Origin of the sequence: Nonomuraea maritima (assembly GCF_900100395.1) — a bacterium.
GTDB classification, from domain to species: domain Bacteria; phylum Actinomycetota; class Actinomycetes; order Streptosporangiales; family Streptosporangiaceae; genus Nonomuraea; species Nonomuraea maritima.
Window position 1 is genome coordinate 225465 of sequence record NZ_FNFB01000004.1, and the last position, 57671, is coordinate 283135.

At 72.3% G+C, this 57671-nt stretch carries 41 protein-coding genes, 5 tRNA genes and 1 riboswitch (1 of these 47 only partly in view); of the genes, 21 read left to right on the forward strand and 25 right to left on the reverse strand.

Features of this window, described 5'->3' with window-relative positions; genetic code table 11:
• A protein-coding gene (gene secD / locus BLR04_RS09860; RefSeq protein ID WP_090761942.1) for a protein translocase subunit SecD crosses the window boundary here: on the reverse strand, positions 1-202 show its 5' portion. Its footprint begins 2042 nt before the window's first position; only the first 202 of its 2244 coding nucleotides appear in the window; the start codon lies at positions 200-202; its stop codon lies off the left edge, out of view.
• A 36-nt stretch (positions 203-238) separates the two neighbouring features.
• Positions 239-577, reverse strand: coding sequence for a hypothetical protein (locus tag BLR04_RS09865; RefSeq protein ID WP_090761944.1), 339 nt, complete (start codon positions 575-577; stop codon positions 239-241).
• Positions 578-847: 270 nt separating this feature from the next.
• Here BLR04_RS09865 and BLR04_RS09870 point away from each other — a divergent pair, with 270 nt between their 5' ends.
• Positions 848-1576 (forward strand): SDR family oxidoreductase, encoded by a 729-nt coding sequence (locus BLR04_RS09870; RefSeq protein WP_090761946.1) that lies wholly within the window; start codon positions 848-850, stop codon positions 1574-1576.
• Between the two features lie 2 nt (positions 1577-1578).
• Here the strand turns inward: BLR04_RS09870 and BLR04_RS09875 are convergent, their stop codons facing one another.
• The gene (locus BLR04_RS09875; RefSeq protein ID WP_090761948.1) at positions 1579-2313 is read right to left on the reverse strand and encodes a class I SAM-dependent methyltransferase; all 735 of its coding nucleotides are present in this window, start codon (positions 2311-2313) and stop codon (positions 1579-1581) included.
• 44 nt (positions 2314-2357) lie between these two features.
• Entirely contained in the window at positions 2358-3710 is a 1353-nt protein-coding gene (locus tag BLR04_RS09880; protein ID WP_342672262.1) for a TrkH family potassium uptake protein, read from the reverse strand.
• 379 nt (positions 3711-4089) lie between these two features.
• Here BLR04_RS09880 and BLR04_RS09885 point away from each other — a divergent pair, with 379 nt between their 5' ends.
• Complete coding sequence (locus BLR04_RS09885; protein WP_090761949.1) at positions 4090-4722, forward strand: LysE family translocator; 633 nt, start codon at positions 4090-4092, stop codon at positions 4720-4722.
• Positions 4723-4878: 156 nt separating this feature from the next.
• Positions 4879-5907 carry a glycerophosphodiester phosphodiesterase family protein gene (locus BLR04_RS09890; RefSeq protein WP_245740165.1) on the forward strand — a complete coding sequence of 343 codons (1029 nt, stop codon included), beginning with the start codon at positions 4879-4881 and terminating at the stop codon, positions 5905-5907.
• A gap of 180 nt (positions 5908-6087) precedes the next feature.
• Here the strand turns inward: BLR04_RS09890 and BLR04_RS09895 are convergent, their stop codons facing one another.
• On the reverse strand, positions 6088-6930 hold the full coding sequence (locus tag BLR04_RS09895) for an SDR family NAD(P)-dependent oxidoreductase (RefSeq protein WP_090761953.1): 843 nt from the start codon (positions 6928-6930) through the stop codon (positions 6088-6090).
• A gap of 14 nt (positions 6931-6944) precedes the next feature.
• Positions 6945-7277 (reverse strand): nuclear transport factor 2 family protein, encoded by a 333-nt coding sequence (locus tag BLR04_RS09900; RefSeq protein WP_090761955.1) that lies wholly within the window; start codon positions 7275-7277, stop codon positions 6945-6947.
• A 69-nt stretch (positions 7278-7346) separates the two neighbouring features.
• Between BLR04_RS09900 and BLR04_RS09905 the strand changes: the two genes are divergently transcribed.
• A complete protein-coding gene (locus BLR04_RS09905) occupies positions 7347-8066 on the forward strand; it encodes a TetR/AcrR family transcriptional regulator (RefSeq protein WP_090761957.1) in 720 nt (239 codons plus the stop codon).
• A gap of 135 nt (positions 8067-8201) precedes the next feature.
• Here BLR04_RS09905 and BLR04_RS09910 read toward each other — a convergent pair.
• The 8 genes from BLR04_RS09910 to BLR04_RS09945 form a co-directional block, all read right to left on the reverse strand.
• Positions 8202-8277: transfer RNA gene (locus BLR04_RS09910), tRNA-Pro, on the reverse strand.
• A 189-nt stretch (positions 8278-8466) separates the two neighbouring features.
• On the reverse strand, positions 8467-9567 hold the full coding sequence (locus tag BLR04_RS09915; protein ID WP_090761959.1) for a mechanosensitive ion channel family protein: 1101 nt from the start codon (positions 9565-9567) through the stop codon (positions 8467-8469).
• Positions 9568-9585: 18 nt separating this feature from the next.
• On the reverse strand, positions 9586-10581 hold the full coding sequence (locus BLR04_RS09920) for a ribonucleotide-diphosphate reductase subunit beta (protein WP_090762285.1): 996 nt from the start codon (positions 10579-10581) through the stop codon (positions 9586-9588).
• Positions 10582-10592: 11 nt separating this feature from the next.
• Positions 10593-12749 (reverse strand): ribonucleoside-diphosphate reductase subunit alpha, encoded by a 2157-nt coding sequence (locus BLR04_RS09925; RefSeq protein ID WP_245740144.1) that lies wholly within the window; start codon positions 12747-12749, stop codon positions 10593-10595.
• 122 nt (positions 12750-12871) lie between these two features.
• A riboswitch (cobalamin riboswitch) is annotated at positions 12872-13067 on the reverse strand.
• A 4-nt stretch (positions 13068-13071) separates the two neighbouring features.
• A complete protein-coding gene (locus BLR04_RS09930) occupies positions 13072-14049 on the reverse strand; it encodes a Bug family tripartite tricarboxylate transporter substrate binding protein (RefSeq protein ID WP_090761963.1) in 978 nt (325 codons plus the stop codon).
• 87 nt (positions 14050-14136) lie between these two features.
• On the reverse strand, positions 14137-14940 hold the full coding sequence (locus BLR04_RS09935; RefSeq protein WP_245740145.1) for an SAM-dependent methyltransferase: 804 nt from the start codon (positions 14938-14940) through the stop codon (positions 14137-14139).
• 69 nt (positions 14941-15009) lie between these two features.
• On the reverse strand, positions 15010-16830 hold the full coding sequence (glmS, locus tag BLR04_RS09940; protein ID WP_090761965.1) for a glutamine--fructose-6-phosphate transaminase (isomerizing): 1821 nt from the start codon (positions 16828-16830) through the stop codon (positions 15010-15012).
• An 11-nt stretch (positions 16831-16841) separates the two neighbouring features.
• Positions 16842-17117 (reverse strand): hypothetical protein, encoded by a 276-nt coding sequence (locus BLR04_RS09945; RefSeq protein ID WP_090761968.1) that lies wholly within the window; start codon positions 17115-17117, stop codon positions 16842-16844.
• 275 nt (positions 17118-17392) lie between these two features.
• Here BLR04_RS09945 and BLR04_RS41660 point away from each other — a divergent pair, with 275 nt between their 5' ends.
• From BLR04_RS41660 to BLR04_RS09975, 6 genes are all read left to right on the forward strand, one after another.
• Positions 17393-19558, forward strand: a complete 2166-nt coding sequence (locus BLR04_RS41660; protein ID WP_245740146.1) for an N-acetylmuramoyl-L-alanine amidase — start codon at positions 17393-17395, stop codon at positions 19556-19558.
• Between the two features lie 95 nt (positions 19559-19653).
• Positions 19654-19725, forward strand: a tRNA-Gly gene (locus BLR04_RS09955).
• Between the two features lie 15 nt (positions 19726-19740).
• Positions 19741-19811, forward strand: a tRNA-Cys gene (locus BLR04_RS09960).
• A 48-nt stretch (positions 19812-19859) separates the two neighbouring features.
• A tRNA-Gly gene (locus BLR04_RS09965) sits at positions 19860-19931 on the forward strand.
• A 19-nt stretch (positions 19932-19950) separates the two neighbouring features.
• A tRNA-Val gene (locus BLR04_RS09970) sits at positions 19951-20025 on the forward strand.
• Positions 20026-21060: 1035 nt separating this feature from the next.
• Positions 21061-21846, forward strand: a complete 786-nt coding sequence (locus BLR04_RS09975) for a mechanosensitive ion channel family protein (RefSeq protein WP_090762291.1) — start codon at positions 21061-21063, stop codon at positions 21844-21846.
• A 153-nt stretch (positions 21847-21999) separates the two neighbouring features.
• Here BLR04_RS09975 and BLR04_RS09980 read toward each other — a convergent pair whose 3' ends face one another.
• On the reverse strand, positions 22000-22311 hold the full coding sequence (locus BLR04_RS09980) for a DUF6401 family natural product biosynthesis protein (protein ID WP_143022001.1): 312 nt from the start codon (positions 22309-22311) through the stop codon (positions 22000-22002).
• A gap of 45 nt (positions 22312-22356) precedes the next feature.
• Positions 22357-23514, reverse strand: coding sequence for a 4-hydroxybenzoate 3-monooxygenase (gene pobA, locus BLR04_RS09985; RefSeq protein ID WP_090761972.1), 1158 nt, complete (start codon positions 23512-23514; stop codon positions 22357-22359).
• A gap of 69 nt (positions 23515-23583) precedes the next feature.
• On the opposite strand from pobA, the gene BLR04_RS09990 reads away from it, so the two are divergent.
• Positions 23584-24339 (forward strand): IclR family transcriptional regulator, encoded by a 756-nt coding sequence (locus BLR04_RS09990; protein ID WP_090761974.1) that lies wholly within the window; start codon positions 23584-23586, stop codon positions 24337-24339.
• Position 24340: 1 nt separating this feature from the next.
• On the opposite strand, the gene BLR04_RS09995 is transcribed toward BLR04_RS09990, so the two are convergent.
• On the reverse strand, positions 24341-26107 hold the full coding sequence (locus tag BLR04_RS09995) for a thiamine pyrophosphate-dependent enzyme (protein WP_090761976.1): 1767 nt from the start codon (positions 26105-26107) through the stop codon (positions 24341-24343).
• Positions 26108-26195: 88 nt separating this feature from the next.
• On the opposite strand from BLR04_RS09995, the gene BLR04_RS10000 reads away from it, so the two are divergent.
• Together BLR04_RS10000 and BLR04_RS10005 are read left to right on the forward strand one after the other, a co-directional pair.
• Positions 26196-27092, forward strand: a complete 897-nt coding sequence (locus tag BLR04_RS10000; RefSeq protein WP_090761978.1) for an SDR family oxidoreductase — start codon at positions 26196-26198, stop codon at positions 27090-27092.
• 69 nt (positions 27093-27161) lie between these two features.
• Positions 27162-28583, forward strand: a complete 1422-nt coding sequence (locus BLR04_RS10005; protein ID WP_245740147.1) for an NAD(P)/FAD-dependent oxidoreductase — start codon at positions 27162-27164, stop codon at positions 28581-28583.
• 60 nt (positions 28584-28643) lie between these two features.
• Here BLR04_RS10005 and ligD read toward each other — a convergent pair whose 3' ends face one another.
• Together ligD and BLR04_RS10015 are read right to left on the reverse strand one after the other, a co-directional pair.
• Positions 28644-29840, reverse strand: a complete 1197-nt coding sequence (ligD, locus tag BLR04_RS10010; protein WP_090761982.1) for a non-homologous end-joining DNA ligase — start codon at positions 29838-29840, stop codon at positions 28644-28646.
• A gap of 91 nt (positions 29841-29931) precedes the next feature.
• Positions 29932-30678 (reverse strand): crotonase/enoyl-CoA hydratase family protein, encoded by a 747-nt coding sequence (locus BLR04_RS10015; RefSeq protein WP_090761984.1) that lies wholly within the window; start codon positions 30676-30678, stop codon positions 29932-29934.
• 89 nt (positions 30679-30767) lie between these two features.
• Here BLR04_RS10015 and BLR04_RS10020 point away from each other — a divergent pair, with 89 nt between their 5' ends.
• Positions 30768-32954: a DUF4132 domain-containing protein gene (locus BLR04_RS10020; RefSeq protein ID WP_090761986.1), complete on the forward strand. Its 2187-nt coding sequence runs from the start codon at positions 30768-30770 to the stop codon at positions 32952-32954.
• On the opposite strand, the gene BLR04_RS10025 is transcribed toward BLR04_RS10020, so the two are convergent.
• A complete protein-coding gene (locus BLR04_RS10025; RefSeq protein ID WP_090761988.1) occupies positions 32932-34641 on the reverse strand; it encodes an acyl-CoA dehydrogenase family protein in 1710 nt (569 codons plus the stop codon). The genes BLR04_RS10020 and BLR04_RS10025 overlap by 23 nt on opposite strands.
• A gap of 31 nt (positions 34642-34672) precedes the next feature.
• Here BLR04_RS10025 and BLR04_RS10030 point away from each other — a divergent pair, with 31 nt between their 5' ends.
• Entirely contained in the window at positions 34673-35392 is a 720-nt protein-coding gene (locus BLR04_RS10030) for a PaaX family transcriptional regulator C-terminal domain-containing protein (RefSeq protein WP_090761991.1), read from the forward strand.
• 19 nt (positions 35393-35411) lie between these two features.
• Here the strand turns inward: BLR04_RS10030 and BLR04_RS10035 are convergent, their stop codons facing one another.
• Positions 35412-36425, reverse strand: coding sequence for a hypothetical protein (locus tag BLR04_RS10035; protein WP_090761993.1), 1014 nt, complete (start codon positions 36423-36425; stop codon positions 35412-35414).
• A gap of 88 nt (positions 36426-36513) precedes the next feature.
• Entirely contained in the window at positions 36514-37911 is a 1398-nt protein-coding gene (locus BLR04_RS10040) for a glutamate-cysteine ligase family protein (RefSeq protein WP_090761995.1), read from the reverse strand.
• Positions 37912-38010: 99 nt separating this feature from the next.
• Between BLR04_RS10040 and BLR04_RS10045 the strand changes: the two genes are divergently transcribed.
• From BLR04_RS10045 to polX, 6 genes are all read left to right on the forward strand, one after another.
• Complete coding sequence (locus BLR04_RS10045; protein ID WP_090761997.1) at positions 38011-39042, forward strand: zinc-dependent alcohol dehydrogenase family protein; 1032 nt, start codon at positions 38011-38013, stop codon at positions 39040-39042.
• 44 nt (positions 39043-39086) lie between these two features.
• The gene (locus BLR04_RS10050; RefSeq protein WP_090761999.1) at positions 39087-40055 is read left to right on the forward strand and encodes an aldo/keto reductase; all 969 of its coding nucleotides are present in this window, start codon (positions 39087-39089) and stop codon (positions 40053-40055) included.
• A gap of 482 nt (positions 40056-40537) precedes the next feature.
• The gene (locus tag BLR04_RS10055; protein ID WP_090762001.1) at positions 40538-45376 is read left to right on the forward strand and encodes a non-ribosomal peptide synthetase; all 4839 of its coding nucleotides are present in this window, start codon (positions 40538-40540) and stop codon (positions 45374-45376) included.
• A complete protein-coding gene (locus BLR04_RS10060) occupies positions 45373-53553 on the forward strand; it encodes a non-ribosomal peptide synthetase/MFS transporter (protein WP_090762003.1) in 8181 nt (2726 codons plus the stop codon). Before BLR04_RS10055 ends, BLR04_RS10060 begins: the two co-directional genes overlap by 4 nt.
• Positions 53550-54530: a threonine ammonia-lyase gene (locus tag BLR04_RS10065; protein ID WP_245740148.1), complete on the forward strand. Its 981-nt coding sequence runs from the start codon at positions 53550-53552 to the stop codon at positions 54528-54530. Before BLR04_RS10060 ends, BLR04_RS10065 begins: the two co-directional genes overlap by 4 nt.
• 98 nt (positions 54531-54628) lie before the next feature.
• Entirely contained in the window at positions 54629-56308 is a 1680-nt protein-coding gene (gene polX, locus BLR04_RS10070; protein ID WP_090762005.1) for a DNA polymerase/3'-5' exonuclease PolX, read from the forward strand.
• Between the two features lie 104 nt (positions 56309-56412).
• On the opposite strand, the gene BLR04_RS10075 is transcribed toward polX, so the two are convergent.
• The 3 genes from BLR04_RS10075 to BLR04_RS10085 all read right to left on the reverse strand — a co-directional run bounded on the left by BLR04_RS10075 (position 56413) and on the right by BLR04_RS10085 (position 57648).
• A complete protein-coding gene (locus BLR04_RS10075; RefSeq protein ID WP_090762007.1) occupies positions 56413-56709 on the reverse strand; it encodes a transcriptional regulator in 297 nt (98 codons plus the stop codon).
• Positions 56706-57116: a hypothetical protein gene (locus BLR04_RS10080; RefSeq protein WP_090762295.1), complete on the reverse strand. Its 411-nt coding sequence runs from the start codon at positions 57114-57116 to the stop codon at positions 56706-56708. Before BLR04_RS10080 ends, BLR04_RS10075 begins: the two co-directional genes overlap by 4 nt.
• Before the next feature lie 88 nt (positions 57117-57204).
• Complete coding sequence (locus BLR04_RS10085) at positions 57205-57648, reverse strand: hypothetical protein (RefSeq protein WP_090762009.1); 444 nt, start codon at positions 57646-57648, stop codon at positions 57205-57207.
• Between the last annotated feature and the right edge of the window lie 23 nt (positions 57649-57671).

The following is a 57671-nucleotide window of genomic DNA, read 5'->3' on the forward strand; positions in this document are numbered from 1 at the left end:
CCCGCTGGCGCAGCACGCTGAGCGAACGGTCGGTGGCGGCCGCGTCGGCCTTGACGGTCGGCGAGTCTCTCGTCTCGAAGACGAGCTGGGTGCCGCCGCGCAGGTCGAGGCCCAGACGGGGCGCGGCGGAGAACATGACGAAGATCGATATCGCGATGACGGCACACGCCGCCACCGCACGCCAAAATGGCGCACGGAACATGAAAGCCTCCACAGGCTGGACGTGCGGGTTGAGTCGTCAGAACCCTGTGGAGGGCGGGGCGCGCGCCGCCGCCGACGACGGACGGACCACCGCCGGAGCGTCGTGGACGGCCGCCGCGACGACGGCGGCCCACGGCGTACGGAAGCGGAGCCCCGTGCCCGGCACCACGCCCGCGGCATGGTGACCGGCCATCGCGTACGGACCGGCCCACGCCCGCGCGTCAGGCCCGCGATAGGGAAGGTGCCGTACGCCGGAGGAGCCCTGCTGGTGCGTCCAGACGGCCTGGTGCCCGTTGCGCAGGACGTGGGCGGCGATGTGGTGGACGGCGGGCGCCTGCGGAGCGACCGGCAGGAACCACGACAGGAGGAGCACCAACGCGCCAGCCCACCGAGCCCGCACGCCGCCCCCCTCTCCCCCACCGTTTTCGGCCAATCCGAGCAGTATCCCAGATCATGCCCACCGCACCCCGATCAACGGCGCACCCCCGCAATCTTGATGCGATCCTTTCCAAACCACGCATTGAGGATCCGCACGCCGGAACCGCCCGCGGCCCCGTGGCACCGGCACCACTGCCTCCGGCCGCCGTGACCGGGCCGCTGATGTCGGCTTCCAGACTTTGCGATCTACGAACCAGGAGCCACCGACATGAGATTCGACGACCACCGCGTGGTCATCACCGCCGCCGGCCGCGACTTCGGACGTACTCTCGCGATCCACTTCGCCGACCTCGGCGCCGAGGTCTTCCTCTCCGCGCGCACGCTCGCCGGGGCCGAACGTGTCCGCGACGAGATCAGGGGACGGGGGCACGAGCGGGTGCACGCCTTCGCCTGCGACCTGACGGACCCGTCCTCTATCCGCGAGTTCGCCACCGGCGTCGCCCGGCACACCGACCGCGTCGACGTGTTGATCAACAACGGCTCCCGCTACCTCTCAGGCCCGGACCTGCTGTCCGCCTCCGACGCCGACGTCGTCGACACCCTCGCCTCCGGCGGCACCGGCACCGTCCTGACGGTGAAGAATTTCCTGCCGCTCCTGCTCAACTCGCCCAAGCCCGACATCGTGACCATGATCTCCGCCTGCGGAACGCCCGGCCACCACCGCTCGGACGCCCACGACGCCTTCTACGCCGCCAAGACCGCCCAGACCGGTTTCACCGAGATCCTCTCCAAGCGCCTACGCCCCCGGGGCGTCCGAGTGATCTCCCTCTACCCACCCGACTTCACCAACCCCGACCCACTCTCCGAGGACTGGGACAAGACCCCACGCGGCCCCAAGGACCCCCTCACCGCGCAGTCCCTCGTGGACTGCATCCTCTTCGCCGTCTCCCAACCCCGCGACTGCTTCATCAAGTCGTTCCATTTCGAGCAGGTCTGACCTCACTCCTGGCCGGGGCGGGTGGCGAGGAAGACGTACTCGCGGCCGGGGCGGTCGGGGGCGTCACGGATCTCGCGCAACACGTAGCCGTGGGCCGCCAGGTCGGCCTCGACCTCGTCGCGTTCGCGGAAGCGGAGGGTGGAGTCGGACGTCAGGACCGCGCCGTCGGAGGCGAAGATCCACGTGCCGCGGAAGGTGACCAGGGGCAGGCTCACGTCGAGCAGGTCGTACCAGGTCTCCACCCGGCCGACGCCGGGGATGTCGTCGACGTGGTAGGAGTCGACCTTGTTCCAGGTCTCCCAGGCGCGGCGCGCCGGGACGCGGGTCTCGAAGACCAGGTGACCTCCGGGGCGCAGCGCGTCGTGGGCGGCGCTCAGCGTGGCGTGCCAGTCGCCGGGCTCGACGATGGCCTGGGCGACGTTGGCGGTCATGGTGGCCAGGTCGGCCCGCAGCGGCGGCGCGGCGGTGGCGTCGCCGTGGATCCAGGTCACCTTGCCGGCGCCGGGTTTGCCCCGCGCGACGTCGAGCGAGGCCACGGCCGGGTCGACGCCCGTGACCTCGATGCCGCGCTCGGCCAGCATCAGCGCGAACGTGCCCGTGCCGCAGCCGATGTCGAGCACGCGCCGCGCGCCCAGTCCGGCGGCGATGGCGACGTACGCGTCGAGGTCGCTGCGGTCGGGGTCGAGCGGGTCGTAGACGGCGGCGAGCCGCTCGTTCGCGAATACTTCGTCAGCCATGGGCGGTCACGATAGACCGCGCCCGCCCACGCGTACACCGGTTTTCAGCCGACGATGACGCGTTCCTCCGGCAGTTCGTAGCGGCGGGTGCGCTGTTTCAGCGCGAGCGCCGAGCCCAGCGTGAGCGGCCCGATGCGGCCGATGAACATCAGCAGGCTGAGCAGGACGTGACCGGCCACCGTGATGTCGGGGGTGATGCCGGTGGACAGCCCGTTGGTGGCGAACGCCGAGATCACCTCGAACATCACGCGGTCGAGGCTGTGCGGCGTGATGATCAGCAGGATCCAGGTGGAGAACGCGACCAGCAAGATGCCGAGCAGGCTGATCGACAGCGCCTGGCGCTGGGTGCTGGACGGCAGCCGGCGGTGGCCGATGTTGACCTGGTTCTCGCCGCGCACCTCCGACCAGACGATGAACAGCAGGAACCCGAACGTGGTGATCTTGATGCCGCCCGCCGTGCCCGCGCTGCCGCCGCCGATGAACATCAGCACATCGGTGACCAGCCACGACGACGGCATCATGTGGCTGATGTCGAGGGTGTTGAAGCCGCCGGAACGCGGCATGACGGCGGCGAAGAAGGCGGCCAGCAGCTTCCCTGAGTCGTCGAGCGGCCCCATGGTGGCCGGGTTGGTCCACTCGGTCGTGAGGAACGAGAGGGTGCCGCCGCCGAGCAGCACGGCGGTCAGCCCGAGGGTGATCCGGGTGAGCAGCGACCAGCTACGGGGTCTTCGCCAGGTGCGCAGGAGCTCGAAGACGACGGGGAAGCCGAGGCCGCCGACGATCACGGCCAGGGCGATGGTGAGGCAGATCCACGGGTCGCTGACGAAACGCATCAGGTTGTCGGGCCACAGCGCGAACCCCGCGTTGTTGAACGCCGACACCGCGTGGAAGCCGCCCAGGTACAGGGCCCGGCCGAACGGCTCGCCGTACCCGATGACGAAGCGGCCGGTGAGCACGGCGGCCACGGCCGCCTCGCACACCAGGCTGAACAGCACCACCCGGCGCAGCACCTGGCCGAGGTCGGAGGCGACCACGGACTTGGTCTCCAGTTGTACGGACATCCGGGCGCGCAGCCCCAGCCGGCCGGAGATGAGGACCGTCGCCAGCGTGGCGAGCGTCATGATGCCGAGGCCGCCCGCCTGCATGAGGAACGCGATCACCACCTCGCCGAACATCGACCAGTGCGTCTCGGTGTCGACGAGGGTGAGTCCGGTCACGCAGACGGCGGAGACGGCGGTGAACACGGCGGTGAGCCAGTGGGTGGTGTAGCCGTCGGTGGTCGCCAGCGGGGTGGAAAGCAGCAGCGCGCCGATGATGACCGCGGCGCCGAACCCCGCGGCGATGACCACCGCCGGGTGCCCGATCCGGCCGGGCAGCGCAGGGCGATGCCGCATCATCGGGGGTTTTCACCAAGCATGTCGCTACAGAGCATGTCGTCACAGGACATCGGGGGATCCTCCGGGGGAGTCGTACGGCCGTGGACGCCGCCGACATGACTTCCCGGCACACCGCGCCACACCGTAGCGCAGCCCCGCCGACACCGCCAACGGCGGAAGCCCCCAGCATGGCCCATGGGTCCGCGCAACACCGGATCCGGCGTTCACCCTGACGGAGGCGCTCGTTCCTGCAGCACCGGCGAGGATCTGCTCACCTGATCCGCGGGGGCCGCGCAGAGGTGCTGCGGCCTGAGGATGGGAGCTGTCTGGTTAGTTGCAATATGTGGGGAATGCGAGAATTGCCGGGCAACGACCGCACCTCGGGCAGGCTGGACAGCAGATGATCAACTGGGCCGGGTTCATCCCCGCCGCCGTCCTCGCGTCGCTCGTCCCCGGAGCCAGCCAGCTCCTCGGCCTGAACAACGCCGTACGGCACGGGATGGCGCACGCACTGGCCGGGATCGGCGGGCGGCTGGCCGCGTTCGTCATCCTCATCGGCCTGGTCGTCGGCGGGCTGGGCGCGGTGCTCGCGACGTCGGCGGCCTGGCTGGCGACGATCAAGTGGCTCGGGGTCGCCTATCTGCTCTGGATCGGGTTCTCATCCCTGCGGCGCGCCCGGCGGGCGCCGAGCCCTCAGGCCGCCGCGCCGGTCACGAGGAGTGGGCTGCGGCCGGTCGTCACCCACGAGTTCTTCGTCGCGCTGAGCAACCCGAAGGCCCTGCTGGTCTTCGCCGCGCTGATCCCCCAGTTCACCGGCGGCGCACCGGCTGACGCCGGGACGCAGATCGCCGTGCTCGGGGCGGCGTACCTGGTCGTCGAGCTCGTCGTCGGGCTCGGCTACATCACCGTCGGCAACGGGATCGGAGCCACCGGGATCTCGGCCAGGACCATGCGCAAGATCGACTTCGGCACGGGCGTGTGCTTCGTCACCCTGGCCGCGCTTCTCGCCACCGACGACCTCGCCACCACCTGAGGCCGTCGCACATATCGTTCCTTGAACGTTCACGATCTCCTCACGGCACGGCCGCACCGATAGGAGTGCGAAAGATCTACCTTTCTGGTGTCATTCTCACCTGACTGAGTGGATTCTCCGTTGAACATCCGTCATGTTCTGGCCGGCTTGGCCATCGTGCCCGTGCTGTCCGTACCGGCGGCGGCTCACGCGTCGACGGCCGCGGGCCCTGGCGTGCTGCCCCAGAAGACCCACTTCGACCTGCAGGCCCACCGCGGCGGCCTCGGCATGACCACCGAGGAGTCGCTGGAGGGGTTCGCCAAGGCCCTGCGCCTCGGGGTCACCACCCTCGAGATGGACACCCAGGTCACCAAGGACCAGAAGGTCGTCGTCAACCACGACCGGCAGATCAGCGCCCAGAAGTGCCGCGACACGGCGCCGGTCACGCCCGGCGACCCGATGTACCCGTACGTCGGCAAGTACATCAAGGACCTGACCCTGGCCCAGATCAAGACCATGGACTGCGGCTACCAGCAGCTGCCCGGCTTCCCGGAGCAGGAGGTGGTCAGCGGCTTCCGGATGGTCGAGCTCAAGGACGTGCTGAACCTCGTCAAGAGCCACAACGCCAAGCAGGTCACGCTGAACATCGAGACCAAGGTCGAGGCGGGGGCGCCGGAGCAGACCGCGCCGCGCGAGCTGTTCGTCCGCCGCGTGTACGAGGAGATCCACTCCTCGGGGATCGAGCGCCAGGTCACCATCCAGTCCTTCGACTGGGGCGCCCTGATGGCGATGCACCGGCTCGCGCCGAGCTGGCCGCTGGTGGCGCTGACCAACTACGACTTCCTCCAGGTGGGGCAGCCGGGCGCCTCCCCGTGGCTCGGCGGGATCGACGCCGACGACTTCGGCGGTGACTTCGTCCGGGCCGCCGCCTCCATTCCCGGCGTGACGGCGCTGTCCCCGGTCTACGGCTTCCCGCAGAACGGGACGATCAGCGACCCCGGCTTCCGCTTCTACGTCGACCCGGCGATGGTGGCGAGCGCGCACGCGCGGGGCCTGAAGGTCATCCCCTGGACCTGCGACGACCCCGCCACCATCGAGGCCCTCATGGACATGGGCATCGACGGCATCATCACGGACTACCCGAACCGCGTCCGCGACATCATGGCCGCGCGCGGCATGCGCCTGCCGAAGCCGTACAACCACTGACCTCGCACGGACCGGGCGGGCCGGTCCGTGCGGGCCGTTGTCCCCGCCGGGCGAGCGGGTCGCCCGCCCGGCGGGACGGGGCGGCCCTGCGGTCGCCGGGCCTGGCGCCCGTGCGGCCGCTCCCGTTCACCGTCCGGCCGGCCCCCGTGACCGGCCGGGCGGGGCGGGCCGCCCCGGGTCTCACCGGCCCGGCGGGAAACCCGCGCCGCGGGCCAGAGCCTCCTGGTCGCGGAGCTCGGTCAGCATGGCCTCCAGGTGCTGCGCCACCGCGTCGTAGCCGGGCCCTCCGAGGACGAGCCGCCGGGGCGGCTCCTCCTGGTTCATCGCCGCGATGACGGCCCGGACACCGCGGTCGGGGTCACCGACCTGCTTGCCGTCCTGAGAGACCATGAACGCCCGCACCCCGTCGATCATGGCCCGGTACTCGGGGATGCTCTCGGCGACCGGCTCGTCGGCGAAGCCGGCGTACGCCCGGGTGCGGAAGGCGCCCGGCTCCACGGCGAGCACCTTGATCCCCCACGGCGCGACCTCCTCGCGCAGCACCTCGGTGAACCCCTCGACGGCGTACTTCGCCGCGGTGTAGTAGCCGAAGCCCACGGTCCCGACGCGCCCGGCGACCGAGGACATGTTGACGATCCAGCCGCTCCTGCGGCTGCGCATGCCGGGCAGTACGGCTCGGGTCACGGCCCGCACCGCGAAGAAGTTCAGTTCGAACATCCTCCGCACCGCGGCGTCGTCCGTGCCCTCGAGCGAGCCGAACCAGCCGCGGCCGGCGTTGTTGACCAGGACGTCGATGCCGCCGAAGCGCCGCTCGGCCTCGGCCACGGTGTCCTCGATCTGCTGCGTGTCGGTGACGTCGAGCGGCAGGACGAGCGCCTTGTCGCCGTGACGTGCGGCCCACTCGCCGAGCTCGCCGGGGCGGCGCGTGGTCAGCACGACGCGGTCGCCGCTCTCCAGCGCCGCGTCCGCGTACGCCATGCCGAATCCACCGGGCGTGCCGCCGGTGATGTACCAGGTCCTCATGATGGTTCCTCCGTTCAGGGTGCGATGCGCAGGTGCCGGATCAGGCCACCGGCGAGGGTGAAGTGCCAGTCGAGCTGCGCGGTGCCGCCCGGGAAGTCGCCGTCGATCCGGCCGGTGACCGTGACGGCGTCCTCGCCTTCGGCCTGCGCGCCGAGAAGTTCGGTCGTGTACTCGTACTGCGACGCCGTGCCCTCCAGCCAGGCACGGATCTCCGCGGCCCCGCGCCAGGTGTGGCCTTCGTCCGCGACCACGGCGTCATCGGCGAAGGCCGCACCGACGGCGTCCCGGTCACGACGGGCGCTCGCCTCGAAGTAGCGGGCGACGACGTCGGGCAGTCGTATGTTCACGGGATCCCCCCAAGATCGCTATATTCGCTATAGCGGTTAATGTAGCACTACAGGAGGTACCATAGCGGCATGAGACCCCGAGGTCAGAGCGGCAGTGCCCGCGATCGGCTCCTGCTCGCCGCAGCCGAACTCATGGACGCCGCCGGCGCCGACACGCTGTCGACCCGAGCCGTGTGCGAGCGCGCCGGGGTGCAGGCGCCCACGCTGTACCACCACTTCGGCAGCAAGCAGGGCCTGATCGACGCGGTGATCAACCACGGATTCACCCAGTACGTCCAGCCGCCGAGCTCCTCGGGCGACGCCGTGAACGACATCCGCCACGGCTGGGACCGGCACGTTCAGTTCGGGCTCGACCACCCGGCCTTCTACGCGCTGCTCTACGGACGGGTCGAGCCTGGCAGGCCCTGTGCCATCACCGCTCCCGCGCACGCGATGCTGCGCGACCTGCTGACCGTCGCCGCCAGGCAGGGCCTGCTGACGGCCCCCGTCGACGACGCGGCCGAGCAGATCCTGGCCGCGAACATCGGGGTGACGCTCAGCCTGATCACCCAGCCGCCGGACGACCGCGACATGGCTCTGTCCGACCGGGTCCGCGACGCGGCGCTGGCCGCCGTCCTCACCTCGACCGCGAAGCAGACGCCGCAGGCCGCCCCGGCGTCGCGTTCCGGTGCGGCGCTGACACTGCGCGCGCTCCTGGACGACGACCCGTCCGGGCTGACGAGCGGGGAGAACGCCCTGCTGTGCGAGCTGCTCGACAGGCTCGCGACCGCACGGACGGACGCCGGCTGAGGCCGTACGCGCGGGAAGCCGGGGGCCCGGGCTTGGGCTGGCGTGGGCCGGCCCGGGTGAGGGTGTGGTCCGGCCGGGGGGCGCCATTCCCGCCGGCCAGGCCGTACCCACGGCCCTTTTCCTTCAGGGCCGCTGTCCGGGTGGCAGGATTCGAACCTGCGGTGCTCCTGCTCCCAAGGCAGGCGGGCTGACCAAACTGCCCCACACCCGGTTGACAAAGGAAAACCGCCCCGAATTCACGATGCCGGGGCGGCTGATTCCGGACGACCTTTCGACCGATTATCCGGAAAGCCCGCGTCGCGGCTCGGGGAGGGCTTCGAGCAGCGATGGAGCCTGTGTGTTCGTCATTTCCCGCCGCCTTTCCCGCCGTGCCGGACGAGATCAACGATAAGCCGGGCGCTCACGCCCGCGCCACCGGATTATTGCGCTCCCGGATTCCGTCCCATTTGACGTCCGCCGGCGTCTCCGGAGTTTCGACGCGGAAACGGGGAAGCGCGTCGGGATGGTTGTCGCGGACGTAGTCGACGAGGAATTCCCGTACGTCGCACTTGAGGTCCCACGACGACGGGGAGTCGGCGGCGCTCATCAGCGCCCGCAGTTCCACGAGGCCGTTCGGCAGCACGTCGGTGACCTGAAGCGTCCAGTCCTTCTGGTCCCACAGCGGGTTGCCCTGCAGGAACTCGTGCAGCGCCTCGCGCAGCTTCTGCACCGGGACCGACCAGTCCACCCGCAGGTACGCCACCGCGAGGACCCGGCTGCCGCGCCGGGTCCAGTTCTCGAACGGGTTCTGCGTGAAGTACGACACCGGCAGTACGAGCCGGCGCTCGTCCCACAGTCGCAGCACCACGTAGGTGAGGGTGAGCTCCTCGATGCGCCCCCACTCCCCCTCGACCACGACCACGTCGTCGAGGCGCAGCGCGTCGCTGAAGGCGAGTTGCAGCCCGGCGAGCAGGTTCCCGAGGGTGGGCTGGGCCGCGATGCCGACGACGGCGCCCGCGATGCCCGCCGAGGCCAGCAGCCCCGCCCCGAGCGCCCGCACCTGCGGGAAGGAGAACAGCATCGTGCCGACCGCGACGACGATGATGACGGCCACCGCGATGCGGCGGACGAGCCCGATCTGCGTCATGATGCGCCGGGCCCGCCGGTTGCGCTCGCCCTCGACCCGCACCAGCCGGTCGAGGACGACGTCGGTCAGCGCGTACGTCGCCTGCACGATCAGCCAGGTGACGCCGCCGATCAGGACGGTGCCGAGCCCGCGCTGGACCATCTCGGCGGCGGCGCGCTCATCAGGGGCGGCACCGAGCATCCCCGGCGCGAAGGCCAGGTGGACGGCGACCGCGACGGCCACGAGGAACGCCGGCCAGGTGCAGCGATCCACGAGGTGCCGGGCGAACTGCCAGGTGCGGCCCACCCGGCCCAGGAACCGCCGGGCCAGCTCCACCAGGAGGATCGAGCCGATCACCGCGATCCCGAGTATCGGCCAGTCCGCCGGAGAATGCACGGTTATGCCCCCATATGTCTAGAACGTCTCGTCAAAGCTCACATTGCCCTCTACAGCCACTTGGTAAGCCGAAACTCGACGCTCGAAGAAGTTCGCGAGCTCCTGCACGTCCTGCAACTCCATGAACGCGAACGGGTTCGCCGAGCCGTACCGCTGGGGCAGGCCGAGCCTGGCCAGCCGCTGGTCGGCGACGTACTCGAGGTACTGGCGCATCTGCTCGACGCCCATGCCCGGCATGCCCTCGCCGCACAGGTCCTCGGCGAAGGCCAGCTCGGCGGCGACGGCCTCCTCCAGCATCGCGGTGACCTGCTTGCCCAGCTCGTCGTCGAACAGCTCGGGCTCCTCGGCCCTGACCGTGTCCACGACGCTGAACGCGAACTCCATGTGCATGGACTCGTCGCGGAACACCCAGTTCGTCCCGGTCGCCAGGCCGCCGAGCAGGCCCCGCGAGCGGAACCAGTACACGTACGCGAACGCGCCGTAGAAGAACAGGCCCTCGATGCAGGCGGCGAAGCAGATGAGGTTGAGCAGGAACTGGCGGCGCTCCGCGGCCGTCTCCAGCCGCTGCAGGCTCCCGATCGAGTCGATCCACCGGAAGCAGAACTCCGCCTTGTCGCGGATCGACGGGATGTGCTGGATCGCGGCGAACGCCTTGACCCGCTCGTCCGGGTCGGGCAGGTAGGTGTCGAGCAGCGTCAGGTAGAACTGCACGTGCACCGCCTCCTCGAAGAGCTGCCTGCTCAGGTACAGGCGCGCCTCCGGGGCGTTGACGTGCTGGTAGAGGTTGAGCACGAGGTTGTTGGCCACGATCGAGTCGCCGGTGGCGAAGAACGCCACCAGCCGGTTGATCAGGTGCCGTTCCTGCGGCGTCATCCTGGCCAGGTCGGCGAGGTCGGAGTGAAGCTCCACCTCCTCGACGGTCCAGGTGTTGCGGATGGCGGCACGGAAGCGCTCGTAGAAGTCGGGGTAGCGCATCGGACGGAGGGTCAGGTCCATCCCGGGGTCGAGCAACATCACGTTCTCCTTCACTGGCAGGCTTCGCAGGTCTCGGGGTTCTCCAGGGAGCACGCGATCGCCTCGGCGGACGGCTGCGCGACGGTCGTCTGGGCGATCCGGGTCGCCGGACGCGAGCGCAGGTAGTACGTGGTCTTCAGGCCGCTCCGCCACGCGTAGGCGTACATCGACGAGAGCTTGCCGATGGTCGGGCTGGCCATGAAGAGGTTGAGCGACTGCGACTGGTCGATGTACGGCTGCCGCGCCGCCGCCAGGTCGATCAGCGCCTTCTGCGGCAGCTCCCACGCCGTGCGGTAGAGCAGCTTCAGGTCGTCGGGGACGCCCGGCACCGTCTGCACCGACCCGTCGGCCCGCTTGATGGCGTCGCGCATCTCCTGCGTCCACAGCCCGCGCGCCTTCAGGTCGGCCACCAGGTAGCGGTTGACCTGGAGGAACTCACCTGACAGCGTCTCGCGCTTGAACACGTTGGACACCTGCGGCTCGATGCACTCGTAGCAGCCGGCGATGGAGGCGATCGTCGCGGTCGGCGCGATGGCGATCATGAGCGAGTTGCGCAACCCGGTGGTGGCGATCTTGGCGCGGAGCTCCTCCCAGCGCGGGGTGGCGGCGTCGTAGTGGTCGGGGTGCAGCACTCCCCCGGCGGCCCGCGTCTCCTCGTACGACGGGTGCCTGCCGCGTTCGACCGCCAGGTCGGCCGAGGTGTCGTACGCGGCCAGCGCGATCTCCTCGGCGATCCGGCTCGACAGCTCCAGCGCCCGCGGCGAGTCGAACGGCAGCCGCAGCGTGAAGAACACGTCGGCCAGGCCCATCACGCCGAGCCCGATCGGCCGCCACCGCCTGTTGGCCGCCTCGGCCTCCTGCGTCGGGTAGAAGCCGAGGTCGATGGTCCGGTCGAGGAACCGCACGGCGGTGCGGACGGTCCGGCGCAGCCGCTCCCAGTCGAGGTCGCCGCCGGAGAGGTGGGCGGCCAGGTTGACCGAGCCGAGGTTGCACACGGCGGTCTCGCCGTCGCTGGTGACCTCGAGGATCTCGGTGCACAGGTTCGACAGGTGGATGACGTTCTCGGGGCGGGCGGTCTGGTTGGAGGTGCGGTTGGCGGCGTCCTTGAAGGTCATCCAGCCGTTGCCGGTCTGCGCGAGCGTGCGCATCATCCGTCCGTACAGGGTCCGCGCGGGGATCTGCCGGACGAACCGTCCCTCCGCCTCGTACGCGCGGAAGGCCGCGGTGAAGGCGTCGCCGTACAGGTCGGTCAGGTCGGGCACGTCCTTGGGGTCGAACAGCGACCACGTCTCGTCGGCCTCGACCCGGCGCATGAACTCGTCGGGCACCCAGTTGGCCAGGTTGAGGTTGTGGGTGCGGCGGGCGTCCTCGCCGGTGTTGTCGCGCAGTTCGAGGAACTCCTCGATGTCGGCGTGCCAGGTCTCGAGGTAGACGCAGGCCGCGCCCTTGCGCCGCCCGCCCTGATTGACGGCCGCCACCGAGGAGTCGAGCGTACGCAGCCAGGGGACGATGCCGTTCGACAGCCCGTTGGTCCCCCGGATGAGCGAGCCGCGCGAGCGCACCCGGGTCCACGCGATGCCGATGCCGCCGGCGTACTTCGACAGCCGGGCGACCTGGCCGTACCGGTCGTAGATGGCCTCCAGCTCGTCGCGCGGCGAGTCGAGCAAAAAGCAGGACGACAGCTGCGGGCGGCGGGCGCCCGAGTTGAACAGGGTGGGCGAGCTCGGCAGGTACGACAGCGTGGACAGCAGCGCGTACAGCTCGGCGGCCTCGGCGACCGTCTCCGACAGCCCGCAGGCCACGCGCAGGAAGAAGTGCTGCGGCCGCTCCAGCACCGTACGGCTCTCGGGGTGGCGCAGCAGGTAGCGGTCGTAGACCGTGCGCAGCCCGAAATACTCGAAGCGGTCGTCGGCCTCCGGCGAGACGAGCGCGTCCAGCTCGGCGGCGTGCGCGGCCACGAACTCGGCGAGCCCGTCCTGGATCAACCCGGCCGCGTGGGTGGCGGTGATCGACTCGGAGAACGACCGCACCCCGTGGCCCGCGGTCTCCTCGGCGATCTCCTCGGCCAGCAGCCTGGCGGCGACCCGGGAGTTGACCGGGTCGGTGATCACCCGGGCGGCGGCCTCCTCGATGGCCAGGCGGCGGTCAACTGCGACGGTCTGCGTCACGTGCTCTTGTCTCCTCGCGAGCTCATCCTCGTGAGGGCATGCAGGAGCACGGCGGAACCCGGACACCCGGCCGCGTACACCCTGGCCCACCCTCGAGGCCCTGAACAGGTCGCCCCGGGCACACGGCCCGGGCATCGCCGGCAGGTCTTCGGGCTTGCGGGCATGCTCGGATGGCACCTACTGGCCGTCGCTTCCCGGATCTCTCCAGTGCATGTGACGGCGGTCGTTCCCGCTCACCGCTGCGGGGCAGCCCCGGAATCTCACCGGGTTCCCTTTTGCTCCGCCTCCAGGAGGCGAACCAGCGACGTCGAGGATCCTACATCTAGTGGCCGTTCCCGCAACTACCCCAGCATGTTGTGGCTTTGGTGGAGTTGATGAGCCCCAGATCGTGCAGGATGCCGCGCGTGCGGGACACCTCGGTGCCGAGCCAGCGCTCGAAGTCGTCGCCGACGAGCGGCAGCGGCAGCCAGCCGTCCTCCCGGCAGGCGGCCTCCCAGCCGGGCTGCCGGAGCACGTGGTCGCACATGCGCAGGGCCCACTCGCGGCCGGCCTCGCCCATGTCGTCGGGACCGAACGCGGCCACCCAGTTCGTGAAGTCGACGCGCACGCCCGACTCGAGCAGGGTGGGCGCGTCCAGCCCCGGCATCCGCCGGGCGGACGACACCGCGAGCGCCCGCACCCGTCCTCTGCCGATGTTGAACCGCCACTGCGAGTACGGCCCCGCGGCGGCGGCCGCCTTCCCGGCCAGCAGCGCGGTGGCGGCCTCGGTGGCGCTGGGGTAGCCGGTGTAGTCGACCTGCCGGGTGTCGGCGCCGAGGCCCTTGGCGATGAGGCCGAACAGCAGGTGGTCGGGCTCGCCCTGCGGTCCGCCGGTCAGCAGCGTCTGCCCGGGACGGGCGAGCAGCTGCGCGCCGAGGTCCTCGAAGTCCTGCAGCGGCGAGCCGGTGGGCACGACGATCACATCGACCTCGCCGCTGAGCCGGGCGATGGGGGTGGTCACGCCCGCCACGCCCTGGCCGTCGTTGAGCTCGGCGGCCGACAGCGCGGGCAGGCCGAGCACGGTGAGCGGGGTGCCGGTGCCGGACGCCTGGAACCCGGCCGTGCGGGCCAGGCTGCCGAACGCGCGGGCGACGCGGGCGTAGCGCTGCTCGAAGGGGTGGACGGAGAACCGCGTGCGCAGCGCGGCCACGCTCGCCGGGACCCGTTCCGCGCCGCATCCCGCCAGCACTCCGGCGACCAGCCCCAGCCCGCAGCCCAGCAGGTGGCGGCGGCGTATGTACGTGTCCCTCGAATTCACCATGACGCTTGGCTCTTAACCCATTACGCCATGCTCCACACCTGCCCCAGTGTCAACGATCAGAATCCATATTCTGGGCGATTTATCAGGTTATTCGGGTTTATATGGCTTCTTTCCGACGCCTGCCATCAGCGATGAGGGAAGCGCCCAGTCACCCACGAGCTTCGGCCGGTCAGGACGCCAGTCGACCGCCTGGACGAGCCCCGGCGGCTCCAGCGGGAAGTCGCCGAAGAACGCGCGGATCTCGGCGGGCGTCCGGTCGGCGCCGCGCCCTCTGGAGGAGCCGCGCGGGGCGCCGCGCGGCCGTTCCCCGTCGCCCAGCCGGCCCATCGTCGTGGCGTGGCAGATCACCAGGAAGCTGCCCGGCGCCATCCGCTCGCGCAGCACCGCGACCGCCCGCTGCGGGTCGGCCGAGTCGGGCAGGAAGTGCAGGATCGACACCAGCAGCACGCCGACCGGCTCGCTCAGATCGACGAACTCGCCGGCCTGGGCCAGCACCCCGTCGGGATCGAGCAGGTCGGCCAGCACCACCCGGGCCGCGCCACCGCGCCCCGATCCTGACGGACCGGGGCGCAGCAGGTAGTCGGCGTGCTCGGCGACGACCGGGTCGTGGTCGACGTAGACCACCCTGGCCCCGGGCGCGACCTCGTGCGTGCTGCCCTGGGTCGGCAGCCCGCTGCCGAGGTCGAGGAACTGCCGGACCCCGGCACGGACGACGTAGCGTACGGCACGCTGGAGGAAGGCCCGGTTGGCGCGGGCCAGCGGGACCGCCTCCGGGATCAGCTCGGCGAGCTGATCGATGGCCTGGCGGTCGACCGCGTAGTTGTCCTTCCCGCCGAGCATGTAGTCGTACATGCGGGCCGGATGAGGCCGTTGCTGGTCGAACTGCCGCACATATCGAATTTATGCGGTCAGCAGCGCAATAACACTACCCCGGAGGGATTGTTGCCGAAATAGACTGAATTACTCGACTGTAACGCTCTTGGCCAGATTGCGCGGCTTGTCCACGTCGCGGCCGAGCGCGACGGCCGCGTGGTACGCGAAGAGCTGCAGCGGGATCGTCAGCAGGATCGGGTCGAGCTCGATCTCGTTCTTCGGAATGACGATCACGTCGTCGGCCAGCTTGGCGGCGGGCTCGCGATGGCCCACCATGAGCACCTGGCCGCCGCGGGCGCGGATCTCGCCGAGCGTGGTGAGGTTCTTGTCGAGCAGCTCGTCGTCGGGGACGATCGCGACCGTCGGCATGTCGGGGCCGATCAGCGCGAGCGGGCCGTGCTTGAGCTCGCTCGCCGGATACGCCTCGGCGTGGACGTACGAGATCTCCTTGAGCTTCTGGGCGCCCTCGCGGGCCACCGGGTAGCCGCGCACGCGGCCGACGAACATCATGCCGGCGTTCTTGGCGTACTTCTGCGCCAGTTCGGCGATCTTGTCGCCCTGGGCGAGGATCTCCCCGATCTGCCCGGGCAGCCGGCGCAGGCCCTCCACGATGCGCCGCCCGTCGGCCGGCGACAGGTCGCGCACGCGTCCGAGGTGCAGCGCGAGCAGCGCGAACGCCACCGCGGTCGAGGTGAACGCCTTGGTCGAGGCCACCGAGACCTCGGGCCCCGCGTGCAGGTAGATGCCGCCGTCGACCTCGCGCGCGATGGCGCTGCCGACCGCGTTCACGATGCCGATGACCCGGCCGCCCTTGCGCTTCAGTTCCTGCACGGCGGCGAGCGTGTCGTACGTCTCGCCCGACTGGCTGATGGCGACGTAGAGGGTGTCGGGGTCGACCACGGGGTTGCGGTAGCGGAACTCGCTGGCGGGCTCGGCATCGGACGGGATGCGCGCCAGCTCCTCGATGAGCTGCGCGCCGATCTGCCCCGAGTAGTACGCCGACCCGCAGCCGATGATCTTCACCCGGCGGAACGAGCGTGTCTCGCGGGCGTCCATGTTGAGGCCGCCGAGGTGGGCGACGTGGAAGCGCTCGTCGAGCCGGCCGCTCATGGTGCGGGTGATGGTCTCGGGCTGCTCGGAGATCTCCTTGAGCAGGTAGTGCTCGTAGCCGCCGGTGTCGTAGTGGCCCGCGTCCCAGTCGACGGTCAGCGGCTCCTTGGCCGTCTCGCGCGCGTCGCTGGAGAAGGTGTGGAAGCCGTCGGCCTTGAGCACCGCCAGCTCACCGTCCTCCAGGTGGACGACCTGGCGGGTGTAGCGGACGAGGGCGGCCACGTCGGAGGCGGCGAACATCTCCTTCTCGCCGATGCCGAGCACGATCGGGCTGCCGTTGCGCGCCACGACCACCTCGCCCGGCCGCTCGGCGTCGATCACCGCGATGCCGTACGTGCCCACGACGCTCTTGAGGGTCTTCCTGACCGCCTCCTCCAGCGTCTCGTTGTCGTCGACCGCCTGGGCGATCAGGTGGGCCAGCACCTCGGTGTCGGTCTCGGAGACGAACACCACGCCGTCGGCCTCGAGCTTGGCGCGCAACTCGGCGGCGTTCTCGATGATGCCGTTGTGGACGACAGCGATGCGCTCGTCGCCCGACAGGTGGGGGTGGGCGTTGACGTCGCTCGGCACGCCGTGCGTGGCCCATCGGGTGTGGCCGATGCCGAGGCCGCCCTTGAACCTGGTCGGCACCACCTTGGCCAGGTCAGCCACCCTGCCCTTGACCTTGCGTACCTTGAGGCCCTTGTTGGACACCACGACACCGGCCGAGTCGTAGCCCCGGTACTCGAGCCGCTGCAGCCCCTCCAGCAGGATGGGCGCCGCGTCCTTGGGGCCGACGTAGGCCACGATTCCGCACATCGAGGTCTCCTCTATCCGTAGACGATGCGTCGTAGTTGTCTCAGCGACAGCTCGGGCGCGGCCACCCGGCGACCGCGTAACTCGGCGGCGATCCTCGGAAAGATTTCGTCGTTGGTGAAGCCGTGCCGCTTCAGCTCCCCGTGACGGCGACGGACGAACTCCTCCGTGGTCTCGGAGAAGTACGCCAGCACGTCGGCCACCACGCGAGCGGCCTCTCCTGGGCCGAGCGGGCTCGTGCTCGTGAGATGGGCGATGAGGTCTTCGTACGGATGCCGTGCCGTGGACACAGACGAGGACCTTACGGCTCGGGATCGAGATACGGCAACGTTCTGCCCGAAATCGGGCAGGATTAACGATGTTTGACGCTCGGCTGACCCGTCCAAGGTAGTGAGCGTCATCAGTAGTCATACCCATACAAACCGACCCAAAGCGCCATATTTCGGCATCTAGTGCACGGGCGATCTGCCAGATCACTTCCGTAACATGCGTACCGTCTGACACATCCCTTTCCTGGGAATGGTTACCCAGCGTAGTCATTCGTGACGTTCCTGGGGGAGATGTCATGCACCTCTGGCTCGCCGCCGTCATGGCGGCCGGCGTACTCACCGCACCCGCCGTCGAGCCGCGCGACTCCGGTGCGCCGCCTCCGTCGGGCGTGGCGCGCGGCCCGAGCAGGCAGGCCGACTTCGCCTCCGCCGCCCGCGCGTACGGGGTCCCGGAGAGCGTGCTGCTCGGCGTCTCGTACCTGCAGTCACGGTGGGACGCGAACGGCGGCCGGCCCAGCACGGCGGGCGGCTACGGGCCCATGCACCTGGTCGACGCGTTCCCCGCCGATTCCCACGCGCACGGGCACCACATCGGCGACGCCCTCGGCGACCCGCGCGGCGACGACGCCCGGCCGATGGCGCTCACCCTCACCGACCTCACGCCCGCCGGCAATTCGGCCCTGCGCCTCGCGGCCCCGGCGTACCGCACGACCCTGCCCGAGGCCGGGCACCTCACCGGCCTGCCCGCCGACCGCCTGCGCACCGATCCGTCGGCGAACATCCACGCCGGCGCGGCCCTGCTCGCCTCGTACCACAAGGGGTCCGGCGCGGACCCGGCCGACTGGTACGACGCCGTGGCGGCGTACGCGGGCACCGACGACCCGGCCGCCGCCCGGGCGTTCGCCGACGAGGTGTTCTCCGTCATGCGGGAAGGCGTGACGCGCCGCACCGACGACGGGCACCTCGTCCGGCTTGCCCCGGTACCCGGCCTGCTCCGCCCCGCCTCGGCCGGCCACGGGCCCCCAGAACTCGACCCCGCCCACCGGCCTCCGGAGCACGACCCCGGCCTCGAACCCGGCGCCGACGGCCGGCCGGACAACGGCCCCGACTCACGCTCCGGCTCCGGGGACGAGGCCGGCTGGTCGGCCGGCGAGGACCCCGGCGCCCCCTGGGCGTCCGGCCCCGAAGAAGATCCCGGTGGCGGATACTGGACGCCCGGCCACGAGGAACGGGCGGAGACGCCCCGGTCAGCCGCCGGATCAAAAGCCGCAGAACACGGCAAGGCGGAGTGCCCGGCGTCCCTGCACTGCGAGTGGATGCCGGCCGCCCACCAACGCTGGGGCAAGAAGGGCCACCGCGACTACGGCAACCACGACCGCCTGGCCCGCGAACGCTCGGTCGACTACATCGTCATCCACGACACCGAGGGCACCTACCAGGGCATCCCGTCCATGGTGCGCAACCCCAAGTACGTGAGCTGGCACTACACGATCCGCTCCCGCGACGGACATGTCGCCCAGCACGTACGGACGAACGACATCGCCTGGCACGCCGGCAACTGGGACGTCAACACCCGCTCCATCGGCATCGAGCACGAGGGCTACCTGGCCAAGGGCGGCACCTGGTACACCGAGGCGATGTACCGGGCCTCGGCGAAGCTGGTCAAGTACCTGGCCGCCAAGTACGACATCCCGCTCGACCGGGCCCACATCCTGGGCCACGACAACGTGCCGGGAACGACCGCGCAGACCGTCTCCGGCATGCACGACGACCCGGGACCGTACTGGGACTGGGCCCACTACTTCGAGCTCATGGGCAAGCCGTTCCGTGCCGCCAAGGGCGGCGACTCGGTGCTCATCCTGCCGTCGTACAACGCCAACCGCCCGCGCTTCACCGGCTGCGAGGGCGCCGGCAAACGCTGCCCGCCGCACGGGGCCTCGACGGTCTGGCTGCACAAGTCGCCCAGCCACAAGTCGCCGCTCGTCCTCGACGTCGGCAAGCACGGCGGCAAGCCGAGCACCCACAGCGTGTACGACCACGCCGCCCGCGCCTCCGCGGGACAGCGCTTCGCGGTCGCCGAGCGGCGCGGCGACTGGACGGCCATCTGGTACCTCGGCCAGAAGGCGTGGTTCCACAACCCCCCGGGCCGGCCGACCGCCGTCCCTGCCAAGGGCACCGTCGTCACGCCGGTCTCGGACGACGTGAAGGTGTACGGGCGCGCGTACCCGGAGCGGTCCGCGTACAAGAGCGCCGCCTACCAGCGGCTCGCGCCGTTGCAGTACCGGATCGCGCCCGGACAGGAGTACACCGTCGGCCTCACCGTCACCGGCTCGCACTACTCCGCGAACGCCTTCGACCCGTCCAAGCACGTCACGACCACGGGCACGACCCGCTACCACCAGATCCAGCTGGGTCATCGGGTCATGTTCGTCATGGCGAAGGACGTGCGATTCCTGCACTGAATTTGGCGCCCTCGGACGCTCGATGCGCACAGGCACTCCCGGGAGACGATATGGTTTTCCCGTGGCCCGGCGCGGGAAGCGTCCGAGGGCAACACGCGGAAGTGGCTCAGGGGTAGAGCATCACCTTGCCAAGGTGAGGGTCGCGGGTTCGAATCCCGTCTTCCGCTCGGAGCACAACTCCTGGTGGAGTGGCCGAGAGGCGAGGCAGCGGCCTGCAAAGCCGTCTACACGGGTTCAAATCCCGTCTCCACCTCGGTGACCATCGGATCCCCAGGATCCGGTAATGTAAGAACAACGCCATGCGGAAGTGGCTCAGGGGTAGAGCATCACCTTGCCAAGGTGAGGGTCGCGGGTTCGAATCCCGTCTTCCGCTCTGAGTAACAACTCAATACGGACGATTAGCTCAGCGGGAGAGCGCTTCCCTGACACGGAAGAGGTCACTGGTTCAATCCCAGTATCGTCCACCACAACGACCCCGGTCCTTCACCAAAAGGCCGGGGTCCTTTGTTTGCCACCAGTCCTGCTCCGCGCGTGGGGGCCCGGCCTGCTCTGCGTGTGGGAGCCCCGGCCAGCTCTGCCTGTGGGAGCCCCGGCCAGCTCTGCCTGTGGAGCCCGGGACTGCTCTGCGTGTGGGCCCCGGGACTGGTCTGCGTGTGGGCCCCGGGACTGGTCTGCGTGTGGGAGCCCCGGCCAGCTCTGCCTGTGGAGCCCGGGACTGCTCTGCATGCGGGGCCCGGCCTGCGCTGGGTGTGGGGCCCGGTGCGGTGGCCGCTGTGCCTGGGGCGAGACACCTCGGGCGGGTGCCGGCGCGCAGGGGCGCCCGGTGCGAGAACTGCAGGGTCAGGTCGCGGACAGCATGGCCAGGTGAGCGGCGCGTCAGCAGCCGAGGCCGATGCTGTCGTCCGCAGCGAAGTCGCAGATGAGCCGCCACCCCGGCCGCACCCCGCCCCGTGACGCCACCCGGTCCTCCGGCCGCACCCCCGCCCCGCTGACGCGACCCGCTCCCCCCCCAGCCAGCACCCCCGCCCCGCCGTGCTGACGCGTCCCGCTGCCCCGGGGCGCCCACCGCGCCGCAGCAGCACCTGCATCCCGGCCGCTCCGCACGGTGGTGAGCGCCGACAGCGCAGCCCGTCCCTAGCGCTTGGTATAGCCATGAACGCGGTTCCAAGGTGCGTCGCACAGCCGGATCCCTTTACATTGTAGATCAGCAGCACTCCAGGCGGCGCGGCATGCCTCCTCCCGGCCGTCACGCCCGCCGCGCGGATGGCACCTCCAGCGGCCCGTCCGGCACCAGAGCGGACCCGCGCGGGGCCGCCCGCTCGCCCGTGCGGGGCTGCCCGCCCTCCCCGCCGAAAACAGGCCCATCGGTACGGAACCGCGAGCCCCCGTGCATGAGATGGGTGAAATGTCCTTAATGAGAAGTGTTGGTAGCTCTACGGACATAACCGGTAGCTCTGCGGGTAGCGCCGTGGCAACTGACCTCGGGGGAGGAAACCGTGGATATCAACATAGGCCAAGGCCTGACGGACGTCTTTCGGCAGATAGCGACGTTCGTGCCGAGGCTCGTGGCGTTCCTGGTGATTCTCGTCATCGGGTGGATCATCGCCAAGCTGTTGGCCAAGATCGTCAACAAGGTGCTCGAACGGGTCGGTTTCGACCGGGCCGTGGAGCGCAGTGGCGTCCGGCACTGGCTGGAGCGGAGCAGGTACGACGCCAGCGACCTGCTTGCCAAGATCGTCTATTACGCGATCCTGCTGGTCACCCTGCAGATAGCGTTCAGCGTCTTCGGGCCGAACCCCATCTCGGCGCTGCTGACCGGTGTGGTGGCCTGGCTGCCGAAGGCCATCGTGGCGATCGTGATCATCGTGGTGGCCGGTGCCGTGGCCAAAGCTGTCCGCGACATCCTGCTCGGGATGCTCGGCGGTCTGTCGTACGGGCGCTGGGTCGCCACCGCCGCCTCCGTGTTCATCTGGGCGCTCGGCATCATCGCCGCGCTGAACCAGATCGGCATCGCGACGACGGTCACGACGCCTGTCCTGATCACGGTGCTCGCCACCGTCGGGGCCATCGCGGCGATCGGCATCGGCGGCGGGCTCGTCCGGCCGATGCAGCAGCGCTGGGAGCGCTGGCTGGGACGCATGGAGCAGGAGGCTCCGCAGGCCCGCGCGCACGCGGAGGCGTACCAGCGAGGCCGCGCGGACGCCCGCGCCATGGCGGCGGACGAGACCACCCGGACGACCCCCACGTCCGGCGGCGGCCCGGTCCGTTCCGACATGCCTCCCGGCTGACCGGCCGGAACGGCGGAACCGGCGCCCCGGCCCATGGCCCGCACACCAGGCGGGACCGGCCGGGGCGTCCGCACGTCCACGCCCACCCAGAACCGACCGCGCGTCGCGGTCCGCCGAGGCCGGCCGCGCGGCACGGACGGCGCGGCGCGGAAGTCAGGGGCCGGCGAAGTCGTCGAGGAGACGGAGTTCGCGGGTCAGCCAGCAGACCGCCGTCAGACGCAGCGAGGGGGCGTCGGGCTCACCGGTGAAGGACCAGCCGAGCCGCCGCAACTCGTCGACGAAGCCGAGCAGGTAGTCGCCCAGGGTCTCGCGGTCGAGCGGGATGGCGTCGCGCAGCCAGGCCGCGTGCTGGTCGACCGCGGCGACCAGAGCGGGGTCGCCGCCCATGCGCTCGAGGGCGGAGTCGCCCACCGCGTTCATCAGCCAGCGCAGCGGCGAAGCCGCCCATCCCTCCTCGAAGACCACCAATTCAGCCTAAAGCATTTGCCAAGGTCAGCGGCACTTCCCGCCCTAGAAGGGCAGTCCGACGTAGTTCTCCGCGAGGGTCGTCGCCGCCGCCTCCGACGAGGTGACGTAGTCGAGGTACGACAGCTGCAGCCGGCGCATGTAGGCGTCGTCGTCCTCGAAGGTGTGCAGCAGCGTCGTCATCCACCACGAGAAGTGCTGCGCCCGCCACACCCGCTTGAGACACGCCTCGGAGTAGCCGTCGAGCAGGTCGGTGGAGCCGTCCGCGAAGTAGGCGGCGAGTGCCTGGGTGAGCACCCGCACGTCGGCCACCGCGAGGTTGAGCCCCTTGGCGCCGGTGGGCGGCACGATGTGGGCGGCGTCCCCGGCGAGGTAGAGCTTGCCGTACTGCATCGGCTCGGCCACGAACGACCGCATGGGGGTGATGCCGCGTTCGGTGATCTCGCCCGTGGCGAGCGTGAAGCCGGGCACGCTCTCCAGCCGGATCCGCAGCTCCTCCCAGATGCGCTCGTCGGGCCAGTCCTCCAGCCGGGCGTCCGGCGGGACCTGCAGGTAGAAGCGGCTGACGGTGGGCGAGCGCATGCTGTGCAGGGCGAAACCGCGCTCGGTCCTGGTGTAGATCAGCTCCTCCGACGAGGGGGCCACGTCGGCCAGGATGCCGAGCCAGGCGAAGGGGTACTCCTTCTCGAAGACGGTGAGCACGTCCTCGGGGATGGACGGCCTGGACACACCGTGGAAGCCGTCGCAGCCGGCGATCACGTCGCAGTCGAGCCGCTCGCCGCCGAACGTCACGTACGGCTGCGACTCCAGGTCGTGCAGGGCCACGTCCTCGACCTCGAACCGGAGGTCGCCACCGGCCGCGAGCCGGGCGGCGATCAGGTCCTTGACGACCTCCTGCTGGCCGTAGACGGTGATGGCCCGTCCAGGGACGAGCTTCTCGAACGGGATGCGGTGGCCGGCGCCGCCGTAGCGCAGTTCGATGCCGTGGTGGGGCAGCCCCTCGCGCAGCATGCGCTCCCCCACGCCGGCCTCGATCAGGGTGTCCACCGTGCCCTGTTCGAGCACGCCGGCGCGGATGCGCCGCTCCACGTAGTCGCGGCTGCGCCGCTCAAGCACCACCGAGGAGATGCCGCGCAGGTGCAGCAAATGGGACAGGAGCAGCCCGGCGGGGCCCGCTCCGATGATCGCAACCTGAGTTCTCATAGGGGAAGTCTTGTGCCTCCGCGCGGCGTACGCCGAGACGGCCCTTCCACTGAGTGGAAGGATGGGCGCATGGCGGGCGGATCAGACTTACCCGGGCGGTCGGTGACCTCCAAGGTGCTGGCTCTGCTGGGCGCGTTCGACGCGGCACGTCCCGAGCTGACGCTGACGGAGCTGGCCAGGCGCGCCGGGGTGCCGCTGAGCACGGCGCACCGGCTGGTCGGTGAGCTGGAGGCGTGGGGTGCGCTGAGCCGCGGCCCCGACGGACGGCTGCGCGTGGGGCTGCGGCTGTGGGAGCTCGGGCAGCTCGCACCCGACCGGCTGCCGGAGTTCGCGCACCCGTGGCTGCAGGAGCTGTTCGCCTCCACCGGCGAGAACGTGCACCTCGCCGTCAGGGACGGCCTCGAGGTGCTGTACGTCGACAAGGTGTACGGCAGGCGGGCGGTGCCGATCGTGTCACGCATCGGGGCCCGGCTGCCGATGCACCCGACGGGCGTGGGCAAGGCGCTGCTCGCGTACGAGCCCGACTGGTTCGTCAAGGCGTACCTGGCCCGCCGGCTCGAACGGCCCACCCCGCACACGATCACCGAGCCGGGGCGGCTGGCCAGGGAGCTCGCCGCGGTGCGGGCGCAGGGCCACGCGCTGACGTACGAGGAGATGACGCTCGGCTCGTGCTCGGCGGCGGCGCCGGTCCTGGTGAACGGGCGGCCGGTGGCGGCGCTCGGCATCGTGGTGTCGTCGCGGCGCGCCCGCGAGCTGCCGCGCCTGGTCGACCCGCTGCGCAGCGCCGCCGCCGGCATCGCCGGGGCGTGCGCGGCCTACCTGTGAGTCACTCCCCCAGCCTCTGGATGCGGTCCTTGAACAGCGTGGTGGCGATGGCGGCCCGGTGCGGCTGTCCCTTGAGGAACGCCTGGGCGAAGCTCTTGGCCTGGTCGTAGGTGACCTTGCCGGGCATGGGGGGCTCGTTCGGGTCGACGTCGATGTCCACCAGCGCGGGGCCGTCGTGTTCGAGTGCCTGGCGGATCGCCGGGGCGACGTCGCCGGCCTCGGTGACCTTGGCACCGAACCCGCCGCACGCCCGCGCCCAGGCCGCGAAGTCGGCCTCGGGCGCGGCGAACCGGACCCCGTGCTCGGGGTAGCCGAGCACCATCTGCTCCCAGAGGATCTGGCCGAGCGAGTTGTTGTTGTTGATGACGACCTTGATCGGCAGCCGGTGCCGGACCGCGGTGAGGAACTCGGCCATGAGCATGGCGAACCCGCCGTCGCCGACGTAGGCGATGACCTGGCGGCCGGGGAAGGCGTGCTGCATGGCGATGGCGTACGGCAGTCCGTTCGCCATGGTGGCGAGCGTGCCGGACAGGTAGAAGCGGCGGTCGCCGCGGATCGTCCAGTGGCGGGCGGCCCAGGTGGCGACGGTGCCGCTGTCGCAGGCCAGGATGGCGTCGTCGGCGGCGAGCTCGTCGAGGACGGACACGGCGTACTGGGGGGCGACGGGATTGCGGCCGGGGTTCTCGAGGGACTTCATGTCGGCCCGCCACTTGCCCATCATTTTCTGATATTTCGTCAGATGGGGGCTGCCGTTGCGCCGCTTGAGCAGCGGCAACAGCGCCCGCAGCCCTTCCTTGGCGTCGCACACCACGGGCACGTCGGTCGGCACCCGCGCGCCCGCCCGCGTCGGGTCGGCCTCGAACTGGACCACCCGCGTCCGGTCGGGTTCGGGGAGGAACTTCGTGTACGGGAAGTTCGTCCCGATCATGAAGAGCACGTCGGCCTCGTCCATCAGCTCCTCGCTCGGACGGGTGCCGAGCAGCCCGATCCCGCCGGTCGTGTACGGCGAGTCGTCGGGGATGACCGCCTTGCCGAGCAGGGTCTTCACCACGGGCGCACCGAGGGCCTCGGCCACCGCCAGCACCTCGCCCCCGGCGTGCAGCGCGCCCTGCCCGACGAGCATGGCCGGGCGCTCGGCGTTGTTCAGCACCTCGGCCGCCCACTCCACGTCCTCCTGCCGGGGGATGCCGGACGGCTTCAGGTAGACCGGCGCCGTCTGCGGCAGCCGCGCGGGAGCCACGTGCCGGTACGGATCGGCCCCCGCCTCCGCCACCTGGAGGTCGTTCGGCAGCGTCAGGTGGGCGACCCCGCGCCGCGCGTACGCGGTCCTGATCGCGAGGTCCACGAGCGAGGGCAGCTGTCCAGGGTTGGTGATCACCATGTTGTACTCGGCCACGTCGGCGAACAGCTTGTCCAGGTGGACCTCCTGCTGGTAGCCGGTGCCCAGCACGGACGTCTCCTGCATGCCGGTGATGGCGAGCACGGGGACGTGGTCGAGTTTGGCGTCGTACAGGCCGTTGAGCAGGTGGATGCCGCCGGGCCCAGAGGTGGCCAGGCAGACGCCGACCCGCCCGGTGGCCTTGGCGTAGCCGGTGGCCATGAGGGCCGCGGCCTCCTCGTGGTGGACGAGGACGAACCGCACCCGGTCTCGGTGGCGGCGCAGTCCTTCCATGATGCCGTTGATGCCGTCACCGGGCAGGCCGAAGACGGTGTCGACACCCCAAGCGGCCAGCCGTTCGATCAGGGATTCCGCTGCGATTTTGGCCATGCCTGCGGCCCTACCCCGCGCCGTCCGCCCCAGACGCCGACCCCACGATTGGCGGACATTTCCTGAGATGGATGGGTAGGGGCCGGGCATGCGCATTCTGGTCACGGGAGCCACCGGCCTGCTGGGCTCCGCCCTGGTCCCGGCGCTGCTCAGGGCGGGTCACGAGGTGCGGGCGCTCAGCCGTTCCCGCCGGCACAGCAGCGAGAGCGTGGATTGGCGGGTGGGCGACCTCGTCTCGGGCGAGGGCGTGCGGGAGGCCGTACGCGACGTGGACGCCGTCGCCCATCTGGCCACGAGCGGCCGCCGGGGTCGCGGCGCCGTGGACGTGCCCGGCACCCGCGCGCTGGTGGTCCTGGCGCGCGCCGCCGGGGTGCCGTACCTGCTGCTCACCTCGATGGTCGGCGCCGACCGCGCGCCGTACGGGCACCTGAAGGACAAGCGGGAGGCAGAAGCCGTCGTCGCCGGGAGCGGTCTCGGATGGACGGTCCTGCGGGCCACCCCGTACCACCAGTGGCTGCACCGCAGGCTGAGCGCCCTGCGGTCGCTGCCCGTGCTGCCGGTCGACCGCTCGCTGCGCTGGCAGCCGGTGCACGCGGGCGAGGTCGCCACGCGGGTGACCGAGCTGCTCGGCGCGGGGCCCGCGGACGCGGCGGTCGAGTTCGGCGGCCCGCAGGTGATCGACACCGGCGAGCTGGTCGGCACGTGGCTGCTCACGCAGGGCCTGCGCCGCGCCGTCGTGCCCGTCCGCTACCCCGGCAGGCTGTACGCCGCGCAGCGCGCGGGCGAACTGCTCACCGACGCCCTGCCCAAGGGCGGGATCACCTGGCGCGACCACCTCACCCCCGAGCCCGCCCACGTCTTCGACGACGACTTCGCCTCCGAGCACACCGCCTCGCCCACCAGCCCGGCGACGCAACCGGAGGGAGACCCTGACCTGCACGTATACGGCGGCGACGAGGGGTACGAACGCCCGACACGAAGCTAGCCCGCTGTCCCCATTCATTACACTTCGCACACTTGTTGGGGCTCCAGGTGGTGCAGGACAATGTGGCCGGTGAACAAAGGCATCCCGCTGACCTCGGATTTCGCCAACGGTGGCGTCTCCTTCTGGTACCGGCAGATCGGCCTGCCCGCGCGGCGGCCGGCTCTTCCCGGCCCGCGTGACTACGACGTCGCCATCGTCGGCGGCGGCTACACGGGCCTGTGGACCGCGTACTACCTCAAGCAGGCCGATCCCGGCCTGCGCATCGCGATCCTCGAGAAGGAGTTCGCCGGCTTCGGCGCCTCGGGACGCAACGGCGGGTGGCTGTCGGCCGAGTTCGCCGGGTCGCGCAAGCGGCACGCCAAGGCGCGCGGCCGCCAGGCCATGATCGACCTGCAGCACGCGATGTTCCGGTCGGTGGACGAGGTCATCGAGGTGGCCAGGACCGAAGGCATCGACGCCGACATCCACAAGGGCGGTCTGTTCCACGTCGCGACCAACCCCGCCCAGCGCCGCCGCCTGCGCGCCGGCGTGGCCGACCTGCGTGCCTGGGGGTACGGCGAGGACGACATGCGCCTGCTCGGCCGCGACGAGCAGCGCGAGCGGCTGCAGGTCGCGGGGGCGCTGGAGGCGTCGTACTCGCCGCACGGCGCCCGCATCCAGCCGGCCAAGCTGGCCGTGGGGCTGGCGCGCGTGGTCGCCGGGATGGGCGTCGACATCTTCGAGGACACCACGGTGACCGAGATCCGGCCCCGGCAGGGCAGCGGCGCGGCGCAGGCGGTGACGACCAGGGAGATCGTCTCGGCCGACTACGTCATCCGCGCCACCGAGGGCTTCACCGCGAACCTGGCCGGGCAGCACCGGCAGTGGCTGCCGATGAACAGCTCGATGATCGTCACCGAGCCGCTGCCGCCCGACGTGTGGAAGCACATCGGCTGGCAGGGCAGCGAGCTGCTGGAGGACAACGCGCACGCCTACGTCTACGCCCAGCGGACCGCCGACGACCGGATCGCGATCGGCGGCCGTGGGGTGCCGTACCGGTTCGGGTCGCGTACGGACAGGCGCGGGGTCACGCAGCGGCAGACGGTGGAGCTGCTGTGGCGGATGCTGGTCAAGCTCTTCCCCGCGGCGTCGGAGGCGCGGCTGCAGCATGCCTGGTGCGGAGTGCTCGGCGTGCCCCGCGACTGGTGCTCGACCGTGCACCTCGACCACGCGAGCGGGCTGGGCTGGGCGGGCGGCTACGTGGGCAGCGGCGTCACCACGACGAACCTGGCCGGACGCACGCTGCGCGACCTGGTGCTGCGCCGCGACACCCCGCTGACCGAACTGCCGTGGGTGGGACGGCAGGTGCGCCAGTGGGAGCCCGAGCCGCTGCGCTGGACGGGCGTGCAGCTCATCTACGCGCTGTACCGGGCCGCCGACCGACGCGAGAACGAACGTGGCACCACGACGTCCGCGTACGCCCACCTCGCCGACCTGATCTCCGGCCGCTGACACCCCTCGGCCCGGCCCACGGGCCGAACGCCTCCGGCGTTCGCCGACCGGTTGCCCCGGTCACTCGGGGTCCGGGCCGGCCCAGGGGTTGTAGTCGACCTCCAGCGGCTCCTGGGCGGGGCGATCGGGCTCCGGGACGTGCTGGAGGTTGACGCGGATGCGGTACCACAGGCTGCTGCGCCCGCGCATGCCGTCGACCAGGACGTCGGCGGGCTCCAGCCGGGCGGCCACCTCGGGGTGGCGGGCCTTCCACCGTTCGAACCCGGCCATCGCCTCGTCCTTGTGCTTGGCCCTGGCGATCTCGATCACCGGCCTGGTCTGCCGCCTGCGCCCGGCGCCCTTGGGCGGCTTGGGCGCGGGCCCGAGCTCCTCGGCCAGCTCAAGCAGGCCGTCGAGCGAGCCGGGGTGCAGGTCGATGTCCTGCCACGGGTCGCCGCGCTCGGCGAGCCGCCGCGGCACCGTCGCGACGGTGAACGCCTCGGGCCGGCAGCCGGGCACTTCGTCCCAGGTCAGCGGGGTCGACACGCGGGCGTCGGGGACGGCGCGCACGGAGTAGGCGGAGGCGACCGTGCGGTCGTAGGCGTTCTGGTTGAAGTCGACGAAGACGCCGTGCCGTTCCTCTTTCCACCACCGGCTGGTGGCGAGGTCGGGCGCGCGCCGCTCGACCTCGCGCGCCACGGTCTCGGCCGCCTCGCGCACCTGCGCGTACGGCCACCGCCGCTCGATGCGGGCATAGACGTGGAACCCGCGCGAGCCGGACGTCTTGGGCCAGGCGACGAGCCCGTGGTCGGCCAGCACCTCGCGGGCGACCTGCGCCGTGGCCAGCACGTCGGACCAGGGGACGCCCGGCACCGGGTCGAGGTCGATGCGCAGCTCGTCGGGCCTGGTGAGGTCGTCGGAGCGGACGGGGTGCGGGTTGAGGTCGACGCAGCCGAGGTTGACCACCCACGCGAGCTGGGCGAGGTCGGTGCAGACGACCTCCTGCGCGCTGAGCCCCGAGCGGTAGCGCAGCTCGGCCACCTCGATCCAGGACGGCCGCCTGGCGGGGGCCCGCTTCTGGAAGAACGGCTCCTCCTCGATGCCGTGGGGGAACCGCTTGAGCACCATCGGCCGCCCGTGGACGCCGCGCAGCGCCGCCTCGCCCACGCTCAGGTAGTACTCGACCAGGTCGAGCTTGGTGAGCCCGAGCCGCGGGAAGACGACCTTGTCGGGGCTGGAGATGCGGACCTCGCGGCCGGCGACCTCGATGTCAGGCATACGGATCACGATACGGGTCGCGACCGACAGGACTCCGGATCCGGCCGCCTCCCCGTCGAAGCCGGACCGACAGGCCCCCGGGCCCGGCGGCCTACCCGTCGAAGCCGCCGTGCCGGCCCGCGCCACTGGCGAAGCGGGCGGCGCCGTCCGCGGCGCCGGGCAGCGAGGCCAGGCCGTGGCGCAGCTCGTTCCGCATCGCCTCGGCCTCGCTCAGCCCCTCCTGTTCCAGGGCCGACATGCGGTCGCCGCGCAGGCACGCCTGGGGGAAGCGGGCGAGCTCGCGCGCCAGTTCCTCGGCGTGCCGGCGCGCGGTGCCGGTGGGGACGAGCCGGTTGGCCAGCCCCCACGCGTACGCCTCGGGGCCCTCGACGGGGCGGCCGGTGAGGATCATGTCCATCGCCCGTGACGTACCGACGAGCCGCGGCAGGCGTACGGTGCCGCCGTCGACGAGCGGCACGCCCCACCTGCGGCAGAACACCCCGAACACCGCCGTCTCCTCGGCCACCCGCAGGTCGCACCACAGGGCGAGTTCGAGGCCGCCCGCGACCGCGTGCCCGGCCACGGCGGCGACGACCGGCTTGGACAGGCGCATCCGGGTGGGGCCCATCGGCCCGTCGCCGTCCTCGGCCACGCGGTTGTCGAGCGCCTTGAGGTCGGCCCCCGCGCAGAACGTGCCGCCCTCGCCCCACAGCACCGCCACTGCCGCCTCGGAGGCCTCGAAGTCGCGGAAGGCGTCGGCGAGAGCGGCGGCCGTCGCGCGGTCGACCGCGTTACGCGCCTCCGGCCTGCTGATCACCACCGTGGTCACGGGTCCGTCGCGCTCCACGCGTACGCTCATGCGGCCTCCTCGGGAGTGTGCCGAGCGTACAGTCGCCCGTCCGTCGCGGCCAGCGGGTTCTGTCGGTGGCGTCCGGCAGGATCGCCCGCATGGCACCTACCCCCCTCGCCGAGCTGTCCGAGGCCACCCGGTTGCGCTTCCAGATGGGCACGCTGCTGCCGGCCGCCTACCACCGCGACAAGGAGCGCGACCAGGTCGTGTCGCCGCGGTTCGGGCAGCCCCTGTTCACACCGGCGGCCTGCGCCGACCTGTTCCACGCGATGGTGCAGGGTCTGCAGCGGCGACGAGGAGCCGATCTGGCCCTGGCGGCCGGGGCGCTGGCGCGGTGTCCCGAGGGGGCGCCGGTCGATCAGCTGGCCGAGCCGGCGGGCGCACTGGTCAGGTTCGTCCTGGCCGACGAGCGGTCCGTCGACTCGTACGCGCTGCTGGCCGTGGCCGCACTCGCCGGGCTCGACACCGAGGCGGCCGAGCGGGTCGCCCGAGGGCTCGGGCCGATCGCCGACGCGGAGGTGGAGCTGCTGCTCGGCTGGGGCGCGACGGAGCGGGCGCTGTTCGCCGAGTTCGTAGCGACCTCCGACGATCGGCTGTTCAGGGGGTTCCCGCCCCTGCCGGACGCCATCGAGAGGATCGGCGACGCTCCGGCGTACGTCGCGTTCGCGCGGACGACCTTGGAGGCCGTCCACGCGCGGCTGGCCGACATCCACGCCGGGACGATCCCGTACCGGGCCGACAAGGCCTTCGACCGTAGCGAGAGCGCGACCGCCCGCCGGGCCGCGACGGTGGCGCTGCGGCGCGACGAGCCCTGGCTGCCCGAGCTGCTCGGCCCACTGCTGCGCAAGGCGGCGGTGGCCCCCACCCAGGCGAAGACGCTGCCGTCGCAGGGAATGCTGTTCGCCGTCGCCCACGCGACCGAGGCGTACCCGACGCCCGAGGCGGTCGTCGCACTGCGGACGGCGCGGGCGGCCACCCGGCACGCCGGGGTGCCCAAGCTGCTCGACCGCATGCTCAAGCGCATCGACGCGGCCCTGGCCAACCGGCTCGAGGTCGCCTACCGGGTGCCCGACGGGCGGGTGCGCCGGCAGCTGGGCGAGCACACCGCGGTGATCTCGACCGAGGGCGAGGTCGAGCTGTCGTGGTGGCACGGCGACAAGAGGCTGAAGTCGGTCCCGGCGGCGGTCAAACGCGACCACGGCGACGAGGTCAAACGGCTGCGCGAGCTCGCCAAGCAAGTCAAGCAGCAGCAGGCGACGCTCGTCAGGGCGCTGGAGGCCGGTTTCGCGAGCGAGGTCCCGCCGCCCTACCGCGCGCTGGCCGGCCAGCCGGTCGCCGACCGGCTGATCTGGGAGTTCGAGGTGTCACCCGGGCAGTGGCGGGCCGAGCTCGGGCTGGGTGTGCCCGACGTGCCGGTACGGCTGTGGCATCCGGCCCGCGCCTCGGTCGACGAGGTGCACGCCTGGCGGGAGACCGTGCACGAAGAAGAGCTGCGCCAGCCGTTCAAGCAGGCGTTCCGCGAGGTCTATCTGCTGACGCCGGCCGAGGAGGCGGCGGGGTTCGACTCCGCCCGGTTCGCCGGTCACATCGTCGACTATCACCGGCTCTACGCGCTGTTCAAGCAGCGCGGCTGGCAGGCGGGCTACCTGGGGCACTGGGACGGCGGGTACGACGGTGCGGCCCGGCGGGTCATGGCGGGCGGGCGGTGGCGGGCGTCGTTCTTCCACGATCTCGTCGAAGAGGGATACGCGTCCACCGACCGGGTGCACTTCCACCGCAAGACCGACGACGGGTGGCGGCCGGCGCGGCTGGCGGAGGTGCCGCCGCTGGTGTTCAGCGAGGCGATGCGCGACGTCGATCTGTTCGTGGCGGTCACCTCGGTCGCGACCGACCCCGAGTGGCTCGACCGGGGCGCCGCCGGCCTGCACGGCTACTGGCGCGCAGCGTCGGTCGGGGCGCTGGCGCCGACGGCCCAGGTGCGGCGCGACGCGCTGGCGCGGCTGCTGCCCCGCCTGACCGTCGCGGGCCGGTGCACGCTGACCGAGCGCTTCCTCGTGGTCCGCGGCGACCTGCGCACCTACAAGATCCACCTGGGGTCAGGCAACATCTTCATGGAGCCCAACGACGCCTACCTGTGCATCGTCGCGGGGCCCGCCCACCGCAGCCAGGTCTTCTTACCCTTCGAGGAGGACGGCATGCTGTCGGTCATCCTGTCGAAGGTGTTCCTGCTCGCCGCCGACGGCGCGATCACCGACCCGACCATCACCCGGCAGATTCAAGGGTGACCGCGCCGGCGAGCAGGTCGTCGAAGCGGTCGAGCTCCTCGGCCGGGCGGTCGATGCCGCGCAGCGGGCCCGGGTCGGAGAGGTGGGCGGCGGCGTAGAGCCGGGCCACGAGGGCCTTGCGGTCGGAGCCGAGCTCACGCTGCTCCCAGCCGGCCTGCTCCAGCAGCAGCGCGGCCGCGTACACGTCGGCCATGAGCTGGGCCAGCGGATACAACCGGGCCTCGGCCACCGTGTGGTCGAGCGCGGCCCAGGCGGTGACGGCCTTGCGCAGGTCGTCGATCCGGCCGCGGACGAGGTCGGCGGTGGCGTCGTCGCCGGCCGGCGCCTGGCCGGCGGCGGCCGTGAGGCGGTCGAGGAACGGCTCGTGGGCGTTCTCCCGCAGCATGGCGCGCCGCACGTCGAGGCAGAGGATGTGGTCGCCGCCCTCCCAGACGGGGTTGACCTGGGCGTCGCGCAGCAGCCTGGCCACCGGCCACTGTTCGATGTAGCCGTTGCCGCCGTGCACCTCGATCGCGTCGCTGGCCGCGGTCACCCCGAGCCGGGCGGCGCGCAGCTTGACCAGCGCGGGCGCGAGCCGGAGCCGGGGGCCGACGTGCCCGTCGAACACCAGCGCCTGGGCGGCCTCGACCTCGACGATCAGCTCGGCCAGTTTGCGGCGCATGAGCGGCTGCTCGATGAGCGGGCGGCCGAACGCCTCGCGGGCCCGGGCGTAGCAGATCGACTCGACCAGCGCCCGCCTGGCGACGCCGAGCCCCATCATGGCCACGCCCAGCCGCGAGCCGTTGGTGAGCTTCATCATCGTGCCGAGCCCGGAGCCGGAGCCCTGCCCGGCGAGCAGGAACGCCTCGGCGCCGGTGAACTCGACCTCGGCCGAGGCGACCGACCTGGTGCCGAGCTTGTCCTTCAGCCGCCGGATGCGCACGCCGTTGCGGCTGCCGTCGCGTCGCTCCCACAGCACGAGGAACGGCGCCACGGCCCCTTCCGGCAACCGGGCCAGCACCACGAAGGCCGAGCCGTTGGCGTTGGAGGCGAACCACTTGAACCCGGTCAGCCGCCAGGCGTCCCCGTCGGGCTCGGCCGCGGTCTCGAGCGCGGCCAGGTCGGAGCCGCCGGTCCGCTCGGTGAACATCTGAGCGGCTTCGCCGGAGTAATAGCCGTTCGCGAAGATCTCCCTGACCCGGTCGCGTACGTCCTCGGGGGCGTACTTCTCGGCGAGGGAGACCACCATGTCGCCGCCCGTGCCGAGCGCGCAGCCCATGCCGATGTCGGCCTGGTCGAGCAGGTACGTCCAGGCAGCGCTGAGCGCGGACGGGTCGGCTCCGTGGGCGCGGGCCTCCTCCGCGAACGAGGGGGCGGTGAAGTTGTCCGTCATGAGGGCCGCGCGGGCGGTCTCGAACGAGGGCGGCATGACGACCTGGCTGATGTCGCGGCCCCACTTGTCGTACTTCTCCAGGCGGGGCGGGTTGCGGTCGGTCTCCTCGGCGCACTCGGCGACGAGGCCGCCCATGAGGTCGCCCAGCCGGTCGAGGCGCGGCTCGGCCCAGGCGTACCCGGCGCCGAGGTGGCGCCGCATGAGCAGGCGCAGCGTCGGGTCGCAGCGCCACCAGTTGCGCCCGGCGGCGCCCTGGTAGCGCTCGGTGGCGTAGCGGTCGCTGCGGTCGAACGGTTCGATGAGGTACCGGCCCATACTCGCGAGTGTTACATATACTCGACACGCGATGGAAGAGCGTAATGGTTCGTTGAGTGCGCGGTCGGCGGTGCTGAGCGCGCTGCTCGGCAGCCACCCGCCGCGGCTGCCGGCCCGCCGTCTCGTCCGTATCGGCGCCCTGTTCGGCATCGCCGAGGGCACCGTACGGGTGGCGTTGTCGCGCATGGTCGCCGCCGGCGACCTGCTGCAGGAGCAGGGCGAGTACACGCTGTCGCAGCGGCTCGTCGAGCGCCAGGCCCGCCAGGACGAGAGCCGTTCCCCGCACACCAGGCCCTGGGACGGCACGTGGGAGGTGGCGGTGGTCACCGCAGAGCGGCGCGCGCCAGCCGACCGGGCGGCGTTCCGGCACACGATGACCGCACTGCGGATGGCCGAACTGCGCGAGGGCACGTGGCTGCGGCCGGCCAACCTGGTGCGGGCGTGGCCGGAGACCGTCACGGCGCAGTGCACGCGCATCGACGGCCGCCCGCACGACGACCCCACACCGCTGCTGTGGGACCTCGACGGCTGGGCGGCCGAGGCGCGCAGGCTGGAGCGGGCGCTCGACCGGGCGGCGGGGCTCGCCGAGGGGTTCCTCGTCTCGGCGGCGGTGCTCCGCCACCTGCTGGCCGACCCGCTGCTGCCGGAGGAATTGCTGCCGTCCGGCTGGCCGGGCGCGGAGCTGCGCGCCCGCTACGACTCCTTCGACCGCCGCTACCGCGAGGTGCTGCAGGAACACCTCGACGGCTGAGATCGGTGCCGCGATCGATTCAGAACGGCACCGCGAAGATCGCCCGCTTGTTGCGGAACTCGGTGACGCTCCACAGCCTGCCGTCCTGCACGGTGAGGTCTTCTGGCCCGATCGGGTACGGCCGGGTGTCGAGCGTGCCGTCCTCGTACACGAGGAGCTTGCCGTTGGCGGTGGAGCCGGCGCCCTGGCTCAGGTACCACCTGCCGTCGCGGGAGACGGCGCCCTGGATCCGGGGGTGTCCCAGCACGTAGGCGTCGTTGGGTTCGCCGCCCGCGAGGTCGAGGTCCCAGCGCGCCACCCAGCCCTCGGGATCGGTGTCGCGGAACTCGCCCGTCACCAGCTGGGGTGTCTCGGTGCTGCGGTCGATCGAGACGAACGAGAACCGCGGCCCCGGCTGCGCCACCCGCCAGAAGTCGGTCTGGGGGATCACGTAGCGGTAGCCGAAGGCGTGGAACTTCCCGTCGTGGCGGCCGACCCGCGTGCCGTCGCCGAGGTCGTCCTGGGCGGTGCGCAGGTCGAGGATGCCCGCGAGGTCGAAGACGCGCAGGCCCCTGACGGTGTCGGCGACGTGCAGCAGGCCGCCGTGCAGGGCGATGCCTCCGGCGTGGATGTCGATCGGCCGGTAGGAGCCGTCGAGGTCGGCGAGCACCAGCAGCGCGTGGCGGTACTTCAGTGTCCCCGGGTCGAGGAACGTGACCCGGATGCCGCGCTCGCCCGCCTCCGGCTTGAAGTACCAGCTCACCAGGAAGGCCGGCGCCGGCAGCGCCCCTGAGTCGTCGCTGCCGGTGAGGCCCTGCGGGTACCAGTCGGTCGTGCCCTGGTCTCCGTCGTCGAAGGCGTACCAGGGGGACGGCTCGGGGCGCATGTCGCCGATCGCCCCGGTGCCCGCCGTCGTTCCCGCCGTCCTGTTGGCCTGCGCGAGGACGGTCTCGACCGGCACGCTGCCGATCTCGCCCGCCAGCTTGGCCGCCGCTTCCGCCAGGTCGCCCGTCGCTCGCCCCAGGACAAAAGGCGTGGTTTCCGTAGGAACCATCCCCGATGCCGCCATATTCGCCTCACCCTTCCCGCTCATGGCCATTCTGACGAAAAGAGCGGGCCAGGACGGCGTAAAACGACGCACTTCACGGCCACAGATGCACCGGCATCCCGGACAGCGCCAGCTCGCGGTAGCGCCTGACCATCCGGCGGCGGTCGCCACGGAAGCGCTCCAGCGCCTCCCGCTGCCACACCGACCCGGTACGCCGCAGCCTCGTCCGCTGCTCGACGACGTCGAGGGAGCGGTCGGCGTCGGTCGGCGTCACCCCGGCGCGCAGCAGCCCCTCCCGCGCCTCAGGCAGCAGCCGCAGCACCAGGTCGGTGGCCTTGAACTCGCCCTCCTCGCCCGGCCAGGACAGCGTGGCGTCCAGCCCGTTCATGGCCGCCCGGTAGAAGTTCTGGTACGCCTCGGCGAACCGGTAACCGGTCAGGTCGCGTTCCGCCTGCGACAGCGTCAGCCCGAGCAGGAAGGCGGTGTTGGCGGTCATGTCCGCGCACGAGGGCCCGGCGGGCAGCGCCCGCATCTCGACGCGCAGGTGGCCGCCGTCCGCGGGGTCGTAGACGGGCCGGTTCCACTGCCAGATCGTGCCCTGGTGCAGCCGCAGCTCGGGCACGTCGTGGTGGCCGGCGCCGTCGGTCAGGTCGGGCAGGATCGGGTCGTAGTCGCGTACATACCGCTCGAACAGCTCGTACGCGCCCTCCCGCACCCAGTCGGAGCCGAAGGTGACGCGTCCGTCCCTGCGCTCGCCGCGCTGCACGTCGCGGTCGTCGGCGGCCTCCTCCATCAGCGCGATCCTGGTCTCCTCCCACAGCTGCCTGCCCAGGAAGAACGGCGAGTTGCCGCACACCGCCAGCACCGGCCCGACGGCCAGCTGGGCGGCGTTGAACAGCCGCGCGAAGCGTTCCGGCGGCGTACGTATGTGCACCTGCCATGAGGTGTTGGCGCTCTCCAAAATGACGTCCTCGACCGACAGCTCCAGATCGTCGATCTTCACGAGGAACGGCTCAAGCCGCAGCCGCCTGATGCCCCTGCTCATCGCCCGGTAACGGTTCTGGTCGCTCATCGCGCCCAGCGTGAAGTCCTCGGTGTCGAGCGTGGGCAGGATGCCGATGGGCACCGCTCCCCCGCGCTCCACGATGCCGTCCACCTTGGTCAGGGTCTCCTGCACCTCCGCGCCCAGCTTCGCGAACGGCGAACCGGCCAGCGGTATCGGGGTGAGGTTGACCTCGATGTTGTACCGGCCCAGCTCCAGCACCACACGGTGATCGTCCAAGGCGTCCTTGACCTGGCTGTTGCGGGGAAGGGGGCGGCCCTCCTCGTCGATCAGGAACAGCTCCAGCTCGGCCCCGACCGTGGCCGGCCCCTGGCCGAAGCCGGGGGTGTCGAGCAGCTCGCGCAGCGTGCCGAGCTGCTCCTCCAGTCGCTCACCGAAGCGGACGTACTCCGCCTCGGTGAAACGCTCCTTATCCAGATCGCGTCCCATCACCCCCCTCTGTCCGCTTCTTCAGGTTTGACACCTCGGGCGCGAGGGCTTCCCGCCCGTACTTGCGCGACCTGCGGGAACTGGTTCTAAGCTCAGGGGATGCGAGCGGTTGCCTTTGACATCTTCGGTGGAGAGCTCGACGTACGCGAGCTGCCCGACCCGTCGCCCGCGCCTCACGGGGCGGTGATCAGAGTCGAGGCGACGGGGCTGTGCCGGTCCGACTGGCACGGCTGGCAGGGGCACGATCCCGACATCTCGGTCCTGCCTCACGTACCTGGCCACGAGCTGGCCGGCATCGTGGAGGCGGTCGGGTCCGACGTGCGCGGCTGGCGGCCGGGGGCGCGCGTGACGGTCCCGTTCGTCTGCGCGTGCGGCTCCTGCGCGTCCTGCGCCACGGGCGATCACCAGATCTGCGAGCGGCAGACCCAGCCGGGCTTCACCCACTGGGGCTCCTTCGCCGAGTACGTCGCCATCGACCACGCCGACGTCAACCTCATCCCGGTGCCCGAGGACATGGCCTTCGCCACCGCGGCGGGCCTCGGCTGCCGCTTCGCCACCGCGTTCCGCGCCGTGGTGCAGGTCGGAGAGGTAAGCCCCGGTGAGTGGGTGGCCGTCCACGGGTGCGGCGGCGTGGGGCTGTCGGCCGTGATGATCGCGACGGCGGCCGGGGCTCGCGTGGTGGCCGTCGACATCAGCGGCGACGCCCTGCACCTGGCCGAGATGGCCGGCGCCACCCACTTCGTCAACGGTTCTGACGGCGACGCCGCCGCCCAGGTCAGAGAGCTGACCAGGGGCGGCGCCCACGTGTCGATCGACGCCCTCGGCAGCCCCCAGACGTGCGCGGCCTCCGTCGAGAGCCTGCGCCGCCGGGGCCGCCACGTCCAGGTGGGGCTCCTGCCGGGCGGGCCGACGCCGGTGCCGATGGGGCCCGTGATCGCGTACGAGCTGAAGCTGCTCGGCAGCCACGGCATGGCCGCGCACTCGTACGCGCCGATGCTCGAGATGATCAGGAGCGGCATCCTGCACCCCGACCAGCTCGTGACCCGCACCATCGGCCTGGCGGACGCCGGGAAGGCGCTGGCCGCGATCGGTTCCGTCCCGGGTGTCACGATGATCGATCCGCAGTCCTGAGGGCCGCCCCGCTTGTCCGAAATCGGAGTCATATGGTGATTTCTATGGATTACATGCGACTGGGTAACACGGGCTTGAAGGTCTCGCGGGTGTGCCTCGGCATGATGAGCTACGGCGACCCGTCCCGGCAGCAGTGGGCGCTGCCGCAGGAGGAGGCCGAGCCCATCGTCCGCAGGGCGGCCGACGCGGGCGTCACCTTCTTCGACACCGCCGACGTCTACAGCCAGGGCGCGAGCGAGGTCGTGACCGGCAACCTGCTGCGGGCGATCTTCCCGCGGCGCGACGACTACGTGCTGGCGACGAAGGTCTTCTCCCCGATGGGCTCGGGCCAGAACGACCGCGGCCTGTCGCGCAAGCACATCCACGCCGCCATCGACGACTCGCTCCGGCGGCTCGGCACCGACTACGTCGACCTCTACCAGATCCACCGCTGGGATCCCGAGACGCCCATCGAGGAGACGATGGAGGCGCTGCACGACGTGGTCAAGGCCGGCAAGGCCCGCTACATCGGCGCGTCCAGCATGTGGGCGTGGCAGTTCGCCAAGGCCCAGCACACGGCCGAGATCAACGGCTGGACGAGGTTCGTGTCCATGCAGAACCACTACAACCTCCTTTACCGAGAGGAGGAGCGGGAGATGCTGCCGCTCTGCGCCGACCAGGGCGTGGGCGTGATCCCGTGGAGCCCGCTCGCGCGGGGCGTCCTCGCCCGCGCGGGCTCGTCCGCCACGACCGCCCGCACCGGCTCCGACCCGCGGATCACCTTCCTGTACGACCCGGAGAACGACAAGGCGGTGCTCGACCGGGTGGCCCAGGTGGCCCGTGACCGAGACCTGCCCGCCGCCCAGGTGGCGCTGGCCTGGCTGCTGCACCAGCCGGCGATCACCGCGCCGATCGTCGGGGCGACGAAGAACCAGCACGTCGACGACGCCGTGGCCGCCCTGTCGGTGTCGCTGTCGCCGGATGAGCTGGCCTTCCTCGCCGAGCCGTACCGGCCGCGCGCGGTGCGCTTCTAGTCCTGGAGCTGTCGCAGGATCGGCGCCTGGGACGGCGCCGGTCCGCAGACGCACAGACAAGCACAGACGCCGCAGCGTGACCGACACGGTCCGCTGCCGGTCGGCGCTGCCCGCACCGCACGCCGGCGGCTGAATACGCCCGGAGCGAACCGCTCGCCGGCGCCCTGCCCGGCCACCACCTCCAACCTGGCCTTTCCCGCGCGCAAGAGGGCTCGACGCGATCTGACGTGCGAGCAGGTTCCGGGCGAGCGGCAATTCGATTTACGGATGCCGCTTGCGGAGCATAATGATCTTCTGCCGACAGCAGACGATTTCAAGGAGAAGACCCCGCGGCGTACGCTCGCGCCGACCACGCGACGGTGAACCGCCCGCGCGACCTCACGCGCCCGGTGACGACCTTGCCCGGGCCCGCGTGCCGTTACCGAGGAGCGGGCCCGTTCGCGACCGCCCACACGGACACGTTTGTGCTGGAAAGAGGACACATGGCCACGGAGGTTACGGGCGCGCGCCGCCCTCTCACCGACTCGCCCAACCGGATTCACGAGGCGCTGGAGGCGCAGAGCCGGCGCACGCCCGACCGGGTCGCCGTCGTCGCGGGCACGAGCCGGCTGACCTACGCCGAGCTCGACCGCATGGCCAACGGGATCGCGAACGCCCTGGCCGCGCGGGGCGTCGGACGTGGCGACCTGGCGGGAATCTGCCTCGACCGCGACGAGTGGCTGGTGCCCGCGCTGATCGGGGTGCTGAAGGCGGGAGCGGCCTACGTGCCGCTGGACCCGGCCTACCCGGCGGAGCGATTACGGTTCATGGCCGAGGACTCCGGCGTGCGCATGGTGCTCACCTCGGCGTCCCGGCGCGGCACCGCGTCGCTGACCGGCGCCGCCACCGTGCTCGTCGATGACACGGCGCCCGCCGAGCACGGGCCCGAGGTGCCCGGCGAGCCGGGCGACGCCGCGTACGTCATCTACACCTCCGGCTCCACCGGCCGGCCCAAGGGCGTGGTCGTGGAGCACCGCAACACCATGAACCTGGTGCGCTGGGAGGCGTCCGCCTACACCTCCGAGGAGTTGAGCGGCATGCTGGCCGGCTCCTCCATCTGCTTCGACGCCTCGATCACGCAGATCTTCACGCCGCTGTCCGCAGGCGGGACCGTGATCATGGCGGACAATGTGCTGGCGCTGCCGACGCTGCCCGCCCGCGACGAGGTGCGCACGGTCTTCGGCGTCCCGTCCGCGCTGTCGGTGCTGCTGCGCGAGCCGCTGCCGGAGGGCGTGCGCATGGTGCTGTCCGGCGGCGAGCGGCTGACCGCCGCCCTGGTCGCGAGCATCTTCGCGAACCCGGGCGTGCGCCGCGTGCTCAACATGTACGGCCCCACCGAGTGCACCACCGGCAGCACCATGTACGAGGTGAGCCGCGACCACCAGGGCGAGCCGCCGCTGGGCGGGCCCATGGCGAACGCGCTGCTCAGCGTGCGCGACGCCGACGGCAGGCCGGTCGCGGACGGACAAGTGGGCGAGTTGTGGATCGGCGGGCCCGGCGTGACCCGCGGATACCTGGGCCACGAGTCGCAGGCGTTCCGCACCGAGCCGGACGGCTCCCGCGTCTACCGCAGCGGCGACCTGGTCCGGTGGGTGGACGGCGAGCTGCGTTACGTGGGCCGCGCCGACGACCAGGTCAAGATCCGCGGCTACCGGGTGGAGCTGGGCGAGGTCGAGTCGGCGCTGGACCGTCATCAGGCGGTGCGCCGCGCCGTCGTCCTCGCGCACACCGACGACGACGGCATCGCCTACCTCGTCGCGCACGTGGCGGCCTCCGGCGTGACGGAACCCGAGCTGCGCGGCTGGCTGCGTGACCGCCTGCCCGACCACCTGGTCCCGGCCAGGATCGGCGTGACCGACGACCTGCCGATCGCCCCCATGGGCAAGGTGGACCGCGCGGCCCTGCCCAAGCTGCGCCCCGCCCGTACGGGGAGCGAGGCGCCGGTCGCGCCGCGCACGGACGACGAGCGCCTGGCGGCCGGGGTGATCGCGGACGTACTGGGCCTGCCCGAGGTGGGCGTGTACGACCGGTTCGCCGACCTGGGCGGGCACTCGCTGGCCGCCGCCCGGGTGGTGATCGAGCTGTCACGGCGGCTCGGGCACACCGTGCCGCTGGCGGCGTTCCTGACCGAGCCGACCGCGGCCGGGCTGGCGGCGGGCCTGCGCGAGCCCGGATCGGCGCCGGTGCGGCGGACCGGCGTGACCCGGCACCCGCTCACCGTCGCGCAGCAGCAGTTCTGGACGTTGCGCCGGCTGCACCCGCACAGCCCGGTCACCACCGTGCCGATCCGGCTCCGCGTGCGCGACTTCAGCGGGACCGCGCCGCTGCGCGAGGCGCTGGACGCGATCGTGCGCCGGCACGAGGCCCTGCGCAGCACGATCGCCGTCGGCGAGGACGGCGTCCCGTACGCGATCGTGCACCCGCCCGCCGCCGTCCCCCTGGTCGAGCACCCGGCGGGCGCGGACCCGGTGAAGGTGGCACGGGCCGCGGCGGAGCACGTGTTCGACGTGACGAACGAGGTGCCGCTGCTGCGCGCGAGCCTGTGCCCCGTGGGGGACGGCCTGGCCGAGCTGGTGCTCGTGACGGACCACATCGGTTTCGACGGTGGTTCCGTCGGCGTGCTGATGGAGGAGCTGGCCGCCGAGCTGGCGGGCGAGCCCGTTCCCGAGCCGGCGGTGCAGTTCGGCGACGTGGCGGTACACGAGCAGGAGGACCGGGCCGGCCTCGCGCGGCTGCGGGAGTTCTGGCGCGACGAGCTGGCGGGGGCGCCGGTGGCGGGTCCGCCGCCCGCCGACCTGACGACGGACCGGGTGATCAGGCCGCTGCCCGAGGAGTTCACGGACGGCGTGGCGGCGCTGGCCCGTGCGTACGGCACGACTCCGTACGCGGTGTACCTGGCCGCTCTCGCCCTGGCCTCCGGGGAGCAGGACACCCTGATCGGGATGGTCGCGGCACGGCGCGCCGCGCCGGAGCTTGCCCGGGTGGTCGGGCCGCTCATCGACACGCTGCCGGTGTGGCTGCGGCCGGAGTCGGCGCCGACCTTCCGCGACCTGGTCAGGCAGGCAGGGGAGGTCGCCACGCGGGCCCTGGTGCACCAGGAGGTCCTGCCCGCCGACCTGCCCCGCTCTCCGGTGATGCTGGCCATGCAGCACGCCGAGGTGCCGGTGCGCGCCGGCTGTCTCGACCTGCTGACCGAGGTGGGCCCCGGCGCGGCGGTGCACGAGTTCAGCGTCCTGGTCAACCGTACGGTGGACGGCTCCGAACTGCACCTGGAGTACGCGGTCGCGCTGCTCGGCAGGCAGGAGGCCGAGGCGTACCTCGACCGGCTGCTGTCGCTGCTGCGGCGCGCGGCGGCCGAACCGAACCTGCCGATCGCCGCGTTCGAGCGGGTCACCCCGGACGAACGCGCCGCGTTGCTGGGCCGCGCGGCCGGGCCGCGGCTGCCCGACGACCTGCCGCCGGTGCCGCTGGCGCTCGCGTCGCACACGACGGGCACAGCGGTGGCCGGCCAGGACGGCGCTTCGCTGAGCCACGCCCAGCTGAACGACCGCGCCGACCGGATCGCGGCCGGACTGCTGGCGCACGGGGTGTCGCGGGGCGACGTGGTCGGCGTCCGCGTTCCGCGCGACCGGATGCTGCCCGCGGTGCTGCTGGGCGTGTGGCGGGCGGGGGCGGCGTACCTGCCGCTGGACCCGGACCACCCGGCCGAACGGCTGCGCCTGCTGGCCGCGGACGCGGGCGCCCGCGTGGTGCTCACGCGCGGCGAAGCACCCTCTGAAGCGGCCGTGCCTGAAGCGGCCCTGTCCGAGGCGGCCCTGTCCGAGGCGGCCCTGTCCGAGGCGGCCCTGTCCGAGGCGGCCCTGTCCGAGGCGGCCCTGTCCGAGGCGGCGGCACCGGGCGGGCCGGTGACGCTCGACGCGGACCTGCTCGCGGCGGGCCCGCGCGCGGAACTGCCGGAGGTCCGTTCCGACGACCTGGCGTACCTCACCTACACCTCCGGCTCCACCGGCGTCCCCAAGGGGGTCGAGGTCACCCACGGCGGTCTGGCCGCCCTCGTGGCCGGGATGATCGCGACGCTCCGTCTCTGCCCGGCCGACGTGCAGCCCGCGGTCGCGCCGCTGAGCTTCGACGCGTCCGCCTCCGAGCTGTGGAGCGTCCTGACCGCCGGCGGCACGTCCGTCGTGGTGGACAGGACCACGGCCACCGACGGGCACGCGCTGGCGGAGCTGATCACCACGAGCGGGGCGACGGTGATCGACCTGGTGCCGACCTCGTACCGGATGCTGCTCGCGGCCGGCTGGACGGGCGGCCCGGCGCTGCGGGCCGTCGTCGGCGGTGAGGCCCTGGACCCGGCGCTGGCCGACCAGATCCTGCTCCGCGTCGGCGAGCTGTGGAACGCCTACGGCCCCACCGAGACCACCGTCACCTCGACGCTGCACCGGGTGCGCGCGCACGAGGGCGACCGGGTGCCGATCGGGACGCCGATGCCGGGCGAGCGGGCGTACGTGGTCGACGCGCGGTTGCGGCTGGTGCCGCCGGGCGAGGTCGGCGAGCTGCTGCTGGGCGGCGCCGGCGTGGCCGGCGGCTACCGGGGCCGGCCTGACCTGACCGAGGCCGCCTTCGTGGCCGATCCGTTCACGCCCGGCGGCCGGTGCTACCGCACGGGCGACCTGGCGCGGTGGCGGCCGGACGGGACGCTGGAGTTCCACGGCCGCCGCGACCACCAGGTGAAGGTCCGCGGGTACCGGATCGAGCTGGGCGAGATCGAGGCCGTGCTGCGCGAGCTCACCGAGGCCGCGGTGACCGTGGCGGGCGCGGACGCACAGGCCCACCTGGTCGGCTACGTGACGCCGGAGACGGCGGACCTGGCCGCGATCGAGCGGCACGCCAGGTCCAGGCTGCCCGGCCACATGGTGCCGCGCCGCTGGGTCGCCCTGCCGGTCCTGCCCACGCTGCCCAGCGGCAAGGTCGACCGCGCCGCGCTGCCCGAGCCGGACACCGGCCCCGAGGTCGTGAGGGTCGCGCCGTCCACCGACGCCGAGCGCCTGGTGGCCGCCGTCTGGGCCGAGGTGCTGGAACGGCCGGAGGTCTGGGCCGACGACGACTTCTTCGCCCTCGGCGGAGCCTCGTTCGCCGCCACCAGGGTGGCCGCCCGCCTGCGCGAGATGTTGCAGGTCGACGTGCCTGTGCGGTTGCTGTTCGACCGCCCGGTGCTCGCCGGCTTCGCCGCCGCGCTGGAGGAGCTGCTGGCCGCCGACCTGATGGAAGGGGACGAGGGATGACCGAGGTACATGAGGACCGGATCGCCGGACTCGTCCGGTCCAGGCTCGCCGCCGCACTGAAGCAGGCCGAGAAGGCCCCCGGCATCCCGGCGACGTCGGCCACGGACATGCCGCTGTCGCCGGCGCAGGAGCGGCTGTGGTTCCTGGCCCAGCTGGAGCCGGACACGCCCGCCTACAACGTGCCGCTGACGCTGCGGCTGCGTGGCCCGGTGGACGTCGCCGCCCTCACCGGCGCGGTGGCGGACCTGGCGGATCGGCACTGGATCCTGCGCGGCGTCATCGAGGACGGACGGGTGCGCCCCGTCGCCGCCGTGCCGGTGCCCGTGGTGGACATCGTGGACGCGGCGGAGCTGGAGCGGGAGCTGGCCGGCCACGCCTGGCGGCCGTTCCTGCTGGACGCCGAGCCGCCCCTGCGGGCCACGGTGTTCCGGCTCGGCGACGACGAGTGCGTGCTCGCGCTCACCCTGCACCACATCGCCACCGACGCCTGGTCGGAACGCGTGCTGCTGGACGATCTCACCCGCCTGTACGCCGCCCGATTACGCCTGGAGCCGCCCCCCGCTCCCCCCGCCCTGCAGTACGCGGACGTGGCGGCGTGGGAGGCCGGGCGGCCGGACACCGACCTCGACTGGTGGGCCGAGCACCTGGCGGGCCTGCCGCCGGTGCTCGACCTGCCGCTCGCCCGCCCGCGCCCGTCCGTGCCCGGGTGGGAGGGGGCGGCGGTGCCGGTGGAGGTGCCAGAGCCGCTGGCGGCGAAGGTGCGCGCGGTGGCGGGGACGTCGCCGTTCATGGTGTTCCTGGCCGGGCTGCAGGCGTTGCTGAGCCGCCTGTCCGGCGTCGACGACATCGCCGTGGGGGTGCCGCACGCGGGCCGCCATCACCCCGACGCCGAGCGGGTCGTCGGCTGTTTCGTCAACACCCTGGTGGTGCGCGGCGACACTTCGGGCGATCCGACCGGCGCGGAGCTGCTGGCCCGGGCGCGTACGGCGGCGCTGGACGCGTACGCGCACGCCGGCACGCCGTTCGAGCAGGTCGTGGAGCGGCTGCAGCCGGAGCGGAACCTCGGGGTCACGCCGCTGTTCCAGGTGATGCTCAACGTCTATGACACCGGTGCGCCGGTGTCGCTGCCGGAGCTGGAGGTCGAGGTCGGGTCGCCGCCCGCGCCGACCGCGAAGTTCGACCTCAACCTGGAGCTCTGCGACGACGGCACCCGGTTCTCCGGCGAGTTGCGCTACCGCAAGGACCTGTTCGACGAGGCCACCGTGCGGCGGCTCGCCACCTGGTACGTCGAGCTGCTGGACGGCATGCTCGCCGACCCTGACGCGCCGGTGCGGCTGCCGTCCGGCGACGACCTGCGCGGCCGCGACGCGGACCTGCCCGTGGACGTGCCGCTGCACACGCTGGTCGAGCGGGTGGCCGACGCCCGCCCTGACACGGTCGCGGTCGGCGGGCTCAGCTACGCGGAGCTGGACCGCCGCGCCAACCAGGTGGCCCAGTGGCTGCTGGCGTGCGGGGTGCGCCAGGAGGAGCCGGTCGGCGTGCTGCTGGAGCGGCGGCCCGAGCTGGTGGTCGCCATGCTCGGCGTGCTCAAGGCGGGCGCGGCCTACCTGCCGCTCGACCCGGTCTACCCGGAGCGGCGCAACCAGGCGGTGGTGGCCGACGCCGGAGCGCGGATCGTGCTCACGGACACCGAGCTCGCCGCCGCCGCGGACGCCTCCGGCGAACGCCCCTGCGTGGCCGTGCGGCCGGAGCACCTGGCGTACGTGATCTACACCTCGGGCTCGACCGGACGGCCGAAGGGCGTCACGGTCGAGCACCGGCACATCACGCACTACCTCGGCGCGGTGGCCGAGGTCATGCCCGCGGGGCTGGCCTCGTTCGCACTGGTCTCCACCGCCGCCGCCGACCTCGGCATGACGAACGTGTGGTGCGCGCTGACCACGGGCGCCACCCTCCATCTGATCGACCACGAGACGGCCACCGACCCGGCCGCGTTCGCCGCCCACCTGGCGGCCCATCCGGTGGACGCGATCAAGATGGTGCCCAGCCAGCTCGAACTCCTCGGCACGGCCGCGCTGCCGCGCAAGCTGCTGGTCCTGGCCGGTGAGGCGGTGCCGGCGGACCTGGTGGCGCGGGTCCGTGAGGCGCGGCCGGACCTGGAGGTGCAGATCCACTACGGCCCCACCGAGACCACGGTGTCGGTGCTGGCCTGCGACGCGGGCGAGACCTCTCCCGGCCGGGCGCCGCTGGGCCGGCCGCTGGCCGACGTGGTGTGCCGGGTGGCCGACCCGTCCGGGCGGGCGCTGCCGCCCGGCGTGCCCGGCGAGCTGTGGATCGGCGGGCCCAGCGTGGCCCGCGGCTACCTGGGCCGCCCCGACCTCACCGCGGAGCGCTTCACCGGCGGCTGGTACCGCACCGGCGACCGGGTCAGGGTGACCTCGGACGGGCTGATCGAGTTCCTGGGGCGGATCGACGACCAGGTGAAGGTGCGCGGCTTCCGCGTCGAGCTGGGCGAGGTCGCCGCGGCGCTGCGCGCCCTGCCGCAGGTCGCGGAGGCGTACGTGCAGCCGGTCGGCGCCGGCATGGAGCGGCGCCTCGCCGCCTGGGTGACCCCGGCGACGGTCGACGTGGCCGAGGTGCGGGCGGCGCTGCGCGAGCGGCTGCCCGACTACATGGTGCCGGCCGCGATCGGCGTGCTGGAGACGTTGCCGCTCACGCCGAACGGCAAGGTTGACCGGGCCGCGCTGCCCGTACCCGAGGCGGGGCCCTCGGTGCGGGTGCCGCTGGGCACTCCCGAGGAGCGCCTGGTGGGCGAGGTCTGGACGGACGTGCTCGGGCTCGCGGAGGTGTGGGCGGACGACGACTTCTTCGCCCTCGGCGGGCACTCGTTCGCGGCGACCCGGGTGGCCGGGCGGCTGCGGGAACGGCTGGGCGCGGCGGTGCCGGTGCGGCTGCTGTTCGAGCACCCGGTGCTGGCCGACCTGGCCGCCGCGCTCCCCCGTCCGGCCGACGCCGCGCGCGTGCGGCGCGCGCCGGCGGACGGGCCGGTGCCGCTGTCCGGGGTGCAGGCCAGGCTGTGGTTCCTGGCGCAGCTCGAGCCGGACAGCAGCGCCTACAACGTCCCGGTGGCGCTGCGGCTGCGCGGCCCGCTGCGCGCGGAGGCGCTGCTGGACGCGGTACGCGACCTGGCCGAGCGGCACCACGTGCTGCGCGGCGTGGTCGACGACTCCGGCCCCGAGCCCGTGATGGTGGTGCGCGACGCCGGCGAGGTGCCCGTGTCCACCGCGCGCGCGGACCGCTCGGAGGTCGAGGACGTGCTGGCCACGCACCTCGCGACGCCGTTCGCGCTGGACCGCGAGCCGCCGATGCGGGCGGTGCTGCTGTCCGTGGACGACGCTTCGGATGACGACGAGCACGTGCTCTCGCTCACCTTCCACCACATCGCCACCGACGCGTGGACGCGCGGCCTGCTGCTGGAGGAGCTGTCCGGCCTGTACGCCGCCCGCCTCGGCCTGCGCCCGCCGCTCGACCCGCCGCCCGCGCAGTACGCCGAGGTGTCGCCGGTCCCCGACCCGGCCGACCTGGACTGGTGGGCCGGGCACCTGGACGGCCTGCCGCCGGTGCTCGACCTGCCCACCGACCGGCCGCGCCCCGCGGTGCCCGACCCGGGCGGTGCCGCGCTGGACCTGGAGCTGCCTGCCGGGCTGAGCGATCGGGTCAGGGCGGTGGCCGCCGCCTACCGGTCCACGCCGTTCATCGTGCTGCTGGCCGGGCTGCAGGCGCTGCTGGCCAGGCTGTCGGCGAGCGCGGACATCGCGGTCGGCGTGCCGGTCTCCGGCCGTGACCACCCGGACACCGAAGGCGTGGTGGGCTGCTTCCTCAACACGGTGGTCGTACGGACCGACGTGGGCGGCGACCCGACCGGGCGCGACCTGCTGGCCCGCGCGCGGGAGTCCGCGCTGGGCGCGCTCGCGCACGCGGGCACGCCGTTCGACCGGGTGGTGGACCGGCTGCGGCCGGAGCGGAACCTGGCGGCCACGCCGCTGTTCCAGGTGATGCTCAACTACATCTCTGGCGTGGCGAGGCCGGAGCTGCCCGGCCTGGAGGCGTCCGAGATCCACCTGCGGGAGCTGACCACCAAGTTCGACCTGAGCTGGCACGTCATCGACGAGGGGACGGGCGCGCCGCTGCGCGGCGGGCTCGCCTACCGGACCGACCTGTTCGAGCCTGGCACCGCGGCCAAGCTGACCCGCTGGTACACCGCCCTGCTCGACGGGCTGCTCGCCGACCTGGACGCGCCGGTGGGCGCGGTGCCGCTGGAGCCGGTGACCGGCCCCGTCGTCGATGGCGGGCCGCCGCCCGAGCCGCCCGCCGGGGCGGTGCACCACCTGATCGAGCGCTGGGTGGACGAGACTCCCGGCGCCCCGGCCGTCGTGGGCGCCGACCGCGCCCTGACGTACGCGGAGCTGGAGTCGGCCGCGAACCGGATCGCGCACTGGCTGCTGGAGGCCGGGGTGGGCGCCGACGAGCCGGTCGGCGTGCTGCTGGAGCCGGGCGCGGACCTGGCGTGCGCGTTGTTCGGCATCCAGAAGTCGGGCGGCGGCTACCTGCCGATGGACCCGGCGTACCCGGCGGCGCGGATCGCCGCGATGCTGGAGGCCGCCGGGGTGCGGGCCGTGGTGACGGTGAGCGAGTTCGCGCACCTGATCGGTGACGGCAGGCGGGTGCTGGCGCTCGACCGGCCGCCGTCCCTGCCGGGCACCCGCCCTGAGGTCGACGTACGGCCCGAGCACCTGCACCACGTGATCTTCACGTCGGGGTCCACCGGCACGCCCAAGGCGGTGGCCGCCGAGCACGGCGGTGTGCTGAACTACCTGGGCGGCATGCTGCCGCGCATCGGCGTGCCGGGCGGGTCGTTCGCCGTGGTCTCCACGCCCGCCGCCGACTTCGGCCTGACCTGCGTGTTCGGCGCGCTGACCACGGGCGGGACGGTGCACCTGGTGCCCCGCGAGACCGCGATGGACCCGGCCGCGTTCGCCGGTTACCTGGCCGAGCACCGGGTCGACGTCGTCAAGTGCGTGCCGAGCCACCTGGAGCTGCTGGCCTCGGGCGGCGACCTGCCGGCCGTGCTGCCGCGCGAGCTGCTGATCCTGGCGGGCGAGGCGTGCCCGTGGGACCTGGTGGAGCGGGCCAGGGCAGCCAGGCCCTGGCTCAGGATCCAGAGCCACTACGGTCACACCGAGTCCACGATGATCTGCCTGGTGTGCGACACCGAGGAGATCCCCGCCGACCGGCGGACCGGGATCGTGCCGCTGGGCCGCCCGCTGCCCGGCGTGTACGGGCACCTGGTGGACGCGGCGTCACGCCCTGTGCCGCCCGGCGTGCCCGGCGAGCTGGTGGTCGGCGGCCCCGGCGTGACCCGCGGCTACATCGGCCGGCCCGAGCTGACCGCCGAGCGGTTCGTCCCCGACCCGCTGACCGGGGAGGGACGCTGCTACCGCAGCGGCGACCTGCTGCGCGTCGCCTCGGGCGGGCGGATCGAGTTCCGCGGCCGGGTGGACGACCAGGTCAAGGTGCGCGGCTACCGCGTGGAGCTGGGCGAGGTCACCACCGCGCTGCGGGCGCTGCCGCAGGTCGCCGAGGCCGTGGTGCTGCCCGTCGGCGAGGGGAAGGCCAGGCAGCTCGCCGCGTGGGTGACGCCCGCGACCGTGGAGGCCGCGGCCGTGCGCTCGGCGCTGCGGGAACGGCTGCCCGACTACATGGTGCCGGCGCACGTCGTGGCGCTCGACCGGCTCCCGCTCAACCCGAACGGGAAGATCGACCGGGCCGCCCTGCCCGAGCCGGTGGCGGAGCAGGCCGCGTACGCGGCGCCCGCGACGCCGAACGAGGAGCTGGTCGCCGGGGTCTTCGCCCAGGTGCTCGGCGTCGAGCGGGTGGGGGCCGGCGACGACTTCTTCGCCCTCGGCGGCGACTCGTTCGCCGCGGTGCGCGCGGTCAAGGAGATCGGCCGCGGGCTGCGGGTGATCGACCTGTTCACCCGGCCCGCCGTGGCCGATCTGGCCGCGTTCCTCGGCCGGCTCGGCAGCGAGGGCGGCGCCGGGCTGCTGCACCGCCTGGGCGGCGGCCGGGCCGGCGAGTTCACGCTGGTGTGCGTGCCGTACGGCGGCGGGTCGGCGGCGGTCTACCAGCCGCTGGCCAAGGCGCTGGGTGACCGGGTGGAGGTGCTCTCCGCCGAGCTGCCCGGCCACGACCCCGCCCGCCCCGACGAGGCGCCGCTGCCGCTGGAGGAGCTGGTGAACGTGCTGGCCGCCGAGGTGGCGCAGAGCGCGTCGGGCCCGGTCGCGATCTACGGCCACTGCGTGGGCTCCGCGCCCGCCGTCGCGCTCGCGCGCCGGCTGGAGGCGGACGGCGTACCCGTACTGGGCGTGATCGCCGCCGCTAGCTTCCCGGCGGCACGGCTGCCCGGGGCGATCAGGCGGCTGTTCGGCGGCGAGCGCTGGACGTCGGACCGGATGTTCCGCGACGCGTTGCGTGCCTCCGGCGGGCTGCTCGACGACATGGACGAGGCCGCCAAGAGCACGGCCGTCCGCGCCATGCGGCACGACGCCGACCAGGCGCAGGAGTGGTTCGGCAGGGAGCTGGCCGGCGAGGGGGCGCCGCTGCGGGCCCCGATACTCAGCCTGGTCGGGGAACGCGACCGCGCCACCGAGCTGCACGAGGAGCGCTATGCCGAGTGGGCGGCGTTCTCGCCCCGGGTGGAGCGGGCCGTGCTGCCCAGGGCCGGCCACTACTTCCTGCGCCACCAGGCCGAACCGCTGGCCGCCCTGGTGCTGGAGCGCCTGACCCGCTGGGCGGCCGGAACGCTGCCGGAGCCGGTGCGCCCACCGGAACAGAGCAGGCTGTGGCCCTTCTACACGGTCGCGGCCGGGCAGATCGTCTCGGCGCTGGGCACGGCGCTGAGCTCGTTCGCGCTCGGCGTGTGGGCCTACCAGCTCAGCGGCGAGATCCTGGATCTGGCGCTGGTCACGATGCTGGCGCAGATCCCGGCCGTGCTGCTCACCCCGCTGGGCGGCGCGCTGGCCGACCGGGTGGACCGGCGCAGGATCATGCTGGCCTGCGACGCGCTGTCCGGGCTCTCCATGGTGGCGCTGGTGCTGCTGCTGGTCACCGGGGGGCTGGAGTTCTGGAACGTCTGCCTCATCGTGGGCGTGACCTCGGTCGTGTCGGCGTTTCAGCAGCCCGCGTGGCTGGCGGCGGTCGCGCAGCTGGTGCCGAAACCGTACCTGCCGCAGGCCAACGCGCTGGCGAACGTGGGCTTCGGCGTGGGCAACGTGGTCGCGCCGCTCGCGGGCGGCGCGCTGATCGGCCTGTTCGGGTTGTCGGCGGTGGTGGCCGTGGACGTGGCCACGTTCGCGGTCGGCGTGGTGACGCTGCTGCTGGTGCGCTTCCCCGACCGGCTCTTCCACCGGCGCGAGGAGACGTTCACGGCGGCGCTCACCGGCGGGTGGCGGTTCCTGCGCAGGCGGCGGCCGCTGCTGGTGATGGCGCTCTACTTCGCGGTCGTGAACTTCTGCACCGCGCTGATGTGGGTGCTCGTCACCCCGGTCGTGCTGGCCATCGGCACCTCGGCCGACCTGGGCGTGGTGACCGCCGTGGGCGGCATCGGCGCGGCCCTGGGCACCGGCGTGGTGCTGGTGTGGGGCGGAACCAGGCGGCGGGCCACCGGAATGATCGCCTTCGTCGCCGGGTCCGGGCTGGGCGTGGTGCTCATGGGCGTGTGGCCGGTCGTGTGGCTGGTCGCGGCCGGACTGTTCATCCGGCTGGCGTGCATGAGCATCGGCAACGCGCACTGGCTGTCGATCATCCAGGTCAAGGTGGGCCCGGAGCTGCAGGGACGGGTGCTCGCGGTGAACATCATGATCGCCACGGCCATGCAGCCGATCGGCTTCCTCGCCGCCGATCCGCTGGCGGAGTGGGCCGGGCGGTTCACCGAAGGCCCCGGCGGAGGCGCGGGAGTCGTGCTGCTGGCCAGCGGCGTGTTCCTGGTGGTGTGGGGGCTGCTCGGGCTGCGGTACCGGCCGCTGCACCACCTGGAGGACCTCGTCCCCGACGCCGCGCCGCCGTCGGAGGCCGCGGCCGACCTGGACGCCGTCCAGGAGCAGGTGCTGAGCGCGTGAACGTGGAGGACGCAGTGCGCACGGGGCTCGTCACCGCGGCCGACGTCCGGGCGGCGGGTGCCCGCATCGCGCCGTTCGTGCGGCGCACGCCGCTGCTGCGGCTGCCAGGCGAGCAGCTCTGGGTCAAACCCGAGAACCGGCAGCCGACCCGCTCGTTCAAGGTACGCGGCGCGGTCAACGCGGTGGCACGGCTGGCCGGGCAGGGCGTACGGCACGTGATCGCGCAGTCGTCGGGCAACCACGCCCAGGCCATCGCCTACGCCGCGGCCGAGCAGGGGCTGCGGGTGACCGTCGTCCTGCCGGACACCGCTCCTGAGCTGAAGGTGAGCGCCGCGCGCCGGCTCGGTGCCGAGGTGGTGATCGTGCCGCCCGCCCTGCGGGAGGAGGCCTGCCTGGCGCTGGCCGACCGGTTCGGCGCGACCGTGGTCGGCTCCGACGCGTTCGACGTCATCGCCGGGCACGGCAGCACCGGGGCCGAGATCGTCACAGACCTGCCGGACGCGGGGTCCGTCCTGGTGCCCGTCTGCAACGGCGGCCTGCTGGCGGGGATCGCGGTGGCGGTCAAGGCCGCCGACCCGGCGATCCGGGTGGTCGGCGTCGAGCCCGAGCTGGCCGCCGACGGGGCGGCCAGCTTCCGGTCCGGCACGCGGACGGCGTGGCCGGTGGAGCTGACCTACCGTACGCGGGCCGACGGGCTGCGTGCCCCGGTGCTGGGCGCCCTGGCCTGGGAGCACATCCACCGGTACGTGGACGACATGGTGACCGTGACCGAGGACGCCATCGACGACGCCGCCCGCCTGCTCCTGCGGGAGTTGGGGGAACGCGCCGAGCCCAGCGGCGCGGTCGCCACGGCCGGCTACCTCGCTCATCGGGCGCACCTGCCGCAGGGGCCCGTCGTCGCGGTCCTGTCCGGCGGCAACGTCGCGTCCGGCGCGGAGCCGCTGCTGCGGACGGGCCGTCCCCAGGAGGTCGGCTGACGCGCGACCGCGAGCCGGCCCGCTCATGTCTCGGCGGGCCGGCGCCGGGGGCATCCGGCGGGCCGGGAACTGTCGGGGCCGCCTCCTAAGGTAGAGGCATGCGGGCGAATGACAGTGCGGCGGCTGCGCTGCAGGAATACGCGGAGCTGTTCGCGCTCTGCGGCGGCGACGCGTTCCGGGTGCGCAGCTACCAGAAGGCGGCCAAGGCGATCGCCGGCTTCCCTGACGACATCTCGGTGGTCGACGTGCGGTCGGTCCCCGGCGTGGGCGAGGCCATCGCGAGGAAGATGGAGGAGTTCCTGCAGCGCGGGAGCTTCCGTCAGCTCGACGACCTGCGCGGGCGCGTCCCCGAGGGGGTCCGCCGGCTCACCCGGGTGCCCTCGCTCGGCCCCAAGACCGCGATCATGCTGTACGAGGAGTTCGGCGTCGACTCGCCCGCGGCGCTGGCCGAGGCGATCACGTCCGGCCGCCTCGAAGGCGTCAAGGGCCTCGGCCCGAAGACCCTGGCCAACCTGCTGAAGGGCGTCCAGCAGCTCGAGCAGTCGGGCCGGCGGGTGCACATCGGCGTCGCGACGGCGCTGGCCGAGCAGGTGATGGGGTCGCTGCGGGCCGACCGCATCGCCTACGCCGGCTCGCTGCGCCGGATGAAGGACACGATCGGCGACATCGACATCCTCGCGGTGGCGCCGGAGTCCATCATGGACGACTTCCGCGCCCAGCCCTACGTCGCCGAGATCATCGCGGCCGGCGACAAGAAGACGTCGATCCGCACCACGTCCGGCGTCCAGGTCGACCTGCGGGTGGTGCCGGCCGGGTCGTGGGGCGCCGCGATGCAGTACTTCACCGGCTCCAAGGAGCACAACGTCGCCGTCCGTGAGCTGGCGGTCAAGCGGGGCTGGAAGCTGTCCGAGTACGGGCTGTTCGAGGGCGAGCGGGTGATCGCCGCCGAGTCCGAGGAGGACATCTACACGGCCCTCGGCATGCAGTACGTCCCGCCGCCGATGCGCGAGGACGGCGGCGAGGTCAAGGCGGCGCTGAAGGGCGAGCTGCCCGTGCTGGTCGAGCTGGGCGACCTCAAGGGCGACCTGCACACCCACACCGACCTGACCGACGGCATCGCCTCGCTCGACGACATGGTGGCGGCCGGTCACGCCCGCGGCTACGCCTACTACGCGGTCACCGACCACGCGCCCGACCTCGCGATGCAACGCATGACCCTCGACAAGGCGCTCGAGCAGCGCGGCCGATTGGCCAAGCTGCAGGAGAGCTTTCCCGGCATGCGGCTGCTGCACGGCACCGAGCTCAACATCGCGCCCGACGGCTCGGTCGACTGGCCGGGCGAGATCCTGCGCGAGTTCGACGTGTGCGTGGCGTCGGTCCACTCCCACTTCGGCATGTCGCGTGACGAGATGACCCGCCGCTTCATCGCCGCCTGCGAGAACCCGTACGTCGACATCATCGGCCATCCGACGACCCGCAAGATCGGCAAGCGGGGGCCCGTCGACGCCGACTGGGACGCCGTGTTCCGCGCGGCGGCCCGCACGGGCACCGCCATGGAGATCGACTCCTACCCCGACCGCTCCGACCTGCCCGCCGACCTCGTCCGCCGGGCCAAGCACCACGGGGTGAAGTTCTCCATCGACAGCGACTCACACGCCATCCCCCACCTCGCCCACCAGCGCTTCGGGGTCGGCATCGCGCAACGCGCCTGGCTCACCACCGACGACGTCATCAACACCTGGCCCCTCGACCGCTTGCTGGCCTTCCTGGGCCGCTGACCCCCCGTACCGTCAGACGTGTCAGTTTCACGAGCCACGGCGACGGCGTCTCGTGGCTGATCGGCCTGGGTGCCGGTGAGATGCAGCAGCGTCTGGAGGCTCGGCTACACGCCTTCGACTATCTTGCGGAGTGCTGCGCAGTGGGTGGCGAAGGCTGCCCGTCCTTCGCCGGTGATGCTGAGCCAGGTGCGGGGGCGTTTGCCTACGTACCCTTTGGTGGCTTTCACGTAGCCGGCGGCCTCCAGGATGGAGACCTGTTTCGAGAGCGCGGACGTCTCGATCTCGACGAGGTCGCGGATGTAGCGGAACTCGGCCTTCTCCGCCGCGGCGAGGGCCGCGACGATCGCGAAACGGACGGGTGAGTGGATGACGTCGTCAAGCTCGTGACGCGGATGGCTCATCGACGGACCTCGGCGTAGGCGCCGATGAGCCCGGGCAGGGCCACCACGAACGCGCCGGGCAGCCACCAGGCGAGGTCGCCCTCGAACCATGCGCTTCCGGGGAGCAGGACAGCGAGGTAGAGCGCTCCCCAGCTACCGATGATCAACACATGGCGCCGGGCGAAGCCGGCCCTGGTCACCGGCTGCTTGAACGCATAGATCAACAGCCCGGTGAGCGCGGAGACCCAGACGGCCATCGAGGCGATGGCGCCCACGGGACCGGGATTCACCCCGATCACGAGCACCACGAGCAGCGCGGCGACGCTGTAGAGGACGAGAAACCGCGCGTACCACTGCGAGTGCCGGCGGACCTCCGCCTCCAGCGCGTCCGCATGAGCGAGTGCCGCTGCCGCATCACGCTTCATCATGATGGCCGTCTCGACAACCAGTTGCCGAGACGGCAACCATCAGGATTCGCGCGATCTCGTCACTCGCCGACGCCCCCAAGCGGGCGCCTTACAGACGTTCCGGGGTGGTGCGTGGGTGGAGGTGATGCCATAGCCGCAGGCTTGCGTACTCGGCGGTGCCGGGTTGCCTCCAGCGGGCCGACCTGGCGCCGATGCAGGCACTCGTGAGCGGTCCGGCCGAGCGCGTCGGGCCGACGTGCGTCACGTGACCCGTGCGCGAACTCGACTTCACGAGCACGATCGGGTCGGTGGTGGCGGTGTCAGCAGCAGGCCGGCAGGTGCGGTCGTGGCTCGCCGGGCCAGGCGACAGGGCCGCGTCCGCGGCACTCAACAGGGCGGCGCGGTCGGCATGGGTGGCCGACGCCGACGTGAAGAACACCTGGGCAGGGCCGAGAAGTGAGGTCGGGGTACCGTCCGGGGTGAGGTTGGTGAGGAGGAGCGCGGCGGTCGTCACAAGACCGACGCAGGTGAGGGTGCGGGTTACGCCTCCCATGAAGTCCCTTCCGACTGAGCGTG

Coding starts and splice junctions, on each gene's coding strand:
- BLR04_RS09990 (WP_090761974.1), top strand. CDS start 23,584: ATGGCGGGCGGATCAGACTTACCCGGGCGGTCGGTGACCTCCAAGGTG.
- BLR04_RS10050 (WP_090761999.1), top strand. CDS start 39,087: ATGGATTACATGCGACTGGGTAACACGGGCTTGAAGGTCTCGCGGGTG.
- BLR04_RS09905 (WP_090761957.1), top strand. CDS start 7,347: ATGAGACCCCGAGGTCAGAGCGGCAGTGCCCGCGATCGGCTCCTGCTC.
- BLR04_RS10085 (WP_090762009.1), bottom strand. CDS start 57,648: ATGGGAGGCGTAACCCGCACCCTCACCTGCGTCGGTCTTGTGACGACC.
- glmS (WP_090761965.1), bottom strand. CDS start 16,830: ATGTGCGGAATCGTGGCCTACGTCGGCCCCAAGGACGCGGCGCCCATC.
- BLR04_RS10075 (WP_090762007.1), bottom strand. CDS start 56,709: ATGAGCCATCCGCGTCACGAGCTTGACGACGTCATCCACTCACCCGTC.
- BLR04_RS09880 (WP_342672262.1), bottom strand. CDS start 3,710: ATGATGCGGCATCGCCCTGCGCTGCCCGGCCGGATCGGGCACCCGGCG.
- BLR04_RS09930 (WP_090761963.1), bottom strand. CDS start 14,049: ATGGTGAATTCGAGGGACACGTACATACGCCGCCGCCACCTGCTGGGC.
- polX (WP_090762005.1), top strand. CDS start 54,629: ATGCGGGCGAATGACAGTGCGGCGGCTGCGCTGCAGGAATACGCGGAG.
- BLR04_RS09870 (WP_090761946.1), top strand. CDS start 848: ATGAGATTCGACGACCACCGCGTGGTCATCACCGCCGCCGGCCGCGAC.
- BLR04_RS10020 (WP_090761986.1), top strand. CDS start 30,768: ATGGCACCTACCCCCCTCGCCGAGCTGTCCGAGGCCACCCGGTTGCGC.
- ligD (WP_090761982.1), bottom strand. CDS start 29,840: ATGCCTGACATCGAGGTCGCCGGCCGCGAGGTCCGCATCTCCAGCCCC.
- BLR04_RS10055 (WP_090762001.1), top strand. CDS start 40,538: ATGGCCACGGAGGTTACGGGCGCGCGCCGCCCTCTCACCGACTCGCCC.
- BLR04_RS10015 (WP_090761984.1), bottom strand. CDS start 30,678: ATGAGCGTACGCGTGGAGCGCGACGGACCCGTGACCACGGTGGTGATC.
- BLR04_RS10080 (WP_090762295.1), bottom strand. CDS start 57,116: ATGATGAAGCGTGATGCGGCAGCGGCACTCGCTCATGCGGACGCGCTG.
- BLR04_RS09895 (WP_090761953.1), bottom strand. CDS start 6,930: ATGAGGACCTGGTACATCACCGGCGGCACGCCCGGTGGATTCGGCATG.
- BLR04_RS10025 (WP_090761988.1), bottom strand. CDS start 34,641: ATGGGCCGGTACCTCATCGAACCGTTCGACCGCAGCGACCGCTACGCC.
- BLR04_RS10045 (WP_090761997.1), top strand. CDS start 38,011: ATGCGAGCGGTTGCCTTTGACATCTTCGGTGGAGAGCTCGACGTACGC.
- BLR04_RS09995 (WP_090761976.1), bottom strand. CDS start 26,107: ATGGCCAAAATCGCAGCGGAATCCCTGATCGAACGGCTGGCCGCTTGG.
- BLR04_RS41660 (WP_245740146.1), top strand. CDS start 17,393: ATGCACCTCTGGCTCGCCGCCGTCATGGCGGCCGGCGTACTCACCGCA.
- BLR04_RS10035 (WP_090761993.1), bottom strand. CDS start 36,425: ATGGTTCCTACGGAAACCACGCCTTTTGTCCTGGGGCGAGCGACGGGC.
- BLR04_RS10000 (WP_090761978.1), top strand. CDS start 26,196: ATGCGCATTCTGGTCACGGGAGCCACCGGCCTGCTGGGCTCCGCCCTG.
- BLR04_RS10060 (WP_090762003.1), top strand. CDS start 45,373: ATGACCGAGGTACATGAGGACCGGATCGCCGGACTCGTCCGGTCCAGG.
- BLR04_RS09920 (WP_090762285.1), bottom strand. CDS start 10,581: ATGTTGCTCGACCCCGGGATGGACCTGACCCTCCGTCCGATGCGCTAC.
- pobA (WP_090761972.1), bottom strand. CDS start 23,514: ATGAGAACTCAGGTTGCGATCATCGGAGCGGGCCCCGCCGGGCTGCTC.
- BLR04_RS10040 (WP_090761995.1), bottom strand. CDS start 37,911: ATGGGACGCGATCTGGATAAGGAGCGTTTCACCGAGGCGGAGTACGTC.
- BLR04_RS09885 (WP_090761949.1), top strand. CDS start 4,090: ATGATCAACTGGGCCGGGTTCATCCCCGCCGCCGTCCTCGCGTCGCTC.
- BLR04_RS09875 (WP_090761948.1), bottom strand. CDS start 2,313: ATGGCTGACGAAGTATTCGCGAACGAGCGGCTCGCCGCCGTCTACGAC.
- BLR04_RS10030 (WP_090761991.1), top strand. CDS start 34,673: ATGGAAGAGCGTAATGGTTCGTTGAGTGCGCGGTCGGCGGTGCTGAGC.